The sequence below is a fragment of the Pseudomonas sp. LAIL14HWK12:I1 genome (genome assembly GCF_003202095.1).
Taxonomy (GTDB): Bacteria; Pseudomonadota; Gammaproteobacteria; order Pseudomonadales; family Pseudomonadaceae; genus Aquipseudomonas; species Aquipseudomonas monteilii.
In genome coordinates this window covers 622,701-679,607 of the sequence record NZ_QJKG01000002.1, presented here as the reverse complement: position 1 = coordinate 679,607, position 56,907 = coordinate 622,701, and the positions used below count along the sequence as shown (strand labels likewise).

Below are 56,907 nucleotides of genomic sequence, written 5' to 3'. Positions count from 1 at the left end.
CTGTGGCTGGAATTGCGTGTACGTGGCAAAGCCCGCCATGTGCGCATCGGCCAGGGCGTGGCACGCCGCGCGCAACCCGTGCGACTGCGTGGCTGGGCCGTACCGGCGCAGCTACTCTGCGTGGCCCTGGCAGTGCTGGGCAGCGGTATCCCACTGGCCATGCTCGGCTACTGGCTGAGCGTGGGTTCGTCGGCAGCCTTCCCGGTGGGAGCCATCTCCAAGGCGCTGTTCACCTCGCTGTCGGTGTCGCTTGGCGGTGCCGGTTTCTGTGTGCTGCTGGCGCTACCGATCAGCTTCCTGGTGGTGCGCTACAAAGGCCGTCTTGCGATCTGGGCCGAGCGCTTGCCGTACCTGCTGCACGCCCTGCCCGGCCTGGTGATTGCACTGACCTTGGTGTTCTTCGCCCTGCACTACGTGCCGGCGCTGTACCAGACCACGGCGTTGCTGCTCTTGGCGTATGCGCTGCTGTTCCTGCCATTGGCGCAGTCACCGGTGCGCACCGCACTGAACAAGGCCTCGCCAACACTGGAGGAAGCCGCGCGCACCCTGGGTGCCAGCAGCTTCACGGCATTCTGCCGGGTGACCCTGCCGATCATCTTCCCGGCCATGGCGGCAGCGTTTGCGCTGGTGTTTCTGGATGCCATGAAAGAACTGACAGCCACCCTGCTGCTCAGCCCGACCGGTATGACCACCCTGGCTACCGAGGTGTGGGCGCATACGGCCAACGTCGAGTTCGCGGCGGCGGCGCCCTATGCAGCCTTGCTGATCGTGGTGTCAGGCCTGCCGGTTTATCTGCTGACCACGCGGATGTACCTGAACAAGGCATAAACCTCGCAGCCCTCATCGCCGGCAAGCCAGCTCCCACAGGTACAGCACCGCCCTCAAGGCCTGTGTAATACCTGCGGGAGCGGGCACGCCCGCTCCCACAAAGCCCGGGTTACGCCCTGAACTGACCCAGGCTCGCCCGCAACTGCGCAGCCAGGTCATCCAGCACCTTGCTGCTGGCCGTGGTCTGCATCACTACTTCGGCCGACCGCTCGGCCTGGGCATGGATAGTCTCCACCCGACCACGCACCGCCTGCGCCCCGCTCGCCTGCTGCTCGGCCGCACGGGTAGCCAGGCCGATAGCTGCGTGAACCTGCTCCACCGCCGCCTGCACAGACTGCTGACGGCGCTCGTTGTCACGCAGCACCAGCAGCCCTTCGCTGGCCTTCAGACCGGCCTGGCTGATCGTCGCCACGGCCTCCTTGGCGCCCTTCTGCAGCGCAGCGATATGCGCCTGGATATCCCCCGTGGAGCTTTGCGTCTTGCTCGCCAACGCCCGCACCTCATCAGCCACCACGGCAAAGCCGCGCCCGGTCTCACCGGCCCGGGCCGCTTCGATGGCCGCATTCAACGCCAGCAGGTTGGTCTGCTCGGCGATGCCGTGGATCACCGTCAGCACTACTTCGATCTGCTCACTCTGCTTGGCCAGGCGCTCGATCACCTGAGAGCCCGTCTCTACCTGGCCAGCCAGGTTTTCGATCAGCCCTGCGAGCTGGGTCGAGGTGCGGCTGTTTTCATCGGTGGCCTGGCGGATATCCACCACCTGTTTCAATGCTGCCTGCATCGCATGGCTTTCGGCCTGGGCTTCATCGGCCATGCTCGAAAGGTCACGCAGGCTGGCCGCCACTTCGTCACGCTGCAGCGCAGCAGCAGCATCGGCACCGGCATTACGCTGGGCCATCGCGCCAATTTCCACACCGGTACGCTGGGCGACCTCGCCCGCCTCGCGCACGATCGGTTGCAACTTGTCGACAAAGCGGTTCACGGCCGAAGCCATGTCGCCGATCTCGTCCCGGCTGTCGAGTGGCACACGCTTGGTCAGGTCGCCCTCGCCTGCCGCCAGGTCGTCAAGGGCAGCAATCAGCAGGCGCAGCTTGCTCAGCACACGACGACCAAGCACCACGGCCACCACCAGCAACACGCCCAGGCCAACCAGCACCAGGCCCAGACCAATGCGCCAGCGCAGCTCGCCGGCAGCATCGCGAACGGTTTGCGCGGTGTTGGCCTGCATGGCAGCAGCACTGCCCTGTGCTTTTTCCAGCCGTTCACGCAGGGTTTTGCCGCTGTCCGCGGCAGCACCGACCAGGCTGTCGCCTACCAGTTGCTCGCCACTGGCGATCAGTGCCGCGAAGCGCTGATCGAGCGCCTTCAGTTCCTGCTCGATACCCGCTGTGGAAACCCCCATCACTACCTTGCCGATTTCGGCGCCATTGGGGCTGATCGAAGCCTCGACGAAATAAACGGCAGGATCGCGCCGAGCTGCATCGATCACTTTGTCCAGCGCTCGCTCGCCCTGGCCTTTTTCCATCAACGCCTGGTTGATCGGGTTTTGCCGGTTCAGATAGCGGGTGAGGTGCTGGCCCTGGGCGTCGTCGTACACCACGAACAGCACGTTGGGATTGCGCTGGGCACGCCGTGCAAAGTCTGAGAGCACCGGCACATCGTTGTCCCAGATGGCACGCGGGGCAACCGAGGCCAGCAGCTCTGCCATATCGTTGGCGGAGTCCTTCAGGTTCTTTTCCAGGGTGCTACGCAGTTGCTGCTGTTCGCTTTGCAGGCGTGCCGACAACCCTGCACTCAGGCGCTGACGGGTACTGCTGGACAGACTGTCCAGGCCCGAGCGCACATCTTGCCCGGCTTGCTCCAGTTCGCCGGCCAACTGACGGCTGTCATTGCCCAGGCGTTCGCCAAGGTCGGCCTCCAGGGCAGTGACCGTGCTTCGGGTAAGCGCAACGGCAACCAGCACCTGCACCAAAAGAGCGATACCAAGGGCAACAAACACAGGCCGCAAAAGGCGGCTTCGTAACAGTGAGAGGATGGCAGACACGGTGTAACCCTCGTGTTTTCTGGCGCCACTATTTTGATGGCATCTACAGAAACTTCTTACAGCAAGGGTTGTGCCGGAGACAGCAGGCATAAACGCCAAGGTTCAGCCAGGTGGTAAGCTGCTTTCGCTCGGCGCAGAAATGAAAACGCCGCAGCCCCTTTCAGGGCCACGGCGTCAGATCAGCCTGGAGGGCAGATCAGGCGAACGGATGGCGCAGCACGATGGTCTCGTTGCGGTCCGGGCCGGTAGAAATGATGTCGATCGGCGCGCCGATCAGGTCTTCGATGCGCTTGATGTAGGCGCGAGCGTTGGCCGGCAGCTCTTCCAGGGTTTTAACGCCCACGGTCGACTCGCTCCAGCCTGGCATCTCTTCGTACACCGGCTCCAGGCCGATGTAGCTGTCGGCATCGGACGGCGCGTCGATGACAGCACCGTTCTCGTTCTTGTAGCCAACGCAGATGTTGATGGTTTCCAGGCCGTCCAGTACGTCCAGCTTGGTCAGGCAGATGCCCGAGATGCTGTTGACGTCGATGGCGCGACGCAGGATCACGGCATCGAACCAGCCGCAACGACGGGCACGGCCAGTGGTGGAACCGAACTCGTGGCCACGCTTGGCCAGGGTAGCGCCGGTTTCGTCGAACAGTTCGGTCGGGAACGGACCGGAACCTACGCGAGTGGTGTAGGCCTTGGTAATACCCAGGATGTAGTCCAGGTACATCGGGCCAACACCGGAGCCGGTGGAGATACCGCCAGCGGTGGTGTTGGAGCTGGTGACGTACGGGTAGGTACCGTGGTCGATGTCCAGCAGCGAGCCCTGGGCACCTTCGAACATGATGTCCTTGCCAGCGCGGCGCAGGTTGTGCAGTTCGGCGGTGACGTCCAGCATCATCGGCTTGAGCTGTTCAGCGTAGGCCATGCACTCGTCCAGGGTTTGCTGGAAGTCGATGGCCGGCTCTTTGTAGTAGTTCACCAGCTGGAAGTTGTGGTAGTCCAGCAGCTCACCCAGCTTGGCCGCGAAACGCTCGCGGTGGAACAGGTCGCCTACGCGCAGGCCGCGGCGCGCAACCTTGTCTTCGTAGGCAGGGCCGATGCCACGGCCGGTGGTGCCGATCTTGGCTTCGCCACGGGCTTTTTCGCGGGCCTGGTCCAGGGCCACGTGGTACGACAGGATCAGCGGCGCAGCCGGGGAGATGCGCAGGCGCTCGCGCACCGGTACGCCCTTCTCTTCCAGCTTGGTGATTTCACGCATCAGGGCATCCGGGGCAACGACCACGCCGTTGCCGATCAGGCACTGTACGCCTTCACGCAGGATGCCGGACGGAATCAGGTGCAGAACGGTCTTTTCACCGTTGATCACCAGGGTGTGACCCGCGTTGTGGCCACCCTGGTAGCGCACTACGGCGGCAGCATGTTCGGTCAGCAGATCGACGATCTTGCCTTTGCCCTCATCACCCCACTGGGTGCCCAGGACGACGACATTCTTACCCATTACATTGGTCCTCATTCACGCAAACTTGGTTGCCGGCCTGTTGCCGACGCAGAAACTCACTGGGCCAGCGGCAGAACCTGCCAGCGCCCGTCTTGCTGAATCAATTGCCGATCACAATCCGCCTCGAGAGCAGCACTCAACGGCTGGCCAGGCAGGGCCTGGACCACACGCTGGCCCTCGCTGCGCAACTGGCAGACTTGCTGCCAGAGGGCCGCATCACCACTGTCCGGCATCCAGATGCCGCCCGCTGGCAATACGACCTCCGCTCGCCCCAGTGTGACCAGGGTCTTCAAATCCGTGGAGAAACCGGTGGCCGGGCGCGCCCGGCCAAAGTCGGCGCCGATGTCGTCGTAACGCCCGCCCTGGGCGATCGACTGACCTTCGCCCGGTACGAACACGGCGAACACCACGCCCGTGTGATAGTGGTAACCGCGCAATTCGCCGAGGTCGAAGTACAGCGGCAGGTCCGGGTAGCGCGACGCCAGGCGGTCAGCGATCGCCAGCAGGTCGTCCAGCGCGGCCAGCACGCTGGCCGGGGCACGGCCCAGGCGCACGCGGGCTTCGGCCAGCACTTCACGGCCACCGCACAGCTCGACCAGGGCGCGCAGCATGTTGCCCAGGTCTTTCGGCAGGTCGGCGGTCAGCGCCTGCACTTCATCGACAGCCTTGCGTTGCATGGCGTCGAACAGCTGCTGCTCCACCGCACCGGACAGGCCGGCGGCACGGGCCAGGCCACGGTAGATACCAACGTGGCCCAGGTCCATGTGCACATCCGGCACATCGGCCAGCTGCAGCGTGGCGAGCATCAGGCTGATGACTTCGACATCACTGGTAGGGCTGGCATCGCCGTAAAGCTCGGCACCCAGCTGGATCGGGCTGCGCGAGGTCGACAGTGCACGCGGCTGGGCGTGCAGCACGCTACCGGCATAGCACAGGCGGCTCGGGCCTTCACGGCGCAGGGTGTGGGCGTCAATGCGCGCCACCTGCGGAGTGAAGTCGGCGCGGAAGCCCATCAGGCGGCCGGACTGTGGGTCCACCACCTTGAAGGTGCGCTGATCCAGGTCCTGGCCGGCGCCGGTGAGCAGCGACTCCAGGTACTCGATATGCGGGGTGACGACCAGTTCGTAGCCCCAACTCTGGAACAGGTCCAACACCTGGCGGCGCGCGATCTCGATGCGCGCAGCTTCAGGTGGCAGTACTTCCTCGATGCCATCTGGCAGCAGCCAGCGGTCTACCGTTGCCATTACGCCATTTCCCCTCTGGTCCGGGCGGCTTGCCAGCAGGCGAGCCGTCAGTAAAGCCGGTATCGCGCACAGCAGCGGGCAGCACTGATCCCAGCGCAGCCACCGTACCCGATACCCTCGAATTGCCTTGCGAGCTGACCAAACCGTCAACTGGCGCGTTGCCAATCAACCTTGCAGACGCAAAAAAGCCGGGAAATTTCCCGGCTGCCTCATCATACACCCCTTTTCATTCAGGATGCACCCCGCCTGGTGTTTTAGCTGCCAGGCGGGGCGCCGCTGCATGAAAATCAGGGCCTGAGCATCACGGCTTGCTCTTGTCCAGGTAACGGAAGAATTCGTTCTTCGGGTCCAGGACCAGCACGTCGCTCTTGCTCGAGAAGCTCTCGCGGTATGCCTGCAGGCTACGGTGGAACGCATAGAAATCAGCGTCCTGGCTGTAGGCCTTGGCATAGATGGCGGCCGCCTGAGCGTCGCCGTCACCACGGGTTTCTTCTGCTTCGCGGTAGGCCTCGGCCAGCAGCACACGGCGCTGACGGTCGGCGTCGGCACGAATACCTTCAGCCAGCTCGTTACCCTTGGCACGGTGCTCGCGCGCTTCACGCTCACGCTCTGTGCTCATGCGGTCGAACACGCTGCGGTTGACTTCCTTCGGCAGGTCGATGGCCTTGACGCGCACGTCGACCACTTCAATGCCCAGCTCCTTGTTGGCCATGTGGTTCAATGATGCAGTGATGTCAGCCATCAGTGCGTCACGCTCACCGGAAACCACCTCGTGCAGGGTACGTTTACCGAACTGGTCGCGCAGGCCGCTTTCCAGACGACGCGACAGACGCTCGTCGGCGATCTGCTTCATGCCGGACGTGGCGGTGTAGAAGCGCTCCGCATCCTTGACGCGCCACTTGGCGTAGGCGTCGACCATCACCGCTTTCTTCTCCAGGGTCAGGAACCGCTGGGTCGGGGCGTCGAGGGTCATGAGGCGGGCGTCGAACTTGCGCACCTGGTTCACGTACGGGATCTTCACGTGCAGGCCCGGCTGAACATCTGCCTGGACCACCTTACCGAAGCGCAGCAGTACCGCACGCTCGGTCTGGGACACGATGTAGAAGCTGTTCCAGGCCACGATGGCCAGAACCACGGCGGCGATCAGGGCGATCAGCGATCTATTGCTCATCAGCGGCTCTCCCTAGTACGCAGCGGCTGCTGTTGCTGTTGCAGGTCCTGCGCCGCACGGGCGGCCGCATCGTTGACCGATGGCGACACGCTGGTGGTTGGCGCGGACGGGTTGCGGCTGCCTTCGACCATCTTGTCCAGTGGCAGGTAGAGCAGGTTGTTCTGCCCGTCCTTGGTCGCCACCATGACCTTGCTCGAATTGCTGTAGACCTCTTGCATGGTCTCCAGGTACAGACGCTGACGGGTCACGTCAGGTGCCTTGTGGTACTCGGCGACCAGCTTGGTGAAGCGGTCGGCCTCACCCTTGGCCCGGGCAATGACTTCGTCGCGGTAACCGTTGGCGTCCTCGATGATGCGCTGGGCCTGACCACGGGCTTCCGGCACCACGCCATTGGCGTAGGACTCGGCCTGGTTGCGGGCACGCTGCTCGTCTTCGCGGGCACGGATCACGTCGTCGAAGGCTTCCTGCACTTCACGCGGGGCCGCCGCGCTCTGTACGTTGACCTGGGTGACGGTGATACCGGTACGGTAGTTGTCGAGGAAGCGCTGCAGGCGCTCGCGGATATCCACGGCCATCTGCTCACGGCCTTCGGTGAGCACCTGATCCATCGAGGTGGAACCCACCACGTGGCGCAGGGCACTGTCGGTCGCGTGCTGCAGGCTTACCTCAGGCTGGTCGACGTTGAGCACGAAGTCCTGCAGGTTGCTGATCTTGTACTGGACGGTCAGCGGCACCTCGACGATGTTCTCGTCTTCGGTCAGCATCTGGCCCTGCTTGGTGTAGGCACGCTCACGCGTGACGTTTTCCATGTACTTGCGATCGATCGGCGGGAAGTAGATGTTCAGGCCGGGACCGACCGTCTCATAGTACTTGCCGAAGCGCAGCACCACAGCCTGCTCCTGCTCGTCGACCACGTACACGGCGCTGTACAGCCAGATGGCAGCCAGCACCGCCAAGCCAATGCCCAGCAGGCCAAGGCCACCGCCCTTGCCGACATTGCGGTCACCGCCGCCACGTTTCTTGCCACTGCCGAACATGCCATTCAGGCTGTCCTGCAATTTGCGGAAGGCCTCGTCCAGATCCGGCGGACCTTTCTTGTCACCACCACCGCCACCGCCACCACGGCGGCCGCCCCAGGGATCCTGATTGTTCGAGTTGCCACCCGGCTCGTTCCAAGCCATAGCGCTCTCCATCTGATAAAGCAAAGACGCGCCCACGGCGCGCCGTCCAATGCTACAGAATGCCTGTCACTGCTGCCCGGCGACCTCGACGAGCATTTATTGCAAAGTGTGTTGCTCGACAAACACTTGCGGCTCCATGCCTTCGCGGCTGACCAGGCGATTCAGTTCGACCATGGGCAGTCGCACGCTCAGCAGGCTGCGCCCCTCTTCATCATGCTCTTCACTCTGCACGGCACCCAAGGCAAAGAATTGCGCGCGCAAACGGGCAAAACGCTGCTCCAGGCACAGGGTACCGACAAACAGATCATCCCCCAGCAACTCGGCAATTGCCTGGCCGACCAGCTCCAGGCCACGCCCATCGCGTGCCGATACCCAGACCCGTTCCGGCTTGCCATCGGCGTTGCGCTGGATCTGCGGCTCGACATCTTCGAGCAAGTCGAGTTTGTTATACACCTCGAGGATCGGCAAGCCTTCAGCACCAATCTCGCCCAACACAGCCAGCACCTGCTCGATCTGTTCCATGCGCTCAGGCTCATGGGCGTCGATCACATGCAGCAACAGGTCGGAGTTGCTCGACTCTTCGAGCGTAGCCCGAAATGCCTCGACCAGCTTGTGCGGCAGGTGGCGAATGAAGCCCACGGTGTCGGCCAGCACGATCGGCCCCAGGTCGTTCAGCTCAAGCCGGCGCAAGGTCGGGTCGAGCGTGGCGAACAACTGGTCTGCGGCGTACACCTCGGATTCGGTCAGGGCGTTGAACAGCGTGGACTTGCCGGCGTTGGTGTAACCCACCAGCGACACCGACGGGATGTCTGCGCGCTTGCGCCCACGGCGCGCCTGCTCGCGCTGGCTGCGTACCTTTTCCAGGCGTGACTTGATCTGGCGTATGCGCACCCGCAACAGGCGGCGGTCGGTTTCCAGCTGGGTTTCACCCGGGCCGCGCAGGCCGATACCACCCTTTTGTCGCTCAAGGTGGGTCCAGCCGCGCACCAGCCGCGTGCTCATGTGCTCCAGCTGGGCCAGTTCGACCTGCAGCTTGCCTTCATGGGTACGCGCCCGTTGGGCGAAGATATCGAGGATCAGCCCGGTACGGTCGAGCACACGACACTCGAACACACGTTCAAGGTTGCGCTCCTGACTGGGCGTGAGGGTGTGATTGAAAATCACCAGGTCTACCTGCTCGGCATGGACCAGGTCGTGCAATTCCTCGACCTTGCCACTGCCAATCAGGTATTTGGCGGAAGGCTGATGCCTTGACACCGTGACCAACGAGACGATGTCGGCACCGGCCGACAATGCCAACTCCTGAAACTCCTGCGGGTCTTCGCGCGCCTCAGGGTTCTGACCTTCCAAGTGAACGAGCAATGCCCGCTCACCACCACCGTGGCGCTCAAAGAACAATGCAGGCTCCTATCAGGCGTTGCCTGGCTCGCTGTCGCCGTGTTCGGAATCGGACGGGCTTGGCAGGCGAACCGGACGGGCAGGCACGACAGTCGAAATGGCGTGCTTGTAGACCATCTGGCTGACGGTGTTTTTCAGCAGTACCACGAACTGGTCGAAGGATTCGATCGAGCCCTGCAGCTTGATGCCGTTGACCAGGTAGATGGATACCGGGACCTTTTCTTTTCTCAAGGTGTTCAAGTAAGGGTCTTGTAGCGAATGCCCTTTTGACATATGCCGCACTCCTGTAAGGATAAATAATAGAAAATCAATAAAATCGATAAATTAGGCCGCCCCTTCGCAAGAATAGACGGCAATCAGCAGGGACTCAGCTCAATATGGAGATGGCCCCAAGGTATTTCAAGGTGCGGGACAGATTGTCGCAGGCCAGGCTGTCAAGCCAGTGTACGTCAGGCCAGCCACGCAACCAGGTGAACTGCCGCTTGGCCAGCTGCCTGGTTGCAATGATACCGCGTTCACGCATCTCATTCTCAGTCAGCTTGCCATCCAGGTAATCCCAGACCTGCCGATACCCCACTGCCCGTATAGACGGCAGCCCGGCGTGCAAGTCACTTCTGGCTCGCAGCGATCGGACCTCGTCAACGAAGCCCTGTTCCAGCATCTGCGAAAATCGTAACGCAATTCGCTGATGCAAAATGTGACGATCTGTAGGAGCAATCGCCAAACTGGCGACAGTATAGGGCAAATGTCCGTCAGCGCCTGCGTCTGCGCCGCGACTTTCCGCGAATTGACGTTGGCGATGAGCCGTCATGCTCTCGCCACTCACCCGGTACACTTCCAGCGCCCGGATCAGTCGCTGCGGGTCATTGGGGTGGATGCGCGCCGCTGACACCGGGTCAACCTCGGCCAGCTGGCGGTGCAACTCGGCCAGGCCCAGCGCTTCGGCCTGAGCCTCCAGCTCGGCGCGCACGGCAGCGTCTGCCGCCGGCATGTCTGCCAAGCCATCGATCAACGCCTTGTAGTAGAGCATGGTGCCGCCCACCAGCAGCGGTATCTTGCCGCGTGCAGTGATCTCGGCCATGGCCTCCAGGGCGTCAGCACGGAACTGCGCGGCCGAATAGCTCTCGGCCGGGTCGCGGATGTCGATCAGCCGGTGCGGGTGGGCAGCGAGGATTTCTTTCGGCGGTTTAGCCGAGCCGATGTCCATACCGCGATAGACCAGCGCCGAATCGACGCTGATCAGCTCGCAAGGCAGCACTTGGGTCAGCTCGATAGCCAGGTCGGTCTTGCCGGCCGCCGTAGGGCCCATCAGGAATATTGCAGGGGGCTTGCCGCTCATTTCATCGACCGCGCAGGAAGAGTTTGTCCAGGTCGTCCAGGCCCATCTGGGTCCATGTGGGACGGCCATGGTTGCACTGGCCGCTGCGCTCGGTGTTTTCCATGTCGCGCAGCAGGGCGTTCATCTCGGGAATGGCCAGGCGCCGGTTGGCGCGCACGGCGCCGTGGCAGGCCATGGTGCCGAGCAGTTCGTTGAGGTGCGCCTGGATACGGTCGCTGGTGCCGTACTCCATCAGGTCGGCGAGCACATCCTGCACCAGCCGGTTGGCCTGCGCCTGCTTGAGCAAGGCCGGGATCTGGCGGATCGCCAGGGTCTCCGGGCCCAAGCGCTGAAGCTCGAAGCCCAGGCGCTGGAACCACTGCGCGTGTTCTTCGGCGCAGTCCGCTTCGCGCTGGCTCAGGGCCAGGGTTTCAGGCACCAGCAGCGGTTGCCCGCTCAGGCCTTCGCTGGCCATGGCCACCTTCAGGCGCTCGTACATGATGCGCTCGTGGGCGGCGTGCATGTCCACCAGCACCAGGCCAACGGCGTTCTCAGCGAGGATGTAGATGCCCTTGAGCTGCGCCAGCGCGTAGCCCAGCGGGGGAATGTCACCCTGGCTTTCGGGAAGGGCCGTTGCCGGCGCCGCACCGTTTTCCAACGGCTTGTAAAACTCGCGATACACCGCCTGCGCTTCGGCAGCCGGCACCGGCTGTGAGGGGCGTGGGGTGTACTGATACTGGTAGCCCGCACCACTGCCGCCATTGGAGAACGACTGCTGCGGGGCACGAGGCTGCTCAAGCACCGGCGAAGCCAGGCGCATTTCGCCCTGCGGGCCGAACTCACCGGCCTGCGGGCCAGTGGGACGGACCACCTCAGGCACGGCGGCAGGCGCGGCCAGCTGGTCTTCCGGGCGCACATCGGCCAGAGCACGGTGCAGGGTGCCATACAGGAAATCATGCACCGAACGCCCTTCGCGGAAGCGCACTTCGTGCTTGGTCGGGTGCACGTTGACGTCGACGCCGTTGGGCTCCAGCTCCAGGAACAGCACGAAGGTCGGGTGCCGGCCATTGAACAGCACGTCGCGGTAGGCCTGGCGCACGGCGTGGGCGACCAGCTTGTCACGCACTGCGCGGCCATTGACGAAGAAGTATTGCAAGTCTGCCTGGCTGCGCGAGAAGGTCGGCAGGCCGACCCAGCCCCACAGGCGCAGGCCGTTGCGCTCGACGTCGATCGGCAACGCCTGCTCCATGAAGCCCGGGCCGCAGATGGCACCTACCCGCCGGGCACGCGCTGTTTCGTCGTGAGCCTCATGCAGGCTGAGGATGCTCTTGCCGTTATGCCGCAGGTGGAAGCCGACATCGAAACGTGCCAGCGCCAGCCTGCGGATCACTTCCTGCAAGTGATCGAATTCGGTTTTCTCGGCCTTGAGGAACTTGCGCCGCGCCGGGGTATTGAAGAACAGGTCGCGCACTTCCACCGAAGTTCCCACCGGATGCGCCGCCGGCTGTACGCGCGGGAGCATGTCACGGCCTTCGGTTTCCACCTGCCAGGCCTCGGTACCGCTGGCGGTACGCGACGTCAGGGTCAGCCGCGCCACGGAGCTGATCGAAGCCAGCGCCTCGCCACGGAAACCCAGGCTCAACACCCCTTCGAGGTCTTCCAGCTCGCGGATCTTGCTGGTGGCATGGCGGGCCAGGGCCAGCGGCAGGTCATCGGCAGAAATGCCGCTGCCATCGTCGCGCACCTTCAGCAGCTTGACGCCGCCCTGCTCCACTTCCACGTCTATGCGTCGGGCACCGGAGTCCAGGCTGTTTTCCAGCAGTTCCTTGGCGACCGAGGCCGGCCGCTCGACAACCTCGCCAGCGGCAATCTGGTTGGCCAGCCGCGGGCTGAGCAGCTGAATGCGCGAACCGCCACTCATTGCGAGGCCAATGTAGTAGCAGGGATGTCGAGGCGCTGGCCGACCTTCAGCTCATCGGTCTTGAGGCTGTTGGTGCTGCGCAGGCTGGCCACGCTCACCTGGTAGCGCACGGCGAGCATCGCCAGGGTTTCGCCAGGGCGTACCGTGTGCTCACGCGGGCCGGCGGCAATCTTGCCGGTGTCACGCAGCCAGGCGATATAAGTGCCAGGCGGCGGGTTTTGCTGGAAATACTGGCGCACACCGGTGTGGATCGAGCGGGCCAACGCCTGCTGGTGGCTGGCGGTGGCCAGCTTGGCGGCTTCGTTGTTGTTCGAGATAAAACCGGTTTCAACGAGAATCGATGGAATGTCCGGCGATTTCAGCACCATGAAGCCGGCCTGCTCCACGCGCTGTTTGTGCAGCGAGGTGACGCGGCCCATGTTGCCCAGCACCTTCTGCCCCACGTTGAGGCTGGAACTGAGGGTGGCGGTCATCGACAGGTCCAGCAGCACGCCAGCGAGCATGCGGTCCTTGTCATCCAGGCTGACGTTACCGGCCCCCCCGATCAGGTCGGAACGGTTTTCCGTATCGGCCAGCCAGCGCGCGGTCTCGGAGGTAGCGCCACGGTCAGACAGGGCGAACACCGAGGCACCAAAGGCGGCGCGTGACGGTGCCGCGTCGGCATGGATCGAGATGAACAGGTCGGCGCCCTTCTTGCGGGCGATTTCCGTGCGCTTGCGCAGCGGAATGAAGTAGTCGCCAGTGCGGGTCAGCTCGGCACGGAAGCCTTTTTCGCTGTTGATCTGGCGCTGCAGCTCTTTGGCGATCTGCAGCACGATGTCTTTTTCGTGCTGGCCGCGCGAGCCGGAGGCCCCCGGGTCTTCGCCGCCGTGGCCGGCGTCGATGGCCACCACGATGTCACGCTTGCCGCTCGGTACCGGTGGCAGCTTGATGGCGGGCTGGGCCGGGCTTACCGGCACGGCAGGCGTGGTCGCAGGCGTCTGCACCGGCGCCGGGGCCGGAGGCGGCGCGCTGGCCGCAATGGCGTCGGCTTCCTGGTCGTACAGGTCGACCACCAGGCGGTTGCCGTACTGGGCATTCGGCGCCAGGGTGAAGCTTTTCGGGGTGACCGACTTTTTCAGGTCGACCACCACGCGCAGGTCGGTCGGGGTACGCTGGGCCGAACGCACGCTGCTGATCGGCGTGTTGGAGGTGGCCACGTTCAACGGCGCGGCCAGGGTCGCACCATTGATGTCGATAACCAGGCGGTCCGGCGCGCTCAGGGTGAAGACGCTGTGCTGCACGGGGCCAGACAGGTCGAAGACCAGCCGCGTGTTGTCTGGCGCGCGCCACAGGCGCACGCTCTTGACTTGAGTGACGGCCAGAGCGTCAACGGTCACCGTTGTCAGCAGCAGACCAACGATGGCGACCAGTGCGCGTATGCGCATACCTACCCCACTTACTGTTTATAGTGTTTGGCCAGTGCCACGCACCAGGCCTCGCCGCGAGCCCCCTGCGGCGAAAGGATCAGCGAGCGTCCGCCCGCTTGGGGGCTTATGGTAATGGTCAGGTCAGGCTTTGGCAAAACGCCCGCACCCTTTTGTGGCCACTCGAACAGGCACAGCGGGTCGCCCTCGAAATAGTCACGAATCCCCATGAACTCCAGCTCCTCCGGATCGACCAGGCGATACAGGTCGAAGTGGAATGCTCGGACCTCACCGATCTCGTAGGGTTCGACCACGGTGAAGGTCGGGCTTTTCACTGCCCCCGTATGGCCCAGGCCGCGGATCAGCCCTCGGGAAAGCGTAGTCTTGCCAGCGCCCAGGTCGCCTTCAAGAAAGATCACGCCGCGACCGCCGGTCACCTCGGCCAGTGCTGCGCCAAATTTGACCGTGGCGTCTTCATCGGCCAGAAACAGGGTTATGCCAGACACGCAGAATGCTCCTCCAACAACGTTCGAATGACCGGCGCCAGATCACTGGCCGCCAGGCCTCTACCTTTTACACCCAGCCGCTCGCCCGCACAGGCGTGCAGCCACACCCCCAGCCCGGCGGCCTGCCAGGCGTCCAGCCCCTGGGCCAGCAACGCCGACAGCACACCGGTCAGCACATCGCCAAAGCCGGCACCGGCCATGGCCGGATGGCCACGCTCGCACAGCATCAACTGCCCGGCAGGGTCGGCCACCAGGGTACCGGCCCCTTTCAGCACGCAGACGCTGTTATACCGTCGCGCCAGCTTGCGCGCAGCACCCGGGCGGTCGGCCTGCACCGCCTCGGTGGAAATGCCCAGCAACCGCGCCGCCTCGCCCGGGTGCGGGGTGAGGATGCTGCCACTGGGCAGGGCCAGTGGGGTACGTGCCAGCAAATTCAGGGCATCGGCGTCCCACACCTGCGGCCGCTCGGCATTGGCCACCGCCGACAGCAAGCTGCGGCCCCATGCCGCCTGCCCCAACCCCGGGCCGACCACCAGCACCGAGGCTCGCTCCAGCACACCCATCAACTGATTGGCCGAACTGACGCCCAGGCACATTACCTCGGGCAAACGCGCCAGGCTGGCCGAGACATGTTCGGGCCGGGTTGCCACGCTGACCAGCCCGGCACCGCACCGCAGCGCGGCTTCGGCGCTGAGCAGCACGGCGCCGCCGGTGCCAAGGTCACCGCCGACCACCAGGACATGGCCAAAGTCGCCCTTATGGGCATGCGCATGCCGGGCCGCCAGGTGCGTGACGGTCACGCTGCTGAGCAGTTGAGGGGCATGGCTGGGGTGTTTAGTCTGCGGCATGGGGTCAAAGGCTCCAATGTCTGGCAGAATTATACGCACCTGAACCCGTATTGCCTTGCCCATCCATGTCCGTCTGTACGCCTGACCTCGCCCAACTGGCCCAATCGATCAAGATTTGGGGCCAAGAACTCGGTTTTGCCCACGTTGGCATCGCCGGGGTCGACCTTGGCGAACACGAACATCACCTGCAACGCTGGCTCGATGCTGGTTACCAGGGCGAGATGGAGTACCTGGGCGCACATGGGAGCAAGCGATCGCACCCCGATCAGCTGATCCCCGGTACCGTGCGCGTGGTGTCGCTGCGCATGGACTACCTGTCCGGCGACACACAGATGGCACAGCGCCTGGCACAGCCTGAAAAAGCCTACATCTCGCGCTATGCGCTGGGCCGGGACTATCACAAACTGGTGCGCAAGCGCGTGCAGTTCCTGGCCGACCGCATCCAGGAGGCCATCGGCCCGTTCGGTTACCGCGCTTTCGTCGACAGCGCCCCGGTGCTGGAAAAGGCCCTGGCCGAACAGGCCGGCCTGGGCTGGATCGGCAAGAATACCCTGCTGCTCAACCGCAAGGCAGGCAGCTACTTCTTCCTCGCCGAGCTGTTTGTCGACCTGCCAATACCGGTGGACGAAGCCACCACCAGCGAACACTGCGGCCGCTGCCAGGCCTGCCTGGACATCTGCCCGACCCAGGCCTTCGTCGGGCCCTATGTGCTGGATGCGCGGCGCTGCATTTCATACCTGACCATCGAACTGAGGGGCGCGATCCCTGTCGAGCTGCGCGCGAAGATGGGCAACCGAGTGTTCGGTTGCGACGATTGCCAGATCGTCTGCCCATGGAACCGCTTTGCCAAACACAGCCAGGAGCAGGACTTCCAGCCACGGCATGGGCTGGAAAATGCCGAGCTGGCGGAAATGTTCCTGTGGGATGAGCGCACCTTCCTGCGCAAGACCGAGGGCGGGCCGTTGCGGCGGGCGGGGTATGAGCGGTTCTTGCGCAACCTGGCGGTGGGGTTGGGCAATGCGCCATCCACCATTCCAGTGATCGAGGCGCTGAAAGCACGGCGTGACGATGAATCGGAGCTGGTGCGCGAGCATGTGGAGTGGGCGCTGGCCCGGCACGGTATTCAATAGCTGGGGCCGCTGTGCGGCCCACGAATTCACTGCTGGTCGTTATAGTGAAACTTGGGCATTTCCCAGTGGAAACGAATCGCCAGCAAGCGCACCAGGAACCCGCCAAACAACGTCAGCAGCATCGCCTGCTCTGCCGGCACCTTGAAATACACACACCCCAGGTAGAACCACGCCGCCGCGAACGACACGCTGGCATAGAGCTCGCGCCGGAACACCAGCGGGATGTCGTTACAGAAGATATCCCGCAAGATGCCGCCAAACACCCCGGTGATCACCCCGCTGATCGACGCCACCAGCATGCCCTGCCCCATCTCCAGCGCGGTCATGCAGCCAATCAGGGTAAAGGCCACCAGCCCCAGTGCATCGAGCACCAGAAACAGCGAGCGCAGGCGGCGCATCATCGGCGCAATGAAGATGGTCAGCAGCGCCGCGAAGCTGGTCAGCACCAGGTATTCCGGGTGTTTCACCCAGGTCAGCGGGTAATGCCCGAGCAGCACGTCGCGCACCGAGCCGCCACCCAGGGCGGTGACGCAGGCGATCAGCACCACGCCGAACCAGTCCATGCCGCGGCGCCCGGCAGACAGCGCGCCAGTCATGGCTTCGGCAGTGATGGCGATGAGGTAGAGCATCAACAACATGGTGCGTGTCCGTGCGAGAAAGGCGCGCAGTCTAACCAGTTGCTCGAAGCACCAAAAGGGGGCGCAGATACAATATCTGCGCCGTTTCAGCTCACACCTTGATGAAGTGTTCGCGGTAGTGGCGCAGCTCGGCGATCGATTCGCGAATGTCGTCGAGCGCGAGGTGGGTGTTGCCCTTCTTGAAGCTGTCACGCACATTCGGCGCCCAGCGCGCGGCCAGCTCCTTCAGGGTGGAGACATCCAGGTTGCGGTAGTGGAAGTAGTTTTCCAGGTTGCGCATGTGGCGATAGAGGAAGCGGCGGTCCTGGCAGATGCTGTTGCCGCAGATGGGCGACTTGCCCTTGGGCACCCACTGTTCGAGGAAGGCGATGGTCTGCGCCTCGGCTTCAGCCATGCTGACCTTGCTCTCGCGCACGCGCTGGGTCAGGCCCGAAGCACCGTGGGTGCGGGTGTTCCATTCGTCCATGCGCGCCAGCACTTCGTCACTGTGGTGGATAGCGATCACCGGCCCTTCGGCCAGGGTGTTCAGCTCACTGTCGGTGACGATGGTGGCCATCTCTATGATGACGTCGCTGTCCGGATCCAGGCCGGTCATTTCCAGGTCGATCCAGATCAGGTTCTGTGGGTTTTGCATGCAGGGGCTCCTCGTATAGGCCGTCATAGTAGCCTAGTGGCCAGGGCGCGCCCATTCACTGCACAAAGGTAAGCGGAAAAGTCCAACGCCTGGCGTGCTAAACTGCCTGCCGTTTTCAATGCCCCTCGCCGGGCCTCTCTCACGGTACCTTCATGGCCAAACGCCAGCTCAATCGCCGCCAGAACTGGCGGATCGAAAAAATCCAGGGCGAGCGCGCCGCTCGCGCCGCCAAACGCGAGCAGCACGTGCTGCAAGAACTGGAAGGCGGCGATCTGGGGCCTGAGCAACTGGGCCTGGTGATCGCGCACTTCGGCGTGCAGGTAGAGGTGGAAGCCCAGGACGGCGAATCCGCAGGCCAGGTGTTCCGCTGCCACCTGCGCGCCAACCTGCCAGCACTGGTCACCGGCGACCGCGTGGTATGGCGTGCGGGCAACCAGGGCATTGGCGTGATCGTGGCGCAGATGCCGCGCAGCACCGAGCTGTGCCGGCCGAACAATCACGGGCAGCTGAAGCCTGTGGCAGCCAACGTCGACCTGATCGTGATCGTGTTCGCCCCGGCCCCGGAGCCCCACCCGAACCTGATTGACCGCTACCTGGTCGCTGCCGAGCACGCGGGGCTGCGCCCGCTGCTGCTGCTGAACAAGGCCGACCTGATCAACGACGAGAACGGCCCTGGCCTGCATGCGTTGCTGGAGGTTTACCGCGAACTGGGCTACCCGCTACTGGAGGTATCGGCACACCACGGTGACGGCATGCAGCGCCTGCAACAGCAGCTCGACGGCCACATCAGCGTATTCGTCGGCCAGTCGGGCGTGGGCAAGTCGTCGCTGGTCAACAGCCTGCTCCCAGACGCCGGCACCCGTGTCGGCGACCTGTCGGAATGGTCTGGCCAGGGCACCCACACCACTACCACGGCACGGCTGTACCACTTCCCTAACGGCGGCGACCTGATCGACTCGCCGGGCATCCGCGAGTTCGGCCTTGGCCATGTCAGCCGCGACGATGTGGAAGATGGCTTCATCGAGTTCCGCGACCTGTTCGGCACCTGCCGCTTCCGCGACTGCAAGCATGACCGCGAACCGGGCTGTGCGCTGCTCAAGGCACTGGACGAAGGGCGCATCAAGCCGCAGCGCATGAACAGCTACCGCTCGATCATTGCCAGCCTGTCACAAGACAGCCATTGAGTTGCAGGCGCGGCCTTGCGCCGCGCCCGGAAGGGCCGAGCAGGCTTACTGCTCTTTGGCCTCATCCATCTTCAGCGTGCCATCTTCAAAGATGTTCAGCTTTTGGCGCAGCTCACGCGGCTGCATTGGCGCTTGTTCAGCTGCCCCTGGTGCAGCCGGCGCCGCAGCCCCTGGCGCAGCACCGCTGGCCGGTGGCGCAGGCTCGGCAGACGGCGCTTCCGGCGCACCCTGCTCACCCTCGATATTGCGCTGTGCCTTCTTGGTCAGCACGATGATGTCGATGCGGCGGTTGACCGGGTTGAACGGGTCCTTGCGGTCGAACAGCGACGACGAAGCGTAGCCCACCACCCGCGCCACCTGCCCGTCCGGGTAACCACCGGCCACCAGCGCACGGCGTGCGGCGTTGGCACGGTTGGCCGACAGCTCCCAGTTGCCGAATTCGCCAGTGCCGGCATACGGCTTGGCATCGGTATGGCCGCTGATGCTGATCTTGTTCGGCACCGCCTTGATGGTGTCGGCCATGGCCAGCAGGATATCTTCGAAGTACGGCTGCAGGCGCGCGCTGCCGATGTCGAACATCGGCCGATTCTCGGCATCCATGATCTGGATGCGCAGGCCATCCTGGGTGATCTCGAACAGGATCTGGTCCTTGAACTTCTGCAGTTGCGGGTTCTCTTCCACCTTGTTCTGCAGCTCTTGCAGCAGTAACTCCAGGCGCTCACGCTCGACCTGCTCGGCCATGGTCTCGACCTGGTCTTTGTTCAGCTGGGTCGTGGTTTCGGGCATCGGCTCGGATTTGGCTTCCGGATTGATGGTTTTTTCCGGTGCCAGCTCAGGCGAACCACCCAGGTCGATGACATAAGGCGTGCCGCTTTCCGAAAAGCCGATCGGGTCCTTGAAGTAGCCGGCGATGGCGATCTTCTGCTCCGGCGTGGCCGTGGACATCAACCACAGCACAAGGAAGAACGCCATCATTGCCGTAGCAAAGTCGGCAAAGGCGATTTTCCAGGCGCCACCGTGGTGGCCGCCGCCAAAGCGCTTGACGCGCTTGACGATGATGGGCTGATTGTTCTCCATGACTCAGCGACCGCGAACCGCTTGTTCCAGCTCGGAGAAGCTTGGGCGGTGCTTGGGGTACAGCACCTTGCGCCCGAACTCGACCGCCAGCGAAGGTGGCATGCCCGAGGCCGAGGCAACCAGCGAAGCCTTGATCGATTCGTAAAGGTTCAGCTCTTCCTTGGCATCGTGCTCCAGGCACTTGGCCAACGGGCCAAAGAAGCCGTACGCCGCCAGAATACCGAAGAAGGTACCGACCAATGCCGCACCTACGTGCATGCCGATAGCCGCCTGGTCACCCTCGCCCAGCGAGGCCATGGTCACCACGATCCCCAGTACTGCCGCGACGATACCGAAGCCAGGCATGCCGTCGGCGATACCGGTCACCGCATGGGACGGGTGCTCCAGCTCTTCCTTCATGCTCAGCAGCTCCATGTCGAACAGGCCTTCCAGCTCGTGCGGGGCCATGTTGCCGGTGGACATGATGCGCAGGTAGTCGCAGACGAACGCGGTCATGCGCTCGTCGGCCAGCACCGTCGGGTACTTGGCGAAAATCGGGCTGGCTGCTGCGTCCTCGATGTCGGCCTCGATGGCCATCATGCCTTCGCGACGGCTCTTGTTGAGGATCTCGTACACCAGGCCCAGCACCTCCAGGTAGTAGGCGTGGGTGAAGCGCGAGCCGAACATCTTCATCGACTTCTTGATGACGTGCATGGTCATGTGGCCAGGGTTGGCCTGCAGGAATGCACCAAAGGCCGCTCCGCCAATGATCAGTACTTCGAACGGCTGGATCAGCGCCGCGATCTTGCCGTGGGAGAGCACGTACCCGCCGAGCACGCTCGCGAATACGACGATGATGCCGATAATTTTAGCCATAGGTTCAAAGCACTTGCTGTCGTGGTCAGGGGAAGAGACGGGAGCTTTAAAACTCTTCTTCTACTTATCGGCAGAACTGCGCCAGACTATAGCCACTCAATGCGAAAAGCCAGTTCGGACTGATGTCAAAATGCCAATTGAAACCAAGGTGCCCGCTCAGGCCCCACGTACGCTAGAGGCCTGGGTAAAGCTGCTAGAGAGTGTTCGCATCCCCGTGCCGAAGCACAGCTACGACCGGGTCATGGCTGCCATCCACGATAGCCGCCGCTCGCTGCGCGATATCGCCGAACTGATGCAGGATAGCCCGGCACTGGTGCTGTCGGTGATGCGCGAAGCCAATCACCCCACCAATGCCAGCCAGGCAGAGCCTGCCGAAAGCCTGGAAGTCGCCCTTAATCGCCTGGGCCTGGAGCGCAGTGAACAACTGCTCAAGCGCCTGCCCTCGGTGCCCGTTGAAGAAATCCCGCCCGTACTCAGCCAGTTCCAGGTGATCAGCCAGCACGCCTCGCAACAAGCCAGCGGCCTGTTCGCCAGCCGCCTGGCACGGCTGTGGCAGGAGATTCACTGGGGCAGCCTGCTGTTCCTGTCGCCACTCTGGCCGCTGGCGTTGGCCTACCCCAAACTGCTCGACACCTGGGAGCTACGGGTTATCCACAAGGGCGAAGACGCCGCCCATGTGGAGGAAGAACTGTTTGGCGTACGGATCATGGCGCTGTGCCAGACCATGGCCGAGTACTGGCGCCTGCCGCAGTGGGTAACCCAAGGTTACCGCCTGCTGCTGGAAGAGCGCGAGCAACTGGCTCAGGTGCTGAGTATCGCCCGCGACGAAGACCTGCTCAGCCAGCAACACCGCCTGGACGCCGAGCCCGGCCTGCGCCGCTGGTTCAACCAACCGGCCAACACCGTGCTGCTGGCCAACAACCTGGCCCTGGCCGCGCAAGTTGGCTGGGACAACCCGCACCTGCTGCGCTGGCAGCTACTGACTGCGCTGTACCTGCAAACCTCGCTGGAAGATGTGCAGCAGCAAGTGCACCAACAGGCCGCCGCCAGTGCCCGCCGCCACGCCCGGCACGCGTTGTTCCACCCGGCAGAGGCGTTGATCTGGCCCTGGCACCAGCGCCGCCCGCACCCGGACATGCTCGCCCCGCCACCGCCCAGCAGCGACGACCTGGCACGCTGGCGCAAGCTGTGCCAGCACCTGCTGGCCCAGCCTAGCCCGTTCACCAACACCGTGCACTTGGCCACCCAGGCCCTCGAAGCCCTGCAGGCCTGCGGCATGCAACGCATCCTGCTGCTGAGCCTGGACAAAGCCAGCGACTACCTGCGCGTGCAGCAACTTGCCGGTCTGCCCAAGGAGGCTGGCACCATGGCCCTCCAAGTGTCGCAGAACAAACTGCTGCAAAAGCTGCTGGCCCAGGCAGGGCAATTGCGCATCACCCCGGAAAACCACACCCAGTTCTCGGCACTGTTACCCGCGCCCCTGCGTGCACTGTTCCGCAGCGAGCATGTGCTGCTACGCTCGCTGGCGGTGAACGACCAGGTGCTGATGCTGATGGTGGCCGACCAAGGCTGCCGGCCTTTGGCCGACATCAGCGTGCAGGCCTTCGGCAAGACCGCGCAATGTACCGAGCGGGCGCTGTCGGTGTTTGCCAACCGCAAGGGCTGAGCCTTGCGCTACAATCGCCCCTCTTTCCACACTGGAGACCGTGGATGACTGACTTTTCCGGCCTGCCCCTGGTGATCGAAGCCGCGGACCTGCTGCCACGCCTGGATTCGCCCCAGCTGATACTGGTCGACTTGAGCAGCGCCAACCGCTATGTCAGCGGGCACATCCCCGGCGCACGCTTTGTCGAAGGCAAGCGTACCCAGCTTGGCCAGCCTCCTGCGCCCGGCCTGCTGCCTGCGCTGGGTGACCTGGAAAAACTGTTCAGCGAACTCGGCCACCGCAACGACGCCGTGTATGTGGTGTATGACGATGAAGGCGGCGGCTGGGCCGGGCGTTTCATCTGGCTGCTCGACGTGATCGGCCATAAGCATTACCACTACCTCAATGGCGGCATCCAAGCCTGGCCAGCAGACAAGCTGACCACCGAAGTGCCCGCCAACGGCAACACTCCGGTGCACCTGCGTATCGACAACGCGCCCACCGCCACCCGCGAGTACCTGCAAAGCCGCCTGGGCGCCAATGACCTGGTCATCTGGGACGCGCGCGGCCCGCAGGAATTCAACGGCGAGAAAGTGCTGGCTGCCAAGGGTGGCCATATCCCCGGCGCGATCAACTTCGAGTGGACCGCCGGCATGGATCTCAACGACCACCTGCGCATTCGCAAGGACATCAAAGAAGTCCTCGAGCAGTTGGGCATCACCCCTGACAAGGAAGTGATCACCCACTGCCAGACCCATCGCCGCTCCGGTTTCACTTATCTGGTGGCCAAGGCCCTCGGCTATCCACGCGTCAAGGCCTATGCCGGCTCGTGGAGCGAATGGGGCAACCACCCGGACACGCCTGTAGAAGTTTAAGGAACCTGCATGAAATCCCGTCTGTTCATCATCAGCCAGTACCTGCTGCCGCACCACCTGCTGTCGCGGTTGGCCGGCTGCGTTGCCGAGTGCCGCGCGCGCTGGTTCAAGAACGCCTTCACCGCCTGGTTCGCCAAGCGCTACCAGGTCAACATGTCCGAAGCCCTGGTCGAGGACTTGAGCGCCTACGAGCACTTCAATGCGTTCTTCACCCGCGCCCTGAAACCGGGTGCGCGCCCGCTGGACGAAACGCCAGGTGCCATCCTGTGCCCGGCCGACGGTGCTGTGAGCCAGCTCGGCCCGATTGAGCACGGTCGCATCTTCCAAGCCAAGGGCCACGGTTTCAGCGCGCAAGAGCTGCTGGGCGGCGATCCGGCCATGGCCGCGCCGTTCATGGGCGGCGAGTTCGCCACCATCTACCTGTCGCCCAAGGATTACCACCGCGTGCACATGCCGCTGGCAGGGACCCTGCGCGAAATGGTCTACGTGCCGGGCCGCCTGTTCTCGGTCAACCAGACCACCGCAGAGAACGTTCCCGAGCTGTTCGCCCGCAACGAGCGCGTGGTCTGCCTGTTCGACACCGAACGCGGGCCGATGGCCGTGGTGTTGGTGGGTGCGATGATCGTGGCCTCGATCGAGACCGTGTGGGCCGGGCTGGTGACGCCACCCAAGCGTGAACTGAAGACTTTCCGTTACGACGAAACCAGTCGTGCGCCGATCCACCTGGAGAAAGGTGCCGAGCTGGGCCGCTTCAAGCTGGGCTCGACCGCCATCGTGCTGTTCGGACCAGAGCAGGTGAAATGGGCTGAAAACCTGGGCGCTGGTTCCGCAGTGCGCATGGGACAACTGTTGGCAGAGCCTGCACAGGCTTGATTCAAGCCGCATGAAAAGGCCCTGCATGAGCAGGGCCTTTTTATTGGGGCTTTGCAGCCCCAGACTGCCAGGTCAGCCGCGGGCGTCGCGGTCGCGCAGGCCCAGCAGGTACAGCACACCATCCAGCCCCAGGGTAGAAATGGCCTGCTTGGCCGACTGGCGCACCAGCGGCTTGGCGCGAAACGCTACGCCCAACCCGGCCAGCGACAGCATCGGCAGGTCGTTGGCACCGTCACCCACGGCAATGGTCTGCTCCAGCTGCAAACCTTCTTCACTGGCCAGCTTCTGCAGCAGCTCGGCCTTGCGCTGGGCATCGACGATCGGCTCGACCGCCACGCCGGTCACCTTGCCGTCGACCACTTCCAGTTCGTTCGCGAATACGTAGTCGATACCCAGTCGCGCCTGCACCTGGCGGGCAAAGTAGGTAAAGCCACCTGACAAAATCGCAGTCTTGTAACCCAGGCGCTTGAGTTCGGCGAACAGGTTTTCGGCGCCCTCGGTCAGGCGCAGCGAAGCCCCGATTTCGTCCAGCACGCCCACATCCAGGCCCTTGAGCAGCGCCATACGCTCCTTGAAGCTGGCGCGGAAGTCCAGCTCGCCGCGCATGGCACGCTCGGTGATGGCCGCCACCTGCTCACCCACGCCGGCCGCCTTGGCCAACTCATCGATGACTTCGGCCTCGATCAGTGTGGAGTCCATGTCGAACACCGCCAGACGGCGGTTGCGACGGAACAGGTCGTCCTTCTGGAAGGCGATGTCGACGCTCAGCGCTTCAGCCAGGGCGAAGAAGTCAGCCCGCAGGGCCTGGGCGTCGCTCGGCACGCCGCGCACGGAAATCTCGATGGCCGCCTTGCCCTTTTCGGTTTCGGCGTCCAGCGCTACCCGGGCCGACAGGCGTTCGATGCGCTCGATGGTCAGGCCGTACTGGCTGATCACCGCACTCACACGCTGCAATTGCTCGGGGGTGATCTTGCGGCTGAGCAGGGTCACGATGTGGCGCGCTTCACCCTGGCCGTCGGCCCAGTGCTGGTAGTCTGCCTCGGAAATCGGCGTGTAGCGGGCCTGCAAATTCAGCTCGTGAGCCTTGGCCTGCACGCTTTGCAGCAGCGCGGTAGCCACTTCGTTGTCCGGGATATCGACCAGAATGCCGAACGACAAGGTGCCGTGCATGACCGCCAGGCCGATGTCGAGGATGCTCACACCGCCCTGCAGCAGGACGCCGGTGATAGCCGCAGTGAGACCGGGACGGTCCTCACCGGTGATGTTGATCAGGACGATTTCGCGCACAACCTGGCTCCGACTTCGATGAAAAATGCGCATTCTACCGATTTTCCGTGACCATCGGGCGCCAACGATACTTTGCCGACAAAACCCGGGTCGCTATACTCCCCCCACTTTCATGCCATTAAGAGCCGAGCTCAGTGAACCGGCCCACGCCCGTCAAACCAGACAACTTCTTCCTGATGATCTATCGTGCCCTGAGTCAACGTCGCGTGCCGCTGGCACTGCGGATCGCCTGCACCAACATCTTCCTGGTGGCGCTGGCGCTGGTGATCTATGCCTGCGTCATGGGCCTGCAGTTCAAGCAGGCCATGCATGAGCAGGCCGATGCCCTGGGCCAGAGCCTGACCACCCAGACGGCCACGTCGGCAACCGAGCTGCTGGTGTCAAACGACATCCTCAGCCTCAACGTGCTGCTGGGTAACCTGGTTAAAAACCCACTGGTGGCCCATGCGGCGATCTACAGTGTGGACAACCGCATCCTCGCCGAAGCCGGCCAGCGCCCGCGCAACAGCCTGCTGGGTGAGGCCGAGGGCTTGTACCAGACCAAGATCACCTTCCAGGACGTCACTGCCGGGCAACTGCGCATAAGCCTGGACATGAGCCAGTTCCAGCAGCCGATGCTGATCAGCCTGCAGAGCATGGGCATCCTTGCCGCTATCCTGCTGGTGCTCGCCTTGACCCTGAGCCTGCGCCAGGGCCGTTTCATTACCCTGCCGCTGCTGCAGTTGCGGGTATGGCTGCGCGACCCGCAACCCTACACCCCGGCCACCGACCGTCAGGACGAGATCGGCGATATCGCCCGCCAGCTGCATGCGCGCCTGGCCCCGCCGCCACCGCCAGAGCCCGAGCTGGAGGAAGAGGACGACGCGCAATACGACGACCTGCACGAGGCTTCACCGCCCCCCAAGGCCGCACCACGCGCCAAGGTTGCCGCGGTGGAAGACGAGGATGACGACGATGCCTTCGCCGGCCTGCTGGACGACGACAGTGCGCCCAAGGCCGCTGCAGTGGTTGAGTCTGACGAACCGCAGTACAGCGCCGTACTTGCCGTGCAACTGGGCTCGCAGGAGCAGTTGCGCCGCTTGCCACGCACACGCCTCACCGAGCTGACCGAACGCTACCGCGATTGCCTGGAGCACGCGGCTTCGCTCTACGACGGTGAAACCCACACGCTGAACGATGGCAGCACCCTGGTGCTGTTCCACAGCCGCGAGTGCGGCGAAGACTACCTGACCAATGCCATCTGCTGCGGCGAGCTGTTGCGCGCCCTGGGCCACGCCCTGCAGATTGAAGTGGCCGACAGCGGCATCACCCTGCAGCTACAGCTGGGCCTGGCCTTGGGCAACGACCTGCAAGGGCTGGAGATGGTGGACCTGCTCATGGCCGAAAAGGCCCAGGATGCCTTGGCGCTGTCGCAGCACAGCCGCAACCTGTTGCTGGTGGAGCGGCAAATCAGCGATGACGCGCTGATTCGCCAGCGTGCGCGTATTCGCCCGATTGCCAGCCCTGAGGGTGCCTGCTGCGTGGAGCGCCTGATGGAGCCTTACCCGTCGATGCTGGAACGGCAGTTGGCGCGGATGCACGAGCGCAGGGCCTGATAGTTACCCCTGTGGGAGCGGGCACGCCCGCTCCCACAAAGTCCGCCTCTAGCCTGCAGCCACAAAAAAGCCCGCATCATCGCGGGCTTTTTTGTGGCTGGCAGTTCAATCAGAACCGATAGACTTCCATATCGGTACGAATCGGCGAAGCCATCGGGATCTTGGACTTCTCCGGCGCCTTCTTCACTTGCACCGGCGCTGCGGGCTTTTTAGGCGACTCTTCGGCAATTGCCGGCTGGTTGGCCAATGGCTTCACCGCCGTGCTCAGCTGCTCAGCCAGCTTCTGCAGCAGTTGGCCCTGGGCCTGCACCTGCGACGACTCGCTACCCTCGTGCGGCTGCTCAAGGTGAATGATGCGGTTGTCACGCACATGGCCACGGCGGTCCAGCAGACGCCATTGGGCATCGAGAATGGCCGGCTGGTCTTTACCCGAGTCCAGGCGGGTGATCGACAACAGCACTTGTACATCCGGGCTGAAACCAGCGGTTGCCGGAGCCAACACCACACGCTGGCTGTCCAGGCGCCAGGCAAGCTGACGCACCAGCAGTTGGTCGATATCCGACGAAAGGCTGCCCGCCCAGCGACCGTCGGTCGCTGCGCTCAGGCTGCCATCGGCTTGACGTTGCAGGAACGTCTCGCGCTGCAAGTAATCGGCAACCGATACCGGGCCGAGTACCACGGCCATGCCTGCACTTTGCGAAGGCTGGCCAGGATCACCACTGTCGAGCTGGTACAGGGCAACCGGCTGATGCATGGTGCACCCGCCAAGGCCCAGCAGGCCAGTCATCAACAGCGCAAATGGAAGGCGCAGAAATTTCATCATCCCATCCAGGCGGTCGCCTTCAGGCACACCGCAGTGATACATATAGATTCAAACGGGCACACGACTACGTCGGCACCGCAAGGGCCATATCATCCGCGAAATAACCGTCCGACTCCAGCATTTCTGCCCGGAACGGCGCTGAAATTGCCGTTCCAGACATTTCTACCGGTTAAGCCGGTACTTCCACCTGCAACCCATCGACGCGCTGGAAGCCGCGTGGCAGCTTGCTGCCCCGCCGTCCGCGCTCGCCCTTGTAATGCTCCAGGTCGTCCGCCTTCAGAGATAGGGTACGCTTGCCGGCTTGCAATACAAGTGTTGCACCTTCGGGAATCACGGCCAGATCGGTGACAAATTCTTCACGGCTGGCCACCCGGTCGCCCGGCACGCCAATGATCTTGTTGCCCTTGCCTTTACCCAGCTGCGGCAAGTCGCTGACCTTGAATACCAACAAGCGGCCCTCGGTGGTGACTGCCGCCAGCCAGTCCTGCTCGCGGTCGGCCACCGGGCGCGGGGTCATGACCTTGGCGCCGTTGGGCAGGCTGAGCAAGCCCTTGCCGGCCTTGTTCTTGGCCTGCAGGTCTTCGCCCTTGACCACAAAGCCGTAACCGGCATCCGATGCCACCACATAAAGTGCATCGTCATCAGGCAGCAGCACGCACTCGAAGGTCGCCCCCGGTGGCGGCGTCAGGCGGCCTGTCAACGGCTCGCCCTGGCCACGCGCCGATGGCAGGCTGTGAGCGGCCAGCGAGTAGCTGCGGCCGGTGGAGTCGATCAGCACGGCAAACTGGTTGGAGCGCCCGGCCGCAGCTGCCTTGAAACCGTCGCCAGCCTTGTAGGAAAGGCCGGTAGCGTCGATATCGTGGCCTTTGGCACAACGCACCCAGCCCTTCTCGGACAGCACCACGGTAACCGGCTCGGTCGGCATCAGTTCGTTTTCAGACAGTGCCTTGGCTTCGGCGCGCTCGACAATCGGCGAGCGGCGGTCGTCGCCGTAGGTTTCGGCATCCTTGATCAGTTCGCTACGCACCAGCTTGCGCAGTTTGGCCTCGCTACCCAGCAAGGCCTGCAGCTTGGCTTGCTCCTTCAGCAGCTCGTCCTGCTCGCCGCGGATCTTCATCTCTTCAAGGCGTGCCAGCTGTCGCAGGCGGGTCTCGAGGATGTAGTCAGCCTGAATCTCGGTCAGCTCAAAGCGCTCGATCAGCGCCTGCTTGGGGTGCTCTTCGGTACGGATGATATGGATCACTTCATCCAGGTTGAGGAACGCGGTGAGCAAACCGTCCAACAGGTGCAGACGCTTCTCGACCTTGTCCAGGCGGTGCTGCAAGCGGCGGCGAACCGTGTTGGTACGGAACTCCAGCCACTCCACCAGGATGGCACGCAGGTTCTTCAACTGCGGCCGACCGTCGAGGCCGATGATGTTCACGTTCACCCGGTAGCTGCTTTCCAGGTCGGTGGTGGCGAACAGGTGCTGCATCAGCTCGTCGGCATCCACGCGGTTGGAACGCGGAATGATGACGATACGGCACGGGTTCTCGTGGTCCGACTCGTCACGCAGGTCGGCGACCATCGGCAGCTTCTTGGCCTGCATCTGCGCGGCGATCTGCTCCAGCACCTTGGCCCCGGAAACCTGATGCGGCAGCGCGGTGACGACGATATCGCCATCTTCGACGCGGTACACGGCACGCATGCGGATCGAGCCACGGCCGCTCTCGTACATTTTGAGGATTTCCGCCCGAGGCGTGACAATCTCGGCCTCTGTCGGGTAGTCCGGCCCCTGAATGTGCTCGCACAACTGCTCGATGGTGGCCTTTGGCTCGTCGAGCAGGCGCACACAGGCGCTGGCCACTTCACGCAGGTTGTGCGGCGGTACGTCGGTGGCCATGCCCACGGCGATACCGGTGGTGCCGTTGAGCAGGATGTTGGGCAGGCGCGCGGGCAGCACGGCCGGCTCCTGCAGGGTGCCGTCAAAGTTCGGCACCCAGTCGACGGTACCCTGGCCGACTTCGCTAAGCAGCACTTCGGCGTAGCGCGACAAGCGCGCCTCGGTGTAACGCATGGCGGCGAACGACTTCGGATCGTCCGGCGCACCCCAGTTGCCCTGGCCGTCGACCAGGGTGTAGCGGTAGCTGAACGGCTGCGCCATCAGCACCATGGCCTCGTAGCAGGCCGAGTCGCCGTGGGGGTGAAACTTACCGAGCACGTCACCGACGGTACGCGCCGACTTCTTGTGCTTGGCATCGGCATCAAGCCCCAACTCGCTCATGGCGTAGACGATGCGTCGCTGCACCGGCTTCAAGCCGTCGCCGATATGCGGCAAGGCGCGGTCCATGATCACGTACATGGAATAGTTGAGGTAGGCCTGTTCGGTGAAGTCAGCCAGCGAGCGGCGTTCTACGCCGTCCAGGCTGAGTTCCAGTGAGTCGCTCATGCGGGCCTCGTCATTTCAGGTTCTGGCGCAGTAGCATGGTGCCGCCGCGCTGGGTAAATTCAAGTTGTTTCAGGGCACTCATGCCCAGCAATACAGTTGGCCCGTCCAGGCCTGGCACCACGATTGCGCGTACGCCCTGCAGGCGGATGTCGCCCAGTTGCAGGCTGGCCAGGCGTGTGCGGTAGCCCTCGGTGCGTCCGTTGGCGGTGCTGAGCAGGACCGGGCTGCCCCGCTCCAGGTTCAGGTCCCGGGCCAATGCCTCGGGGATGGCCACGTCGGTAGCGCCGGTGTCGAGCATGAAATGCACCACCTGGCCGTTGATGGCGCCATCCACCACGAAGTGGCCCTGGCCGTTGCTCAGCAGGCGTACCTCGATAAAGCCTTCGCCATGCTCGGACTGCACCTGGGTATTGGGGTTACGCTGGCTGTCTTCCCACTGGCCGAAAAAACGCGTAGCAAGAAACAGTGCCGCCGCCCAGGCGACAACCATCAGCACCCTGCCCGCGCGCTTGCCCGGCGTCTGGCTCATGGCTTGGCGCTCCAGCCGCCTTCCGGCGCATCGAAGCGCCAGACGATCGGGCGGGTTTCGCCATCGGCACGGGCACCGTTGTTGTTGTCCAGGCCAATCCAAGCGCCCTTGGCATCGATTACCAGCGCTTCAGCCAGTCCGAACGGTTGTGCGTAGCGGCGCGACTCCACCAGGGCATCTGCTGCAAACGACCAGCAGCGCTCGACCTTGCCGCTATCGACATCACGCCGGCACACCCGGTAGGCGTTGCGTTCGAGCGTAAACAGCTTGCCCTCGAACCAGGCCAGGTCGGAAAAATCACGCGAAAGCGCTCGGGCATCGGGCATTTGCGCCGGCTGCATCTCGACCCCGGCCTCGCTCAACAGCACACAGCTGCGCCCGCAAGTCCATACCGATTGCTGGCGTTCGATGGCTACCAGGCCACGCCGTTCGCGCTCGGCGGCCAGCCACAGGCGGTCGCCCGCCGGGTTGATCGCCAGGCCTTCGAACAGTGCATTGAAGTTCAGCAGCATGCCGCTGGCGCGGGCCTGGCGGACCATGGCCGGGTCGATCTTCAACCAGTCCGGTTCGCCGGCAACGGGTAACTGCAACACGGCGGCATGGGCTTCACTGGCCAGGTAGAGGTTACCCGCCTGATCACAGGTGATGCCCTCGAAGTCCAGCTCGCCTCCGCGAATGTACGACGCCGCCCAGTTGCGCGACTTCAGGCCCCACGGCAGCCCGCTTTCCGGTGGCGATGGCGGGGTAAAGGTCAGCGGTTGCGCGCGCCAGGTCGGGTTTTGCTGGTCAAAGCGGTAGATACGGTCGTCGTCGCGATCGGACACGCCCCACAGCCCGCCCCGGCATTCCACCAGGCCCGAAAGGTTGCCACCGCGCATGCCGTCGATCGGGTGTTCGGCACTGAGCTTCAGCTCGGGCCAGTTGCCCGCCAGGCTCGGCAGGGCAACCAGCGCAAGGCAAACGGCAAGAAACTGCCGAATCAAACCATGACCTCGGCCAGGTTGCCTTTGGTTTCCAGCCAGCTCTTGCGGTCGCCGGCGCGCTTCTTGGCCAGCAGCTTGTCCATCAGCTCGCAGGTGGCCTGCACGTCATCCAGGGTCAACTGCACCAGGCGCCGGGTGTTCGGGTCCATGGTGGTTTCGCGCAGCTGTGGCGGGTTCATCTCGCCCAGGCCCTTGAACCGGGTGACCTGCGGCTTGCCGCGCTTCTTCTCGGCCACCAGGCGATCGAGGATGCCATCACGCTCGGCTTCGTCGAGGGCGTAGTAGATTTCCTTGCCCAGGTCGATGCGGTACAGCGGCGGCATGGCCACATACACGTGCCCGGCCTCGACCAGCGCCCGGAAGTGCTGAACGAACAGCGCGCACAGCAACGTGGCAATGTGCAGGCCGTCAGAGTCGGCGTCGGCGAGGATGCAGATTTTGCCGTAGCGCAGCTGCGCAAGGTCGGTGGCACCGGGGTCAACGCCAATGGCCACGGCAATGTTATGCACTTCCTGGCTGGCCAGGACTTCGCCACCGTCCACTTCCCAGGTGTTGAGGATCTTGCCGCGCAGCGGCAGGATCGCCTGGAACTCCTTGTCCCGCGCCTGCTTGGCCGAGCCACCGGCCGAGTCACCCTCGACCAGGAACAGCTCTGCACGCATCGGGTCCTGGCCGGCACAATCGGCCAGCTTGCCGGGCAATGCCGGGCCCTGAGTGATGCGCTTGCGCTCGACCTTCTTGCTGGCCTTGAGGCGGCGTCCGGCGTTGCTGATGGCCAGCTCGGCCAGCTGCATGCCCAGCTCGGGGTGGGCGTTGAGCCACAGGCTGAAGGCGTCCTTGACCACGCCGGAAACGAACGCTGCCGCTTCACGCGAAGACAGGCGCTCTTTGGTCTGCCCGGAGAACTGCGGGTCTTGCATCTTCATCGACAGCACAAAGGTGATGCGTTCCCAGACGTCTTCCGGTGCCAGCTTCACCCCACGCGGCAGCAGGTTGCGGAACTCGCAGAACTCGCGCATGGCATCCAGCAGCCCCTGGCGCAGGCCGTTGACGTGGGTACCGCCCTGGGCGGTCGGAATCAGGTTGACATAGCTTTCCTGGATGCTGTCGCCGCCCTCCGGCAACCACAGCAAGGCCCAGTCAACGGCTTCCTTGTTACCGGCCAGGCTACCGCAGAACGGCTCGTCGGGCAGGCGCTGGAACTCGTTGACCGAATCGACCAGGTAAGAGCGCAAGCCGTCCTCATAGTGCCACTCGACCTTTTCGCCGCTGGCCTTGTCCTCGAAGCTGACCAGCAGGCCCGGGCACAGCACGGCCTTGGCCTTGAGCACATGCTTGAGGCGGCTGATGGAGAACTTGGGGGAGTCGAAGTACTTCGGGTCGGGGCTGAAGTAGACGCTGGTGCCGGTGTTGCGCTTGCCGACCGAGCCGACCACTTCCAGCTCGCTGGCCTTGAAGCCATCGGCAAAGGTCATCTGGTATTCGTTGCCGTCGCGCTTGACGCGCACACGCACCTGGGTCGACAGGGCATTGACCACCGAAATACCCACACCGTGCAAACCACCAGAGAACTGGTAGTTCTTGTTGGAGAACTTGCCGCCGGCGTGCAGCTTGGTGAGGATCAGCTCGACCCCGGACACCCCCTCTTCCGGGTGGATGTCCACGGGCATGCCGCGGCCATCGTCGCTGACTTCCAGCGAGTGGTCGGCATGCAGGATGACCTGCACCGAACGGGCGTGGCCAGCCAGGGCTTCGTCGACGCTGTTGTCGATGACTTCCTGGGCCAGGTGATTGGGGCGGCTGGTATCGGTGTACATGCCCGGCCGCTTGCGGACCGGGTCAAGGCCCGAGAGGACTTCGATGGCGTCTGCGTTATAGGCGCTAGCGCTGGGATTGGCCATAGGGTCTCTTCGTCAGTCTGGTGAATGCAAAAAAATCAAAATACAGAAAAGTCGAGCGCCGCATACTGCCCGCGGGCAATGCCGGCGAAGGCCAGCAGTGCCGGCAGGTGCTGGGCGAAGCCCTGGAAGCTGTGGTCGCCACCGGCCTGGATGCGCAGGGCACAGGCACGGTAATAGTGCTCGGCGTGGCGATAGTCCAGGGTTTCATCGGCGGTCTGCAGCCACACTTGATAGCGGCTGGCATCGACCGGGGCCGGTACTTCCAGCTCGGCCAGGGCCTTCACGTGATCGTGGGTCAGCTCCCAGGTTTCACCACTGTAATGATTGCGCTGGGTGCCCAGGTAACCGTCGAAATGCTTGTGCGGGGTTACCGCCGGGTTGACCAGCAGCGCTTTCAGGCCATAGCGCTCGGCCAGATGGGTGGCATAGTAGCCGCCGAGCGAGCTGCCCACCAGTAATGGCGCACCGAGTTCTGCGATAGCCGCTTCGAGCTGGGCGATGGCCTGGCGGGGGTGGTGGTGCAAGGCTGGCACGCGTAGCTGGGCCGACAGCCCCAGTTGCTGCATCACAGCCTCGAGCTGGCGCGCCTTGGTGGAAAGCGGCGAGCTGTTGAAGCCATGGATATAGAGGATGGAACCCGACATGCTGCCCCCGGAAACTGTGGCGTTGCGCCTGATGATGCGGGCGCAGGGACGCGCAGTGTAGCGCGTTCGCCGGGTTTTGACGCAGTGTCACGGGTTTCGCAACAATTTCTTCAAGAGAGCCGGGGCAGCTCCGCGCCCCGAATTCTTCAATATCCTGGGCTATCAAAATCGAGGGCAAGGGTGAAATCCAGCGCCCGCTCCACCCCGGTCTCCAGCCGCCCATCAGCATGCAGGCGCAACCAGCGGTAGCCAGGCTGCTCTTCGCTCACCTGGAATTCCTCACTGCGCGCCGCGAACTGAATGCAGGTCGACGGCGTAGCCAGCAGGCGCCGGCCATCGCGTACTTCATCCCATTCCTGATGCACATGCCCCCACAGCAACGCCCGCACCTGTGGATAAGCCTCGACGATATCGAACAGTGCCTGGGCGTTGCGCAAGCCGATCGGCGCGATCCAGGCGCAGCCGATGTCTACCGGCTGATGGTGGAAACACACCAGGCAATGGCGCTCGCCCGCCCCTTCCAGCGCGGCTTGCAGCACGGCCAGCTGGTCATCCGCCAGCAGGCCATGTGTAGCGCCATGCACTGCCGTGTTGAGCATGACAATACGCCAGGCGCCGATATCGGTTACCGCCTGCACCAGCTCCGGGGCCACTTCGGCCATGACCCGGGCTTCGTCATGGTTGCCCGGCAACCAGCGGGTGGGCACGGCAAATGGCGCGGTCAGCTCACGAAACGCTTCATAAGAGGCAACACTGGCATCCTGGGACAGGTCGCCCGTACACAGCAGCAAGTCGACAAGCGGTTGCTCACGCTGCACCTGGGCCACCACATGGCTCAGGCTGTCACGGGTTTTAAGGCCCAACATGCTGCCGGCCGGATCGGCGAAAAGGTGAGCGTCGGTCAGTTGCACCACATGCACAGGGCGCGTCAGGTCTGGCCGCATGTCAGCGAACACTTGCCAGTTCGTGACCGCAAGCCAGGCAATGGCTCAACCATTCACCGAGGAACAGGTTGAGCTGGGCCTTTTCGTCCGGCTGATGCATGGCCTTGTTAGGGTACGGATAGATGCTGCGCAGGCGCCGCGTGTGTTCGGCGCTGACCACTTCGGCCATGCGCGCATCGTGGTACACCTGCACTTCCAGGTGCGGCACAGGCAGCCACGGCAGGCTGTGCTCCTGACGTACATGCAGGGTGGTGGTGTACGGGCAGGCCAGCACCACATCGAGCACGAGCACACCGAGCATCTGGTCACCCTGGGTCATGCCGATACGACGCGAGCTCTGGGTGGTGCGCATGTCGGGCAACAGGCGCATCAGCCGGGCGTAGTTGGCCTCGCAGGCTGCCTGCAGCCCGACCAGATCGACTCGATAGCGCTCGCGCAGCAGGTTCACTTCCACATCCCTCGTACTTCGTCGCGATTCAGCGCCAGCCATTGCAGGCCGATGATGGTCGCCGCGTTGCAGATACGCCCGTCGCGCACGGCCTGCAAGGCGTCTTCGAACGACCACACGCGCACGCGAATGTCTTCGCCCTCTTCTTCCAGGCCATGAAGGCCGCCCGCCCCCTCGCTGCTGCACCGGCCAAGGAACAGATGAACGTATTCGTCACTGCCGCCGGGCGACGGGAAGTAGCGGGTCATCGGCCACAGTGCAGTGAACGTCAGGCCAGCTTCTTCTTCGGCTTCGCGGTGGGCAACTTCCTCAGGTTGTTCGTCCTTGTCGATCAGCCCGGCGACCATCTCGATCAGCCAGGGGTTATCGATCTTGCCCATGGCGCCAACGCGAAACTGCTCGATCAGCACCACTTCATCACGCAACGGGTCGTAAGGCAGTACACACACTGCATCGTGGCGCACGAACAGTTCGCGGCTGATCTCGCGGCCCATGCCTCCGGCAAACAGCTCATGGCGCAGGTGCACCTTGTCGAGCTTGTAGAAGCCCTGGAAACAGTTGGCCCGTTTGACGATCTCGACCGCCTTGGGCACCGAATTCAATGTGTCTGACATGGAAATCCTCGTTGCTACATCAACCGCCTGGTTACTGCATCGCGCCATCCTACTCTGCACGCCTGCCGGTTTCATCCCTTTCTGCCAACCGCTGGCGCACTCGGGACAGCAGGTCTTCACTCTGTTAGCTTAGTGGCGAACTGAAGGCCGCGCAGACGGTCAAAGGCCGACTTTTCCCTGTTCTGCAAGGATCATCATGACACTTGTCAAACTGACTTCCGTGGCTGTGCTGGCACTCGCTCTGAGCGCCTGCCAGAGCCTGTTCACGCCCAACTACCGAGCCCCGCTCGAGGTCAAGCGCGACGCCTGGGAGCACGTGAAACCCGGCTGCAGCGAAAGCGACTGCCCGTTGGTAAACATCGACATGGTCCACTTCCCGGCCTTGCCAAAGCTGGACGCCATCGTCGAAAAACGCCTGCTGCAACTGACCGAAGACAATCAGCATGGCACCGCGCCGAGCACCCTGCAGGCCTACGAGCAGCAATACCTGGCCAGTGCCGACAAACGTAACAGCAGCTACCTGCAAGCCAAGGTACGCGAGCAGCATGACGGGCTGGTGATCATCGAATTGTCCAGCTACCTGGACAGCGGTGGCGCCCACGGCATGCCGGGGCGTGGCTTCATCAACTATTCGCGCAAGCTGGACAAGGTGCTGACCCTGCAGGACATGCTGGTGCCCGGCCAGGAAGACACCTTCTGGAAAACCGTCGAGGAGTCGCACCGGGCCTGGCTGATGAGCGTGGGCATGGACAAGGACGCCGAGTTCGTCAAAACCTGGCCGTTCAAGAAATCGCCGCACATCGCCCTGACGTACGGCGCAGTCGTGGTCAAGTATGAGGTCTACGCCATCGCGCCCTATTCCATGGGCCACGTGGAACTGAAGATCCCCTACCCACGCCTGAATGGCGTGCTCAAGCCTGAACTGTTTCCCGGCCGCGGCTGAGGCTCAGCAGCCCGTGCAGCAGCCCTGCCAGCACCAGTGCCGGCAGGGTCGCCCCGAAGTCCGGCGCCTGTGTAGCAATGACATGGTAAGCCGCCACACCCACCACCCAGGCCAGCAGCGCCTGCCAGTGCAAACCCCCCACTTGGGCCGGCAGGCGACGGCGACGCACCACGTAGTGGTCCATCAGCACCACGCCGAACAGCGGCGCGAACACCGAGCCGATCAGTAGCAGGAAGTTCTCGTACTGGGCCAGCGGCGCCAGCAAAGCGATCAGGGTGCACAGCACGCCAATGGCCAAGGCCAGGTGCTCGACCTTCACCGGCACCAGCACACCGGTGGACACGGCCGCCGAATGGATGTCGGCAAAGGCCTTTTCCGACTCGTCCAGCAAAATCAGCAACAGCGGAATACCCATGCCGGCGGCCGCCAGGGCCAGCAGCAGCGCATTGACCTCGCCATTGGCAGCGAAGGCCAGGGTGTAAGCCACGCCCAGGCTCATCAGCCAGGTGTTGCCGATAAAGTAGCCCACTACCGTACCGCCAAATACATGCTTGCCGTTGCGGGCGAAGCGCGAGTAGTCGGCGATCAGCGGCAGCCACGAAAGGGGCATGGCAATGACGATGTCGAAGCCTACCGCCAGCGACATCGAGCCGTCCCCGGCGCGGCTCCACAGATCAGCCAGATCAGCTTTGGCGAACAGGTTCCAGGTCAGCCAGACGCAAGCACCCAGCAGCAACCAGATACCCCAGGCGCGCAGTACCTTGCGCACGAAGGCCAGTGGCCCGCTCACTGCCAGCAAGGTGGCCAGGGCACCGAAGCACAGGGTCCACAGCATCGGGCTGTTCCAGGCACTGTCTTCGCCGAAGGCGCGCGCGCCCAGCAGGCTGGCAGCATCGCGCATGACAATGATCTCGAACGCGCCCCAGCCGACCAGTTGCAGCAGGTTGAGCAGCGCCGGCAAGCGCGCGCCGTGGCCGCCCAGGCTGAGTTTCAGGGTGCCCATGGCCGACAGGCCGGTGTCGCTGCCGATCACACCGGCAGCCCCCAGCAACAGCACGCCCACGCCGGTGCCCAGTGCGATGGCCAGCACTGCGCCCGCCAGGCCCAGACCGGGGGCCAGCATGGCGCCTACCTGCAGCACCATCAGGCCGATGCCGAGGGAGAACCACAGCGAGAACAGGTCGCGGGCACCGAAGATGCGCTGGTGGGTGGGGACCGGGTGGTCGGGGGAAAATTGGCTGGGGGTGGTCATTGTTATGTTCGCCAGAAGGATTGATAGGGTTTCGCCGACCCACTCAGGGAGCGGGCTTGCCCCGCGAAGGCGTCAGGCCTGCCAAACGCGTTGGCGCAGCTGACGCGTTCGCGGGACAAGCCCGCTCCCACAGTGGAGAAACGGCGCTTTTACACTTTGTGGTACAGCTGGCTGCCTTCCTGGCGGAACCGCTCGGCCTGCTCGCGCATGCCTTCTTCGACCGACACGTCCACGGTCTCGATCCTGGCGGCGTATTCACGCACTTCCTGGGTGATCTTCATCGAGCAGAACTTCGGCCCGCACATCGAGCAGAAGTGCGCGACCTTGGCCGATTCCTTCGGCAGGGTCTCGTCGTGGAAGGCACGGGCAGTGTCCGGGTCCAGGCCCAGGTTGAACTGGTCTTCCCAACGGAACTCGAAGCGCGCCTTGGACAAGGCGTTGTCACGAATCTGCGCGCCCGGGTGGCCCTTGGCAAGGTCGGCGGCGTGCGCGGCGATCTTGTAGGTGATGATGCCGGTTTTCACGTCGTCCTTGTTCGGCAGGCCCAGGTGCTCCTTGGGCGTGACGTAGCACAGCATGGCGCAACCGAACCAGCCGATCATCGCCGCACCAATGCCCGACGTGATGTGGTCGTAACCCGGTGCAATGTCGGTGGTCAGCGGGCCGAGGGTGTAGAACGGCGCCTCGTCGCAGCACTCCAGCTGCTTGTCCATGTTCTCCTTGATCAACTGCATCGGCACGTGGCCCGGGCCTTCGATCATGCACTGCACATCGTGCTTCCAGGCGATCTTGGTCAGCTCGCCGAGGGTTTCCAGCTCACCGAACTGCGCGGCGTCGTTGGCATCGGCAATCGAGCCAGGGCGCAGGCCGTCACCCAGCGAGAAGCTGACGTCGTAGGCCTTCATGATTTCGCAGATTTCGTCGAAGTGGGTGTACAGGAAGTTTTCCTTGTGGTGCGCCAGGCACCACTTGGCCATGATCGAGCCACCACGGCTGACGATGCCGGTAACACGTTTGGCGGTCAGCGGCACATAGCGCAGCAGCACGCCGGCGTGGATGGTGAAGTAGTCCACGCCCTGTTCAGCCTGCTCGATCAGGGTGTCGCGGAACAGCTCCCAGGTCAGGTCTTCGGCCACGCCGTTGACCTTTTCCAGCGCCTGGTAGATTGGCACGGTACCGATCGGCACCGGCGAGTTGCGGATGATCCACTCGCGGGTTTCGTGGATGTGCTTGCCGGTGGACAGGTCCATGACCGTGTCCGAACCCCAGCGGATGCCCCAGGTCAGCTTGGCCACTTCTTCCTCGATCGAGGAACCCAGGGCGCTGTTGCCGATGTTGCCGTTGATCTTCACCAGGAAGTTGCGGCCGATGATCATCGGCTCCACTTCCGGGTGGTTGATGTTGGCCGGGATGATCGCGCGGCCACGGGCGATTTCCTGGCGGACGAATTCGGGGGTGATTTCTTTCGGGATGTTGGCGCCGAAGCTGTGGCCGGCGTGCTGCTCTTTCAGCAGGCCGGCGGCGCGGGCCTCCTGCAGCTTCATGTTTTCGCGGATGGCCACGTATTCCATCTCGGCGGTGATGATGCCACGGCGGGCATAGTGCATCTGCGAGACGTTGGCGCCGGCCTTGGCGCGGCGCGGGTTGCGCACGTGGGCAAAGCGCAGCTTGGCCAGTTCGGCATCGTTCAGGCGCTGCTGGCCGAAATCGGAGCTCAGGCCGTCCAGGCGCTCGGTGTCACCACGGGCGTCGATCCACGCCGAACGAACGTCGGCCAGGCCCTTGCGCACGTCGATGATCACGTTGGGGTCGGTGTACGGGCCAGAGGTATCGTAGACCAGCACCGGGGCATTGGTTTCGCCACCGAAATCGGTCGGGGTATCGTCCAGGCTGATTTCACGCATGGGCACACGGATATCCGGGCGCGAGCCTTCGACATACACCTTGCGCGAACGCGGGAACGGTTGCACGGACTGCTGATCGACTTGTGCCGATTCGCTGAGGTTGATCGCTTTTTCTTGTTTGGTCATCACAGGCTCTCCAGACGGCTTCCTAGCAGTGGAATGTCGGGGTGAACCTGAATGGCGCGGACACACCCATGATGGGTGCAGTGCCGGATATGGGGGTGCCTGAAGCTGCATGCAGCTGCGACATTCCCGGACCTGGCACAAGAGGCTCCCCGGGAAGGCGAGCAATCTTGTTCCCTACGCAGGCGCTAACCTGATCAGGTTCAACGGGATCCGCACCTCTGCGATCTCAGCCTTTGCTTCAAGGCACCCCGACAAGAACATGCGCAGTCTAGACTGGAGTGGTCGGCAAAGCCAAGCGGGTAAATGCGCGGTTGATGAAAGGCACACCTGGCGATTGTTGCCGGGGGCGCATGGCACTACACTGGCCCGTCATCCGATACTCAACAGTTCAGTAATTAAATTTCGTACAAGGATTGCCTCTATGCTGCGCAAACTCTCACTGGCGATAGCCGTGTCTTGTGCGTCCAACGGAGTGGTCTGGGCAGCGGACGTGCCCCCGACAGTGAAGACCGACCTGGTCAGCGTCTACCAGGAAGCGGTGGACAACAACGCCGACCTGGCCGCCGCCCGCGCCGATTACGGCGCCCGCCGCGAAGTGGTGCCACAGGCCCGCGCCGGGTTGCTGCCCAACCTGTCGGCTGGCGCCGAGATGATGAACACCCGCACCAAGCTGGACGAGCCGTCTGCCACCACCAACCGCAGCGGCAATACCTGGAGCGCCACCCTGGCGCAGCCGATCTTCCGCGCGGACCGCTGGTTCCAGCTGCAGGCTGCCGAAGCGGTCAACGAACAGGCGGCACTGGAGCTGTCGGCCACTGAACAGAACCTGATCCTGCAGTCCGCGCAGAGCTACTTCGCCGTGCTGCGCGCCCAGGACAACCTGGCCGCTACCAAAGCCGAAGAAGCTGCCTTCAAGCGCCAGCTCGACCAGTCCAACGAACGTTTCGATGTGGGCCTTTCGGACAAGACCGACGTGCTGCAGTCCCAGGCCAGTTACGACACCGCCCGGGCCAACCGTATCATCGCCGAGCGCCAGGTGCAGGATGCATTCGAAGCGCTGGTCACCCTGACCAACCGCGAATACACCTCGATCCAGGGCGTAGTGCATACCCTGCCGGTACAGGTGCCAACCCCGAACGATGCCAAAGCCTGGGTCGAAACCGCCGGGCGCCAGAACCTCAACCTGCTGGCTACCAATTATGCGGTTTCCGCCGCTGAAGAAACGCTGCGTCAGCGCAAGGCAGGCCATGCACCGACGCTCGATGCGGTGGCCAAATACCAGAAAGGCGACAACGACAGCTTCGGCTTCACCAACCCTGCACCGGCCCCTGTTTCACGCTATAGCGGTGACGTCGAGCAAACCAGCATCGGCCTGCAGCTGAACATCCCGATCTACAGCGGTGGCCTGACCAGCTCGCAAGTACGCGAGGCCTACCAGCGCCTGAGCCAGAGCGAGCAGCAGCGCGAAAGCCTGCGCCGCCAGGTGGTGGAAAACACCCGCAACCTGCACCGCGCGGTGAACACCGACGTGGAACAGGTGCAGGCGCGCAAGCAGTCGATCATCTCCAACCAGAGTGCGCTGGAAGCCACTGAAATCGGTTACCAGGTGGGTACCCGCAACATCGTCGACGTGCTCGATGCCCAGCGCCAGCTGTACACCTCGGTGCGGGATTACAACAACAGCCGCTATGACTACATCCTCGACAACCTGAGTCTGAAGCAGGCGGCCGGCACCCTCAGCCCGCAAGACCTGCAGGACCTCAAGCGCTACCTGAAGCCGGACTACAACCCGGACAAGGACTTCCTGCCGCCGGACTTGGCTGCGGCGGCTGCCAAGAACTTTGAGCGCAGGCCTTGATATAGATGCTGGATTCTTCGCGGGTTTACCCGCGAAGAAGGCCACACAAAAATCAGCGCAGGAGCGCGCCCAGCCCATCAAGCAACCGCTGCAATGCCCCCTGATTGGCCCGCATCACCGCCCTGCCCGCCTCGCCCATGCGCTGTGCATCCTGCGGCAACTCGACCAACCGCCGCACTGCCCCGGCCAGCCCGTCGGCATCGTCCACCTGCTGCAACGCCCCCGCCTCACGCAGCATCGCGCTGATTTCAAGGAAGTTGAACACATGCGGCCCCATCAGCACCGGCAACGCCAGTGCTGCCGGCTCCAGCGGGTTGTGCCCACCCGTCGCCACCAGGCTGCCACCGACAAAGGCAATATCGGCCAGCGCATACAGGAACAACAACTCACCCATCGTATCGCCAAGCAATACCTGGGTTTGCGCGTCGACGGGCGTGCCGGCAGAGCGCCGCACGGTAGCGAATTGCTCGCTGCACAGCACATGCACCGCATTGAATCGCTCGGGATGGCGCGGCACCAGGATCAGCAACGCATCACCATGCACCTGTAGCAACTGCCGGTGCGCCTGCAAAATCAGCGCATCCTCGCCTTCATGGGTACTGGCCGCAATCCACACCGGGCGCTGCTCAGCCCCCCATTGCGCGCGCAGTGCCTTGGCACGCGGGAGCAGTTGCTCATCAATCTTCAGGTCGAACTTGATCGAACCGGTGACCTGCACGCACTCAGGGCGCGCGCCCAAATCACGGAAGCGCTGGGCCTCGGTTTCGGTCTGCACCGCAATCAGGCTCATCTCCGCCAGCATTGGCCGTGTCAGCTTGGCAAAGCGCCCATAGCCACGGGCCGAGCGCTCGGACAACCGCGCATTGGCCAGCGCCACCGGGATGCCGCGTTTGGCGCACTGGTGAATGTGATTGGGCCACAGCTCGGTTTCCATGATGATGCCCAACTTCGGCTGCACATGGTCGAGAAAGCGCCCGGCCGCCCAGGGCAGGTCGTAGGGCAGGTAGCAATGCTGCACGCGTGGTTCGTCGGCGAACATGGCGCGAATGCGCTCGGAACCGGTCGGCGTCATGCAGGTAAGCGTGATCGGCAGGCCCGGGTAGGCCTTGAGCAAGGCACGCACCATCGGCGCTGCTGCGATGCTTTCGCCCACCGATACCGCGTGCACCCAAATGCCACCCTGGCGCATGGCCGGCAGCTTGAAGGCAAAGCGCTCGCCGATGCGTTGGCCATAGGCCGGCGCCTTGCGTGCGCGCAGGTAAAGGCGCAGCGCAACCAGCGGCAGGCCCAGGTGAAATAGCAAGGTATAGAGTGTTCTGTTCATGGCGGCGGAGTTTACCCGATCGCACGCAAGTGCACTGCAAAGCGCTCGGCCAGCCACTGCGCCGCAGGCCCCAGCGGCTCATCACGGCGCCAGGCCAGTTCTGCCACGAGTGCCGGCGGGCGCCACTCGCTGTCCAGTTCGACCATGTGCGCCTGGTAAGTCGGGTACTGCACCACATGCCGCGGCAACCAGGCCCAGCCCAGGCCGCGCATCAACAGTTCGGCCATGGCGTAGAAGCTGTCGGCACGCCACACCTGCGGGCTGACTGCTTCGCCACCGGGGTAACCGCTTTGCTGTGGCGTGATGAGGAGTTGTCGGTGGCGGGCCAGTTGCTGGCGGGTGACCCGGCCCTCACCTGCAAGCGGATGGCCGACAGCGCACACCGTGACCATCTCCACACTGCCCAGGGCGCGCCGCTCCAGCGATGCCGGCATGCTTTCGTGGTGGAAGAACAGGCCCAGGTCGGCGCGGCGCTCCACCAGCTTGCGCGCCACATCACCTTGCGCACCACTGGCCAATTGCACTTCTAGAAATGGATAGCGGCTGGCCAGTTCGTCGAGGCTGTCGATCACCGGCTGATAAGGCATGGCTTCGTCCTGCGCCACCCGCAGCAAAGCCTCCTGCCCGCGCATCAACGCAAGGGCGCGGCCATCCAGGCGCTCGCACTGGCGCAACAGTTCGCGGGCATCTTCCAGCAGTGCACTGCCGTTTTCGGTCAGCTTCGGCTGCCGGCCACTGCTGCGCTCGAACAGGGTGACCCCCAGGTCGGTTTCAAGCAGGGCAATCGCGCTGCTGATGGCCGACTGCGCCTTGCGCTGCTCCCGGGCCACGGCAGAAAACGAGCGCAGTTCAGCGACGCGCAGGAAGGTGCGCAGTTGCTCAAGATTCCATTGCTCTGCCATCAACCTATCTCCCCTACTGATAGGTAATGACTTTACCCCATTCAGGTAGCGTCTAGAATGCCCGACCAGTTACCGGAGGATCCTGCCATGAATGCCTACACCTACCTCGCCATCGCCATCTGCGCCGAAGTCATTGCCACCGCTTCGATGAAAGCAGTGAAGGGCCTGAGCACGCCATTGCCGTTGCTGCTGATGGTGGTTGGCTATGGCATCGCGTTCTGGATGCTGACCCTGGTGGTGCGCAGCATTCCGGTGGGCATTGCCTACGCCATCTGGTCCGGGCTGGGGATCGTGCTGATCAGTGTGGCGGCGCTGGTGATCTACGGGCAGAAGCTGGATGTACCGGCGATGCTGGGCATGGCGATGATCGTGGGTGGGGTGGTGGTGATTCAGCTGTTTTCCAAGACTGCCGGGCACTGAAGCTGCCTGTATACTTGTCAGCTGTCCCAGTCTTCGAGGTACCGCCATGCCATCTGCCATTTCCACTGACGTGCTGATCGTCGGCGCCGGGGTCGCAGGCCTCTGGCTCAATGCCCGCCTGCGCCGCCTGGGGTATTCGACAGTGCTGGTGGAACGCGCCAGCCTTGGCGGCGAGCAGACCATCAAGTCTCAAGGCATCATTCACGGTGGTACCAAGTACGCCCTGCAAGGTGCCCTCACCGGTGCTTCGGAAGCCATCGCCGACATGCCGCGCCGCTGGCGCGAAGCCTTGAGCGGTAGCGGCGAGCTGAACCTGAGCAACACCCGCCTGCTGTCCGAGGCCCACTACCTGTGGTCGCCAGGCACTCTGGCCGGCAACCTCACCAGCTTCTTCGCGAGCAAGGCCGTGCGCGGCCGGGTCGACCAGGTAAAAGGCGAGCAACTGCCGCCCGCCCTGCAAGACCGCGCTTTCAAGGGCAAGGTCTATCGCCTGGCCGAACTGGTCATCGACGTACCAAGCCTGCTGGCCAACCTGGCCGACCTGGCGGGCGACAGCCTGCTGGCCGGGGAACGCATCGAGCCGCTACGCGAAAGCGACGAACTGGTCGGCCTGCGCGTCGATGGCCGCGACATCCGTGCCCAGCGTATCGTGCTCAGCGCCGGTGCCGGCACCGAGGACCTGCTGCATGCCTTGGGCCTGAAGCTGCCTGCGATGCAAATTCGCCCGCTGCACATGGTCATGGCCAAGGGCCCTAACCTCAAGCCGCTGTATGCACACTGCCTGGGCGGCGGCCCCAAGCCACGGGTAACAGTGACGACTCACCCGGCTGCTGATGGCCAATGGGTCTGGTACCTGGGCGGGGATCTGGCCGAAGCCGATGGCGTGGCACGTGAGCCGGCGGCACAGATTGCGGCGGCGCAGAAGGAAATAGCCAACCTGTTGCCATGGGTAGACCAAAGCCAGGTCCGTTGGGCCACCTTGCGCGTCGACCGCGCCGAACCTGCGCAGTCCGGCCTGGTGCGCCCGGACAACGCCTTCCTCGCCGACCAGCAACGCCTGTTGGTGGGCTGGCCGACCAAGCTGGCCCTGGCGCCGGACTTCAGCGACCGGGTCATCAGCCACCTGGAGCGCGACGGTATCCGCCCGCAGGCACAAGCCGAACTGGCCGGCCTGCCACGCCCACCGCTGGGTGTGCCGGCCTGGGAGCAACTGCTGCCATGACCCTGCCAACCCTGCACGACTTCCACCGCCCGCTGGGCAGCACCGGTTTCAAGGTTTCACCGCTGGGCCTGGGCACGGTCAAGCTGGGCCGCGACCAAGGCGTGAAGTACCCCACCGGCTTCACCATCCCCGGAGATGACGAAGCCCGCCTGCTGCTGGCCCAGGCCCGCGAGCTGGGCATCAACCTGATCGACACCGCCCCGGCGTATGGCCGCAGCGAAGAACGCCTGGGCCCCCTGCTGCGCGGCCAACGCGATGAGTGGGTGATCGTGAGCAAGGTCGGTGAAGAATTCGACAGCGGCCAGTCGCACTTCGACTTCAGCGCCGCCCACACACGTCGCTCGGTGGAGCGCAGCTTGCGCCGCCTGGAAACCGATCGCATCGAACTGGTGCTGGTGCATTCCGACGGCAATGACCTGGCGATCCTCGAACAGCAGGAGGTCTACCAGACCCTGGCTGAACTTAAGCAGGAGGGCAAGATCCTCGGCTTCGGCCTGTCTGGCAAGACCGTGGCCGGCGGCCTGAAAGCACTGGAACAGGGCGACTGCGCCATGGTCACCTACAACCTCAACGAGCAGGCAGAACGCCCGGTACTGGACTACGCTGCCGAGCACGGCAAGGCCATCCTGATAAAGAAGGCCCTGGCCAGTGGACATGTCTGCCTGGCCCCGGGCGTTGACCCGGTGCAGGCCAGCTTCGAACTGCTGTTCGCCCACCCGGGCGTCAGCAGTGCTATCGTCGGCACCATCAACCCGCTGCACCTGGCCCACAATGTGGCCACCATCGCCCGTATCCTGGGCCAGCATTGAGTTTCCCCAGGCCCAAGGGCCTGGCGACTGACCCGACGCAAGGAGGAGCCTCGTGGCGCGAACGCTGATCCGCAAGAACCCGAGCAACTTCAAGACACTGCCGCTGCATGTCGAGGCCACGCCCGAAGGGCTGATTTATCAAAGTATCGGCATGCCGCTCAACTTTGCCCAGACCCAGCAACGGCGCAAGGCCATCCAGCTACCCGACACGCAGCACTTCGTGGCCGAACTGGCCAACCTGGGCGTGTCGGTGCGCCTCACCCTGCATTGGCAAAACCGCGATTACTGGGTGCTGGTGCGCCAGCGCCGGCAAGACCGGGGCGATGTGGTGCTGAAACTGATTTCCGGCTATGTACCGGCACAGGAGCTGAACCTGCCATTGCACACGGCGGTGCAGGAAGTGGCTGAGGAATGCCTGCTGGAAACCCCGGAAGGCTGGCTGGGCGGGCGCTTCAACGATACCTGGCTGCCCGTGCCGTATGCCGCCGCCCTGCACTATCGCGAAACACCGCACTTCCTGCTGACCCCGCAGTCCGGCGCCGCCCGCCCCGTGCACTGCGGCAACCTGATGCTACTGGAGCGGCCACGGGCCTATGTGCACTTGCCCACCGCCTCGCTGCAACTGATCTACGACATGCGCCTGCAGGTGCCCCGTGAAGCCAAGAAACTGAGCCTGTTCCACGTCGATGAGCGACTGGAGAGCGGCCAGCTGGTAGCGCGACTCAACCGCAAACGGCCAGACCTGTACCTGATGCCGTTGAAGGACGGCCAACCGCTGGCGGAGCTGTATACGCTGAAGAAGGATGAGTTGGTGCCGGCGAGTACGCGTGGGCTGTACCTGGCAGAGAGTTTTGCACGGCAGGAAGGCTGGGTGGTGAAGGACGAGCGAGTGCGCTGGAAGGACTGGGTGAAACAGCAGGGGTTGGTGGAGCCCAAGCCGTTGCGGGCATCGCACTTGCAGCGGTTTGGTGACAAAGCGCGGGCGCTGCTGGAGCGGGCGCGTACTAGCCTGAATAAGTGATATTGGGGCTGCTTTGCAGCCCCAGCGTTATCAGTTCTTGCGAATCTTCTCGACAATCGCCGTGGTCGAGCTGTTCTCGACCAGGCCCAGCACCTTCACGGTACCGCCATAGGCCTTGACGATATCGGCGCCCACCACCTGGTCGATGCCATAGTCGCCACCCTTGACCAGCACATCCGGCTTGACCTGGCTCAGCAGGTTTTCCGGCGTGCCCTCAGGGAAACTGATCACCCAATCCACCGCCCCCAGGCCGGCTAGAACGGCCATGCGCCGGTCGACGCTGTTGATGGGCCGCCCTGGCCCTTTGAGCCGGCTGACCGAGGCATCGTCGTTGACCGCGACGATCAGGCGATCGCCCTGGGCCCGCGCCTGCTCAAGGTAGGTGACATGCCCGGCATGCAGAATGTCGAAGCAGCCATTGGTGAAGACGATCTTCTCTTTGTGCGCCCGCGCATCATCGATGGCCAGCAGCAGTTGCTCAAGGCCCAGCACACCGCGCTCGGAGCCTTCCTCACGCTGGATGGCCCGTCGCAGTTCGGGGGCGCTGATCGCAGCCGTACCCAGCTTGCCAACCACGATGCCTGCCGCCAGGTTGGCCAGCGCCACCGCGTGGGGCAGGTCCTCGCCAGCCGCAATAGCCGCCGCAAGGGTGGAGATGACAGTATCACCGGCACCGGTCACATCGAACACTTCGCGCGCCCGCGCCGGCAGGTGCAGCGCCGGCTGCCCCGTGCGCAGCAGGGTCATGCCGTGCTCACCACGGGTCACCAGCAAGGCGCCCAGGTCCAGGTCCTGCAGCAGTTGCACACCTTTGGCAACCAGCTCGGCCTCATCAGCGCAACGGCCAACGATGGTCTCGAACTCGCTGAGGTTCGGGGTGATCAGGCTAGCACCGCGGTAGATGGAGAAATCCTTGCCCTTGGGGTCGGCCAGCACCGGAATACCCTTGGCTCGCGCCGCCTGGATCAGGCTCTGGTGGTTTTTCAGTGCGCCCTTGCCGTAGTCGGAAAGGACCAGCACCTTGACGCCTTCGAGCAAGCTGTCGACTTCCGCACCCAGCGACAGCGGGTCGGTGGCGAACGGCTCTTCGAAATCGATACGCAGCAACTGCTGGTGACGGCTCATGACCCGCAGCTTGACGATGGTCGGCTGGTGCGCGATGCGCTGGAACACCGAACGCACACCGGCAGCCTGCAGGCTGTTGGCCAGGCTGTCGGCAGCTTCATCCTGGCCGGTGACGCCGATCAGCGAAGCCGGCGCGCCCAGCGCAGCGATGTTCAAGGCAACGTTGGCCGCACCGCCTGGGCGATCTTCGATCTGATCGACCTTGACCACCGGAACTGGCGCCTCAGGCGAGATACGCGAAGTACCGCCATGCCAGTAGCGGTCGAGCATGACATCGCCGACCACCAGTACCGGGGCTTGATCGAAACGCGGCATGGACAACTTCATGGGCAACCCATATGGAAATAATGAACAGGGGCAGGATATTAGCACAGGGTAGTCGACGGCTTTATGGCCAGATCGTCCCCGGAAAATTCCCGTGACAATCGGGGCCATGATGGCCCCGATCAAGGAGGGTTCACGTGATATCGGCCTTGGCCGGCTCATCCAGCCCCATCGCATGCAGGCGGGCATAATGGCCATTAGCCGCAAGCAGCTCGGTATGGGTGCCGCGCTCCACCAGGCGGCCCTGATCCATGACCAGGATCTGATCGGCCTTCTCGATGGTCGACAGGCGGTGGGCGATCACCAGCGTGGTGCGGCCTTGCATCACATGGTCCAGGGCAGCCTGGATGTGCCGCTCGGACTCGGTATCCAGCGCCGAGGTGGCTTCGTCGAGAATCAGCAGCGGTGCGTTTTTCAGCAGCGCCCGGGCAATCGCCAGGCGCTGGCGTTGGCCGCCGGAAAGCAGCACACCGTTCTCACCCACTTCGGTATCGAAGCCCTTGGGCAACCGGTCGACGAACTCCTTGGCGTAGGCGTCGGCCGCAGCAGCTTCGATATCTGCGCGCGGGGCGCCAGCCAGGTCGCCGTAGGCGATGTTATTGGCCACGGTGTCGTTGAACAAGGTGACGTGCTGAGTCACCTGCGAAACATGGCGGCGCAGGTTACGCAGGCGATAGTTCTCGATTTCCACGCCATCGAGCAGAATCTGCCCTTGGTCGTGGTGATAGAAGCGCGGGATCAGCGCGGCCAGGGTCGACTTGCCGCTGCCGGAGCGGCCCACCAAGGCGATCATTTGCCCTGGCTCGGCGACAAAGCTGATGTCGCTTAGCACTTCGCGCTCGGTACCCGGGTAGGTGAAGCTCAGGTTGCGCACTTCCAGGCGCCCTTCCACGCGTTCCTTCTCGACAGTACCGGTGTCCAGCTCAGGTTCTTCGTCCAGTTGCTCGAAGATGCTTTCTGCACCGGCCAGGCCCTTCTGGATGGTCGAGCTGACTTCCGAAAGCTGGCGGATCGGTTTGGGCAGCAGGCCGGCGGCGGTGATATAGGCAACCAGGTCGCCAGCCGTGGAGTCACCGCGCAGGAACAGCACCAGGAACATGAGCGCGGCCATGGCGCTGTAGATCACCAGCTGCAGCATCGGCGTGTAGAGCGAGCCGGTCTTGGTCATGCGCAATTGCTTGTCGGTATTGCTCTGGCTGGCCTTGCCGAAGCGCTGTTCCTCATAGGCTTCGCCACCGAAGCTGCGCACCACGCGGTAGCCCTGGATGGTTTCCGAGGCAACGTGGGTGACATCACCCATGGCCACCTGGATCTTCTTGCTCTGCTTGCGGAATTTCTTGCTGGCAACGCTGACCATCACCGCAATTACCGGCAGGATGGCGACCATCACCAAGGTCAGGTGCCAGTTCATCCACAACAGGTAGGCGAACAGGAACACCACGGTCAGGCCTTCGCGGATCACCACCTTGATGGCGTCGGTCGCCGCGCCGGTGACCATGGTCACGTTGAAGGTGATGCGCGAAATCAGGTGCCCGGAGTTATGGTTGTCGAAATAGCGGTTGGGCAACACCAGCAGCTTGTTGAACAACTCCACCCGCAGGTCATGCACCAGGCACAGGGACACCTTGGCCAAGAAGTAGTTGCCGAGGAACGAACCCAGGCCCTGCCACGCGGCGATCAGGATGATCAGCAGCGGCACTGCCTGCAACAATTGTAGGTCGCGCAGGTAGGGCACGTTGGGGAACAACACCGCTTCGGGGTTGCTCAGCCCATCGACGAAGTATTTGAGGATGCCCGCCAGCATTGGCTGGGTCGAGGCAAAGATCACGAAACCGACAATGCTCAGCAGGAAAATGCCGACATAGGGTTTCACATAGCTCAGCAGCCGGAAGTAGATCTTCAGGCTGGAGGTGTGCTCCGCCGGTCGCGGTGTTTCGGCCATTATCGAGCTCGCTGTTCAGGTTGAACCGGAAATTTTACCACAGGCGCCATTTTCGGCACGCCCCCATGGCAGCATCATGGCAAGGCCGACAGGCAGCCAGCTGATGAACCACTCGGCGCGCGGCGTGCCGGTGAGGCTGGCGGCATCGAACTGCATGGCCAGGGTCGAGTACACCCAGAACCCCAGAAGGATCTTGCCAAACAGTGTACCGCGCGCACGGATGATTTCGCCGAGGGTGAACAACCACACGATGACCCAGAGCAACATGCCAGGGATCCCCATTTCCACGGCAACATGGGTGAACATATTGTGGGTGTGGTCAAAGTGTTTACCCACGGCACTTACGTCGTAGGCAGCCCCCAGCCCCAGGCCGGTCCAGGGGTGTGCGGCAATCATATCGATGACGGCATTGAAGATTTCCGGCCGATAGGACGAACCGCGCTTGGCGATCAGGTCGTATACGACGAAGAACGCAAGGCCGGTGGCAACCAGCGCGAGGATGGAAAACACCTGACTGTGGCGATCACGGAACCACAGCGGCGCGATCACCACGGTGATCACCAGGGCCAGAATCGCCCCGCGGCTCTGGCTGAGCATGGCAAACGCGCCCAGACAGACCAGCGCCCCCAGCCATAACAGCTGCATGCCACGCTGGCGCGGCGGCTCGTACAGCAAGAAGAGCACCGCCGAGCCGATGACATAAGCCCCCAGAATCGGGTGCGAGATCTCGCCAATGCCTGCCAGACGGGCCAGCAACGATTTGCCCTGCAAACCGTAGAAATTGATGATCGAGACCAGCGCGGCGAGGGCCAACAGGCCGCTGCCAAGCAGCAACAGCTGACGAATGCGGGCCCTGCCTTGCTGCGCCAGCAGCGGGAATGCCAGCAGGAATACCAGAATGTAGACAAGGCGCTTGATCTCGCGCCCTGGGTCTTCTGCGGGCGACCAGGCCAGGCTCAGCCCGCACCACGCCAACAACAGCAGCACACTCACCCACAGCGCTGGCTGGCGCCTCCAGGCTTGCACCAGCACTTCACGGGCAGACCACGCCAGTACCAGCGTTGGCAGCCACAAAAACAACACCAGCCCCTGCTGGTAAACCTTGTTGCTCGGTGCCAGGGCAATTGCTGCCAGGAACCAGACCAGACCCAAACCTAACCAGGCCCGTGCCCAGTTTTTTTGATACAACATCCTTTCCCCCGATGAATCAAAGACACCATCCATGGTGCAACAGCATTATTTTCGGCATTATTGCCGGTCATTTTGCTCGCCAGACGACAAGGCTCTATTCATGCAATGCTCCCGGCTCACCCAGGTCGACTTCGATCAGCTGACACAAGGCGCACAGGTGCTTGAGGCAGACAGCCATGGCGCCAAAGTCTACCTGCTCAAGGATGGAAATTTCCTCAAGGTTTTTCGTAGGAAGCGGCTGATTTCATCTGCACTGTTGCGCCCCTACTCGCAGCGCTTCGTCGATAACGCTGCGCGCCTGGCACAATTGGGCATCCCTACGCTCGAGGTGATCAGCCAGCACAAGCTCGACCTGCCAGGCCGTACCGCCGTGCTGTATCGCCCGCTGCCCGGGCGTACCCTGCTGCAAATGTCGCGCGATGATGGGTTCAGCTGGGATACCTACCTGCCGCAGCTGATTCAGCTGGTTCGCCAGCTGCACCACAGCGGTGTGTACTTCCGCTCGCTGCACCTGGGCAACGTGGTGGTTACCCCCGACCAGCGCCTGGGCCTGATCGACGTGGCCGACATGCGTTTCCTGCGCCCGCCGTTGTCGGCACGCATGATTCGTCGCAATGTGCAGCACATGGTGCGCTATATCGAGCGGGAGAACCTGGGTGACCGGTTCCCCCTCGCTGCGTTCGAGGCTGCCCTGCTGGCACGCTGAACGTCAGTTTCGCAGCAAGCTCTGCGAGCCATTGCAGAAGGCCTGCCAGGCTTGCTCCGGCGCCAGCGCCTGACGCTGCCGGGCGGCTACCGTCCGGGCGCTGAGGGATGTGCATCGTTCGATTGCCTCGGCCCATGCCCCTTCATCGGCTACCGGCAGGTAACCGCCGGTATCCTGCAACTGTTCGCGAAACACTTGCAGGTCGCTGCACACCACCGGCACGTCGGCCATGACCGCCTCCTGCACCACCAGCCCCAGGCCTTCAGAGCGAGAAGGCACCAGTAGCCAATCGAACGCCCGATACAACTGCTGCAGGTCTTCACGGTGACCGCACAGGTGAACGCGCGCGGCCAGGCCCAGTGCATCGATACGCTCTTGCAGCACGGCGTGCAGAGGGCCTTCGCCAATAATGGCCAACTGCAGGTCCGGCTGATGTGTGCTGGCCCGGGCAAACGCCTCGATCAGCATCTCGAAGCCTTTGCTTTCCACCAACCGCCCCACCGCGCCCAGCATCACCCCGGTCGCAGCAGGCAACTGCAGCGCCTGCCTGGCCCTGTCACGGCTCAACAACGGCTCGACGAACGCTAACGGGTCAAGCGCCATGCGCAGGGTCTGCACCGGCCTGCCCAAGTCGTGCTCCAGTGATTCGGCCAGCGTATGCGACACCGCTGCGATGCTCAGGCGCTCGGCGGGGAACATACGCAACAAGCGTACATCGCTACTGCTCAGGCGCGTCTTGCCATGGAACAGCACCTTTGCCCGAACCTGGGGACTGTTCTGCAACAGCGGCAGCACCAGCCGCGCGACGCCAATACCGTCGAGCAGCACGACCTCAGCGTTGGCCTCGGCCAGCGCCTTGCGCAAACGCAAGCGCAACCAGGGCCGCAACAGGCGCCACAGGTGCCGTCCTTTCAGCGCACGCAGTGGCATGTGCCACTCCCGGGTCGAGCCAAGCCCGCAACACAACCCGCTTCCCAGCAGCAACCAGTTACTGATCCGGGCATCGGTACCTGCGTGCGACAGCACTTGGCGATGCACCTTGTGGATGGACATGTACGGCGTTCCACCCGCCCACATCATATTGACGATGTTCATGGGCCCTCTCCCGCTCATGTCAGGTGGGACAGCGACTTCATTGAACAAAAATGGTGATACCCATGCCGATCAAGGCACCCGTCACCAGCGTCAATGCCAGTTTGATTCGATCACGTTGACGGCGTTTGGCCTTGCGCTCCACTTCGATGGGCAAGGTCACGTGATTACCGAATCCAGTGTGCAATACTGCATCACCCTCCAAGGTGACCGCTGTCAGATTTAACTCAGCGTAGCGTCGGGAAAGCGCCTTCTCTCCAGCATAGGCGGCAAATGGCGCGCAGCGCTGGTAATCACTCAAACGCCGCAGACCGGGGTTGAGCGAAAACGCCTGCCATTCAGCCTTGTCGGACAGCAGCGGGTAGCAAGGCACACCCGCGATCACCTGCCGATCGCCCAAGTGGATGTAAGGGCTATGGATGGCCAGGTCGTGAGCATGACTGCGCAGCCACACCTGCAACAGGTTGGGGCTCACCTCCAGAATGGCCCGCGAGTCTTCGACAAAGCCTTGGCGATAGAAATGCCAGTCGTCCTCGCAGTGGAAGATGTACGGCGTCTTGACGTGGCTGTAAGCCAGGTCGATAGACGGCAACTGGCCAAGCTTGGGCCGGTTAACGAACACCTTGCAGTGCGGTTTCCAGTGCTCTGGCACAGCGGCATGCACAGCATCGTCACCGGAATCTTCGGTGATGAATACCTCGCGAATGGGCGCGGTGTTGTAGCGGTCGAAACTCTCAAGGGTATCTTTGAGCAGATCGAACCGCCCACAACTGGTCACGACGAGCGTGACGTCACTCTCATTTGAAAAGCGCACCGGACTCCCTCCGCATTGCGACAAACGGCCTTCAACAACCCGCTCCTGGGCGTGAAAGCTCTTATTTAGATGCCCAGCTTCAGGCGCAACCGCTGCCATGCAGACAAGGGCGGATGGGGCCTCAGCGCCGGGCGCATGTGGTCGACGATGCTACGGCCAACTGCGGCGAAACTGAAACGGGAAACCGCCAGATGGCGGCCATTTTCTGCAATCTGCCGGGCCAGTTCAGGGTCTGCCCGCAAACGGCGGAGCTTTTCCTGAAGGGTCGTGATGTTGTCATAGAACACCACGTTGTGCATGTCCCGCAGGCCCAGCGCGCGGTTCTCTTCCTCGCCCTGGTCGTATGCCAGCAATACGCAGCCACAGGCCATGGCTTCGAAATTCTTGATCATGTATTCGCCCATGCCAACGTCGGCACTGACGAAGAACCGGATACGGTTGAGCGTGTTGCAGTAGTCTTCGCCCGACTTGGTACGGGTAACCAGCAGGTTCTCGACCTGCCCCAATTCGTCCAGCAGCGCCTTGCGGCCGCTGTAGGCCACGCTGTTGACACTGCCGACGAAGGCCAGTTCGATATCGCGCTCACGCCCTTGGTCGGCCAGCAGTTGCTCGTCATAGCCCTTGGGCACGAATACCGCATCGAAGCCTTCCTGGCGCAGGCGTTCGCTGACCATGTAGCCCGAGCTGATGACCCGCGCCCATGGCAGCTGCCGGTAATGGGCACTGAACTTGCCGGTGTACTTGCACGGGATGTAGTTCTGGTAGGCGTCGTGCTCCAGGATGACCAGGTTCGGCACGGTGCGGATGAAGGCCACCTGGCGAATCTCCTGCTTGAAGCGCAGGAAGAACACAATGCGGTCATAGCGCTCGACCTGCACTTCACGCTTGAAGTAGCGGCGCAGGTTGCGCTGGTCATCGCTGCTCAGCCAGCGCAGGTCGCACTCGCAGTTGGCCGCGACGCCGTCGTACAGGCGGTCGAGAATCGCCCGCTGTTCCTTCTGTACCAGAAATAGGACTTTCATAACGTTCCTTGGGCGCTCTGCGCCATCGCGGTCAACCATGGGGCGTGCTTACAGCTCACGCCGCCAGAACAGTTCGTGCCTGCGCACGGCCTTGCGGAAGAACTCGTTCTCCCCGTAAGGCGAGGGCCGCCGCCCGGCCAGCCAGCGCTGCAGCAGGCGGCGCAAGCGACGCTTGAAGGGCGCCGGCGGCTGCAAGTCGTGCATCATGCCCAGGGCCATGGCCTTGTCGCGCTGCGTGGCCAGGTCCAGCACCAGGCTGCAGGGTGCCCAGGCCTGGGCTGCGCTCAACTGCGGCGGCAAGGCCACGCCGTCGCCACTGTCGCCCATCGGCCAGCGGTCGTTGTCGTGCAGGTGATTGGCGTAGCACAACAAGGTCTGCGGCTGCCAGGCCAGGCCTTGCAGGGCCTCCAGCACGGCCGCCTGGGCGCAGATGTGATCGGGGTGCGGGT

The 56,907-nt window shown here is 63.4% G+C and carries 51 protein-coding genes, 1 pseudogene and 1 riboswitch (2 of these 53 running past the window's edge); of the genes and pseudogenes, 14 read left to right on the top strand and 38 right to left on the bottom strand.

The window, feature by feature from the left end:
- A protein-coding gene (locus D906_RS08010) for an iron ABC transporter permease (protein WP_016712314.1) crosses the window boundary here: on the top strand, positions 1-828 show its 3' portion. The gene continues 738 nt to the left of window position 1, outside the view; only the last 828 of its 1,566 coding nucleotides appear in the window; the start codon falls outside the window, past its left edge; it ends in the stop codon at positions 826-828.
- A gap of 109 nt (positions 829-937) precedes the next feature.
- Here D906_RS08010 and D906_RS27005 read toward each other — a convergent pair whose 3' ends face one another.
- The 13 genes and pseudogenes from D906_RS27005 to D906_RS07950 all read right to left on the bottom strand — a co-directional run bounded on the left by D906_RS27005 (position 938) and on the right by D906_RS07950 (position 15,354).
- Complete coding sequence (locus tag D906_RS27005; protein ID WP_371058791.1) at positions 938-1,642, bottom strand: methyl-accepting chemotaxis protein; 705 nt, start codon at positions 1,640-1,642, stop codon at positions 938-940.
- A 201-nt stretch (positions 1,643-1,843) separates the two neighbouring features.
- Positions 1,844-2,056 (bottom strand): annotated as a pseudogene (locus tag D906_RS27000) (methyl-accepting chemotaxis protein); the annotation flags it as partial.
- Between the two features lie 1,012 nt (positions 2,057-3,068).
- Positions 3,069-4,361: an adenylosuccinate synthase gene (locus D906_RS08000; RefSeq protein ID WP_016712316.1), complete on the bottom strand. Its 1,293-nt coding sequence runs from the start codon at positions 4,359-4,361 to the stop codon at positions 3,069-3,071.
- Positions 4,362-4,417: 56 nt separating this feature from the next.
- On the bottom strand, positions 4,418-5,605 hold the full coding sequence (locus D906_RS07995; RefSeq protein ID WP_019097352.1) for an ATP phosphoribosyltransferase regulatory subunit: 1,188 nt from the start codon (positions 5,603-5,605) through the stop codon (positions 4,418-4,420).
- Between the two features lie 301 nt (positions 5,606-5,906).
- Positions 5,907-6,776 carry a protease modulator HflC gene (gene hflC / locus D906_RS07990; RefSeq protein ID WP_097156159.1) on the bottom strand — a complete coding sequence of 290 codons (870 nt, stop codon included), beginning with the start codon at positions 6,774-6,776 and terminating at the stop codon, positions 5,907-5,909.
- Positions 6,776-7,957 (bottom strand): FtsH protease activity modulator HflK, encoded by a 1,182-nt coding sequence (gene hflK / locus D906_RS07985; RefSeq protein ID WP_016712318.1) that lies wholly within the window; start codon positions 7,955-7,957, stop codon positions 6,776-6,778. The genes hflC and hflK overlap by 1 nt, the downstream gene beginning before the upstream one ends.
- Before the next feature lie 96 nt (positions 7,958-8,053).
- Positions 8,054-9,355: a ribosome rescue GTPase HflX gene (gene hflX / locus D906_RS07980; protein WP_016712319.1), complete on the bottom strand. Its 1,302-nt coding sequence runs from the start codon at positions 9,353-9,355 to the stop codon at positions 8,054-8,056.
- A 12-nt stretch (positions 9,356-9,367) separates the two neighbouring features.
- Complete coding sequence (hfq, locus tag D906_RS07975; protein ID WP_003258160.1) at positions 9,368-9,628, bottom strand: RNA chaperone Hfq; 261 nt, start codon at positions 9,626-9,628, stop codon at positions 9,368-9,370.
- 94 nt (positions 9,629-9,722) lie between these two features.
- Entirely contained in the window at positions 9,723-10,694 is a 972-nt protein-coding gene (miaA, locus tag D906_RS07970; protein WP_019097353.1) for a tRNA (adenosine(37)-N6)-dimethylallyltransferase MiaA, read from the bottom strand.
- Position 10,695: 1 nt separating this feature from the next.
- Positions 10,696-12,594 (bottom strand): DNA mismatch repair endonuclease MutL, encoded by a 1,899-nt coding sequence (gene mutL, locus D906_RS07965; RefSeq protein WP_027614866.1) that lies wholly within the window; start codon positions 12,592-12,594, stop codon positions 10,696-10,698.
- Complete coding sequence (locus tag D906_RS07960; RefSeq protein ID WP_016712322.1) at positions 12,591-14,021, bottom strand: N-acetylmuramoyl-L-alanine amidase; 1,431 nt, start codon at positions 14,019-14,021, stop codon at positions 12,591-12,593. Before D906_RS07960 ends, mutL begins: the two co-directional genes overlap by 4 nt.
- An 11-nt stretch (positions 14,022-14,032) precedes the next feature.
- Positions 14,033-14,506: a tRNA (adenosine(37)-N6)-threonylcarbamoyltransferase complex ATPase subunit type 1 TsaE gene (gene tsaE, locus D906_RS07955; protein ID WP_016712323.1), complete on the bottom strand. Its 474-nt coding sequence runs from the start codon at positions 14,504-14,506 to the stop codon at positions 14,033-14,035.
- The gene (locus tag D906_RS07950) at positions 14,494-15,354 is read right to left on the bottom strand and encodes an NAD(P)H-hydrate dehydratase (protein WP_025752418.1); all 861 of its coding nucleotides are present in this window, start codon (positions 15,352-15,354) and stop codon (positions 14,494-14,496) included. Before D906_RS07950 ends, tsaE begins: the two co-directional genes overlap by 13 nt.
- A gap of 65 nt (positions 15,355-15,419) precedes the next feature.
- Between D906_RS07950 and queG the strand changes: the two genes are divergently transcribed.
- Entirely contained in the window at positions 15,420-16,484 is a 1,065-nt protein-coding gene (gene queG, locus D906_RS07945; RefSeq protein ID WP_016712325.1) for a tRNA epoxyqueuosine(34) reductase QueG, read from the top strand.
- Positions 16,485-16,510: 26 nt separating this feature from the next.
- Here the strand turns inward: queG and D906_RS07940 are convergent, their stop codons facing one another.
- Together D906_RS07940 and orn are read right to left on the bottom strand one after the other, a co-directional pair.
- Complete coding sequence (locus D906_RS07940) at positions 16,511-17,122, bottom strand: trimeric intracellular cation channel family protein (protein ID WP_003249516.1); 612 nt, start codon at positions 17,120-17,122, stop codon at positions 16,511-16,513.
- Positions 17,123-17,213: 91 nt separating this feature from the next.
- A complete protein-coding gene (gene orn / locus D906_RS07935) occupies positions 17,214-17,756 on the bottom strand; it encodes an oligoribonuclease (protein WP_016712326.1) in 543 nt (180 codons plus the stop codon).
- 152 nt (positions 17,757-17,908) lie between these two features.
- On the opposite strand from orn, the gene rsgA reads away from it, so the two are divergent.
- The gene (gene rsgA / locus D906_RS07930; RefSeq protein ID WP_019098047.1) at positions 17,909-18,940 is read left to right on the top strand and encodes a small ribosomal subunit biogenesis GTPase RsgA; all 1,032 of its coding nucleotides are present in this window, start codon (positions 17,909-17,911) and stop codon (positions 18,938-18,940) included.
- A 45-nt stretch (positions 18,941-18,985) separates the two neighbouring features.
- Here rsgA and motB read toward each other — a convergent pair whose 3' ends face one another.
- Positions 18,986-20,017, bottom strand: coding sequence for a flagellar motor protein MotB (motB, locus tag D906_RS07925; RefSeq protein WP_027614865.1), 1,032 nt, complete (start codon positions 20,015-20,017; stop codon positions 18,986-18,988).
- 3 nt (positions 20,018-20,020) lie between these two features.
- Positions 20,021-20,872, bottom strand: a complete 852-nt coding sequence (gene motA, locus D906_RS07920; RefSeq protein WP_016712329.1) for a flagellar motor stator protein MotA — start codon at positions 20,870-20,872, stop codon at positions 20,021-20,023.
- 130 nt (positions 20,873-21,002) lie between these two features.
- Here motA and D906_RS07915 point away from each other — a divergent pair, with 130 nt between their 5' ends.
- From D906_RS07915 to asd, 3 genes are read left to right on the top strand one after another with little or no spacing between them, the layout of a single operon-like run.
- Positions 21,003-22,538, top strand: a complete 1,536-nt coding sequence (locus D906_RS07915) for an HDOD domain-containing protein (RefSeq protein WP_027614864.1) — start codon at positions 21,003-21,005, stop codon at positions 22,536-22,538.
- A gap of 44 nt (positions 22,539-22,582) precedes the next feature.
- On the top strand, positions 22,583-23,392 hold the full coding sequence (locus tag D906_RS07910) for a rhodanese-like domain-containing protein (RefSeq protein WP_027614863.1): 810 nt from the start codon (positions 22,583-22,585) through the stop codon (positions 23,390-23,392).
- Between the two features lie 9 nt (positions 23,393-23,401).
- Positions 23,402-24,265, top strand: coding sequence for an archaetidylserine decarboxylase (gene asd, locus D906_RS07905; RefSeq protein ID WP_019097701.1), 864 nt, complete (start codon positions 23,402-23,404; stop codon positions 24,263-24,265).
- A 72-nt stretch (positions 24,266-24,337) separates the two neighbouring features.
- Here asd and serB read toward each other — a convergent pair whose 3' ends face one another.
- Positions 24,338-25,552 (bottom strand): phosphoserine phosphatase SerB, encoded by a 1,215-nt coding sequence (serB, locus tag D906_RS07900; protein ID WP_019097700.1) that lies wholly within the window; start codon positions 25,550-25,552, stop codon positions 24,338-24,340.
- A gap of 134 nt (positions 25,553-25,686) precedes the next feature.
- Between serB and D906_RS07895 the strand changes: the two genes are divergently transcribed.
- Entirely contained in the window at positions 25,687-27,147 is a 1,461-nt protein-coding gene (locus tag D906_RS07895; RefSeq protein WP_019097699.1) for an AhpA/YtjB family protein, read from the top strand.
- A 109-nt stretch (positions 27,148-27,256) separates the two neighbouring features.
- On the opposite strand, the gene D906_RS07890 is transcribed toward D906_RS07895, so the two are convergent.
- The 9 genes from D906_RS07890 to D906_RS07850 form a co-directional block, all read right to left on the bottom strand.
- Entirely contained in the window at positions 27,257-27,967 is a 711-nt protein-coding gene (locus D906_RS07890) for a membrane integrity-associated transporter subunit PqiC (RefSeq protein ID WP_025752408.1), read from the bottom strand.
- 172 nt (positions 27,968-28,139) lie between these two features.
- Positions 28,140-30,398, bottom strand: coding sequence for a DNA topoisomerase IV subunit A (parC, locus tag D906_RS07885; protein ID WP_016712337.1), 2,259 nt, complete (start codon positions 30,396-30,398; stop codon positions 28,140-28,142).
- A gap of 10 nt (positions 30,399-30,408) precedes the next feature.
- On the bottom strand, positions 30,409-30,927 hold the full coding sequence (locus tag D906_RS07880) for a TIGR02281 family clan AA aspartic protease (RefSeq protein ID WP_019097697.1): 519 nt from the start codon (positions 30,925-30,927) through the stop codon (positions 30,409-30,411).
- On the bottom strand, positions 30,924-31,910 hold the full coding sequence (locus tag D906_RS07875) for an esterase-like activity of phytase family protein (protein WP_027614862.1): 987 nt from the start codon (positions 31,908-31,910) through the stop codon (positions 30,924-30,926). Before D906_RS07875 ends, D906_RS07880 begins: the two co-directional genes overlap by 4 nt.
- The gene (gene parE / locus D906_RS07870; RefSeq protein ID WP_016712340.1) at positions 31,907-33,811 is read right to left on the bottom strand and encodes a DNA topoisomerase IV subunit B; all 1,905 of its coding nucleotides are present in this window, start codon (positions 33,809-33,811) and stop codon (positions 31,907-31,909) included. The genes D906_RS07875 and parE overlap by 4 nt, the downstream gene beginning before the upstream one ends.
- Before the next feature lie 35 nt (positions 33,812-33,846).
- Positions 33,847-34,455 carry a YqiA/YcfP family alpha/beta fold hydrolase gene (locus D906_RS07865; RefSeq protein ID WP_016712341.1) on the bottom strand — a complete coding sequence of 203 codons (609 nt, stop codon included), beginning with the start codon at positions 34,453-34,455 and terminating at the stop codon, positions 33,847-33,849.
- A 146-nt stretch (positions 34,456-34,601) separates the two neighbouring features.
- Complete coding sequence (gene cpdA / locus D906_RS07860; protein WP_026020382.1) at positions 34,602-35,399, bottom strand: 3',5'-cyclic-AMP phosphodiesterase; 798 nt, start codon at positions 35,397-35,399, stop codon at positions 34,602-34,604.
- 1 nt (position 35,400) lies between these two features.
- Entirely contained in the window at positions 35,401-35,853 is a 453-nt protein-coding gene (locus D906_RS07855) for a DUF1249 domain-containing protein (protein WP_025752404.1), read from the bottom strand.
- On the bottom strand, positions 35,844-36,461 hold the full coding sequence (locus D906_RS07850) for an NUDIX domain-containing protein (RefSeq protein ID WP_016712343.1): 618 nt from the start codon (positions 36,459-36,461) through the stop codon (positions 35,844-35,846). Before D906_RS07850 ends, D906_RS07855 begins: the two co-directional genes overlap by 10 nt.
- 196 nt (positions 36,462-36,657) lie before the next feature.
- On the opposite strand from D906_RS07850, the gene D906_RS07845 reads away from it, so the two are divergent.
- Complete coding sequence (locus D906_RS07845; RefSeq protein WP_019097693.1) at positions 36,658-37,404, top strand: RsiV family protein; 747 nt, start codon at positions 36,658-36,660, stop codon at positions 37,402-37,404.
- On the opposite strand, the gene cytX is transcribed toward D906_RS07845, so the two are convergent.
- Positions 37,373-38,656 (bottom strand): putative hydroxymethylpyrimidine transporter CytX, encoded by a 1,284-nt coding sequence (gene cytX / locus D906_RS07840; RefSeq protein ID WP_025752401.1) that lies wholly within the window; start codon positions 38,654-38,656, stop codon positions 37,373-37,375. The genes D906_RS07845 and cytX overlap by 32 nt on opposite strands.
- 149 nt (positions 38,657-38,805) lie before the next feature.
- Positions 38,806-40,686, bottom strand: coding sequence for a phosphomethylpyrimidine synthase ThiC (thiC, locus tag D906_RS07835; RefSeq protein WP_019097691.1), 1,881 nt, complete (start codon positions 40,684-40,686; stop codon positions 38,806-38,808).
- A gap of 154 nt (positions 40,687-40,840) precedes the next feature.
- A riboswitch (TPP riboswitch) is annotated at positions 40,841-40,947 on the bottom strand.
- 160 nt (positions 40,948-41,107) lie between these two features.
- Here thiC and D906_RS07830 point away from each other — a divergent pair.
- The gene (locus D906_RS07830) at positions 41,108-42,544 is read left to right on the top strand and encodes a TolC family outer membrane protein (protein ID WP_016712347.1); all 1,437 of its coding nucleotides are present in this window, start codon (positions 41,108-41,110) and stop codon (positions 42,542-42,544) included.
- A gap of 52 nt (positions 42,545-42,596) precedes the next feature.
- Here the strand turns inward: D906_RS07830 and waaA are convergent, their stop codons facing one another.
- Both waaA and D906_RS07820 read right to left on the bottom strand, forming a co-directional pair.
- On the bottom strand, positions 42,597-43,868 hold the full coding sequence (gene waaA / locus D906_RS07825) for a lipid IV(A) 3-deoxy-D-manno-octulosonic acid transferase (protein WP_027610049.1): 1,272 nt from the start codon (positions 43,866-43,868) through the stop codon (positions 42,597-42,599).
- An 11-nt stretch (positions 43,869-43,879) separates the two neighbouring features.
- Positions 43,880-44,770, bottom strand: a complete 891-nt coding sequence (locus tag D906_RS07820; RefSeq protein WP_016712349.1) for a LysR family transcriptional regulator — start codon at positions 44,768-44,770, stop codon at positions 43,880-43,882.
- An 87-nt stretch (positions 44,771-44,857) separates the two neighbouring features.
- Here D906_RS07820 and D906_RS07815 point away from each other — a divergent pair, with 87 nt between their 5' ends.
- From D906_RS07815 to D906_RS07800, 4 genes are read left to right on the top strand one after another with little or no spacing between them, the layout of a single operon-like run.
- Entirely contained in the window at positions 44,858-45,190 is a 333-nt protein-coding gene (locus tag D906_RS07815; RefSeq protein ID WP_008095055.1) for a multidrug efflux SMR transporter, read from the top strand.
- Positions 45,191-45,236: 46 nt separating this feature from the next.
- Positions 45,237-46,412 (top strand): FAD-binding oxidoreductase, encoded by a 1,176-nt coding sequence (locus tag D906_RS07810; protein WP_025752398.1) that lies wholly within the window; start codon positions 45,237-45,239, stop codon positions 46,410-46,412.
- Positions 46,409-47,221, top strand: a complete 813-nt coding sequence (locus tag D906_RS07805) for an aldo/keto reductase (protein WP_019097688.1) — start codon at positions 46,409-46,411, stop codon at positions 47,219-47,221. The genes D906_RS07810 and D906_RS07805 overlap by 4 nt, the downstream gene beginning before the upstream one ends.
- A gap of 52 nt (positions 47,222-47,273) precedes the next feature.
- On the top strand, positions 47,274-48,242 hold the full coding sequence (locus D906_RS07800; RefSeq protein ID WP_019097687.1) for a hypothetical protein: 969 nt from the start codon (positions 47,274-47,276) through the stop codon (positions 48,240-48,242).
- Positions 48,243-48,272: 30 nt separating this feature from the next.
- Here D906_RS07800 and hldE read toward each other — a convergent pair whose 3' ends face one another.
- The 3 genes from hldE to D906_RS07785 form a co-directional block, all read right to left on the bottom strand.
- Positions 48,273-49,694 carry a bifunctional D-glycero-beta-D-manno-heptose-7-phosphate kinase/D-glycero-beta-D-manno-heptose 1-phosphate adenylyltransferase HldE gene (gene hldE / locus D906_RS07795; protein WP_019097686.1) on the bottom strand — a complete coding sequence of 474 codons (1,422 nt, stop codon included), beginning with the start codon at positions 49,692-49,694 and terminating at the stop codon, positions 48,273-48,275.
- A 130-nt stretch (positions 49,695-49,824) separates the two neighbouring features.
- Positions 49,825-51,633 carry a lipid A export permease/ATP-binding protein MsbA gene (msbA, locus tag D906_RS07790; RefSeq protein WP_019097685.1) on the bottom strand — a complete coding sequence of 603 codons (1,809 nt, stop codon included), beginning with the start codon at positions 51,631-51,633 and terminating at the stop codon, positions 49,825-49,827.
- 15 nt (positions 51,634-51,648) lie between these two features.
- Positions 51,649-52,824 carry an O-antigen ligase gene (locus tag D906_RS07785; RefSeq protein ID WP_019097684.1) on the bottom strand — a complete coding sequence of 392 codons (1,176 nt, stop codon included), beginning with the start codon at positions 52,822-52,824 and terminating at the stop codon, positions 51,649-51,651.
- A 100-nt stretch (positions 52,825-52,924) separates the two neighbouring features.
- Here D906_RS07785 and D906_RS07780 point away from each other — a divergent pair, with 100 nt between their 5' ends.
- Positions 52,925-53,530, top strand: coding sequence for a hypothetical protein (locus tag D906_RS07780; protein WP_019097683.1), 606 nt, complete (start codon positions 52,925-52,927; stop codon positions 53,528-53,530).
- Between the two features lie 3 nt (positions 53,531-53,533).
- Here the strand turns inward: D906_RS07780 and D906_RS07775 are convergent, their stop codons facing one another.
- The 4 genes from D906_RS07775 to D906_RS07760 form a co-directional block, all read right to left on the bottom strand.
- Positions 53,534-54,625, bottom strand: a complete 1,092-nt coding sequence (locus D906_RS07775) for a glycosyltransferase (protein ID WP_019097682.1) — start codon at positions 54,623-54,625, stop codon at positions 53,534-53,536.
- A 37-nt stretch (positions 54,626-54,662) separates the two neighbouring features.
- The gene (locus D906_RS07770; RefSeq protein ID WP_027610046.1) at positions 54,663-55,436 is read right to left on the bottom strand and encodes a glycosyltransferase family 2 protein; all 774 of its coding nucleotides are present in this window, start codon (positions 55,434-55,436) and stop codon (positions 54,663-54,665) included.
- Between the two features lie 65 nt (positions 55,437-55,501).
- Positions 55,502-56,458: a glycosyltransferase gene (locus tag D906_RS07765; protein WP_097156160.1), complete on the bottom strand. Its 957-nt coding sequence runs from the start codon at positions 56,456-56,458 to the stop codon at positions 55,502-55,504.
- A 48-nt stretch (positions 56,459-56,506) separates the two neighbouring features.
- Positions 56,507-56,907 carry the 3' end of a PIG-L deacetylase family protein gene (locus D906_RS07760; protein WP_027610045.1) on the bottom strand. The gene runs 1,003 nt beyond the window's last position, so only the last 401 of its 1,404 coding nucleotides appear in the window; its start codon lies beyond the right edge, outside the window; its stop codon occupies positions 56,507-56,509.

What these genes read in the sequence shown, in the direction of transcription:
- D906_RS07845 (WP_019097693.1), top strand. Translation starts at nt 36,658, where the DNA reads ATGACACTTGTCAAACTGACTTCCGTGGCTGTGCTGGCACTCGCTCTG.
- asd (WP_019097701.1), top strand. Translation starts at nt 23,402, where the DNA reads ATGAAATCCCGTCTGTTCATCATCAGCCAGTACCTGCTGCCGCACCAC.
- D906_RS07915 (WP_027614864.1), top strand. Translation starts at nt 21,003, where the DNA reads ATGCCAATTGAAACCAAGGTGCCCGCTCAGGCCCCACGTACGCTAGAG.
- D906_RS07850 (WP_016712343.1), bottom strand. Translation starts at nt 36,461, where the DNA reads ATGTCAGACACATTGAATTCGGTGCCCAAGGCGGTCGAGATCGTCAAA.
- hfq (WP_003258160.1), bottom strand. Translation starts at nt 9,628, where the DNA reads ATGTCAAAAGGGCATTCGCTACAAGACCCTTACTTGAACACCTTGAGA.
- D906_RS07865 (WP_016712341.1), bottom strand. Translation starts at nt 34,455, where the DNA reads ATGTCGGGTTCCATCCTCTATATCCATGGCTTCAACAGCTCGCCGCTT.
- D906_RS07960 (WP_016712322.1), bottom strand. Translation starts at nt 14,021, where the DNA reads ATGCGCATACGCGCACTGGTCGCCATCGTTGGTCTGCTGCTGACAACG.
- rsgA (WP_019098047.1), top strand. Translation starts at nt 17,909, where the DNA reads ATGGCCAAACGCCAGCTCAATCGCCGCCAGAACTGGCGGATCGAAAAA.
- D906_RS07780 (WP_019097683.1), top strand. Translation starts at nt 52,925, where the DNA reads ATGCAATGCTCCCGGCTCACCCAGGTCGACTTCGATCAGCTGACACAA.
- hflK (WP_016712318.1), bottom strand. Translation starts at nt 7,957, where the DNA reads ATGGCTTGGAACGAGCCGGGTGGCAACTCGAACAATCAGGATCCCTGG.
- D906_RS07950 (WP_025752418.1), bottom strand. Translation starts at nt 15,354, where the DNA reads ATGCCGCAGACTAAACACCCCAGCCATGCCCCTCAACTGCTCAGCAGC.
- D906_RS07815 (WP_008095055.1), top strand. Translation starts at nt 44,858, where the DNA reads ATGAATGCCTACACCTACCTCGCCATCGCCATCTGCGCCGAAGTCATT.
- hflC (WP_097156159.1), bottom strand. Translation starts at nt 6,776, where the DNA reads ATGAGCAATAGATCGCTGATCGCCCTGATCGCCGCCGTGGTTCTGGCC.
- D906_RS07810 (WP_025752398.1), top strand. Translation starts at nt 45,237, where the DNA reads ATGCCATCTGCCATTTCCACTGACGTGCTGATCGTCGGCGCCGGGGTC.
- D906_RS07940 (WP_003249516.1), bottom strand. Translation starts at nt 17,122, where the DNA reads ATGTTGTTGATGCTCTACCTCATCGCCATCACTGCCGAAGCCATGACT.
- parE (WP_016712340.1), bottom strand. Translation starts at nt 33,811, where the DNA reads ATGGCCAATCCCAGCGCTAGCGCCTATAACGCAGACGCCATCGAAGTC.
- D906_RS07830 (WP_016712347.1), top strand. Translation starts at nt 41,108, where the DNA reads ATGCTGCGCAAACTCTCACTGGCGATAGCCGTGTCTTGTGCGTCCAAC.
- motA (WP_016712329.1), bottom strand. Translation starts at nt 20,872, where the DNA reads ATGGCTAAAATTATCGGCATCATCGTCGTATTCGCGAGCGTGCTCGGC.
- D906_RS08000 (WP_016712316.1), bottom strand. Translation starts at nt 4,361, where the DNA reads ATGGGTAAGAATGTCGTCGTCCTGGGCACCCAGTGGGGTGATGAGGGC.
- D906_RS27005 (WP_371058791.1), bottom strand. Translation starts at nt 1,642, where the DNA reads ATGGCCGATGAAGCCCAGGCCGAAAGCCATGCGATGCAGGCAGCATTG.
- D906_RS07890 (WP_025752408.1), bottom strand. Translation starts at nt 27,967, where the DNA reads ATGAAATTTCTGCGCCTTCCATTTGCGCTGTTGATGACTGGCCTGCTG.
- D906_RS07880 (WP_019097697.1), bottom strand. Translation starts at nt 30,927, where the DNA reads ATGAGCCAGACGCCGGGCAAGCGCGCGGGCAGGGTGCTGATGGTTGTC.
- mutL (WP_027614866.1), bottom strand. Translation starts at nt 12,594, where the DNA reads ATGAGTGGCGGTTCGCGCATTCAGCTGCTCAGCCCGCGGCTGGCCAAC.
- D906_RS07785 (WP_019097684.1), bottom strand. Translation starts at nt 52,824, where the DNA reads ATGTTGTATCAAAAAAACTGGGCACGGGCCTGGTTAGGTTTGGGTCTG.
- D906_RS07775 (WP_019097682.1), bottom strand. Translation starts at nt 54,625, where the DNA reads ATGAACATCGTCAATATGATGTGGGCGGGTGGAACGCCGTACATGTCC.
- orn (WP_016712326.1), bottom strand. Translation starts at nt 17,756, where the DNA reads ATGCAAAACCCACAGAACCTGATCTGGATCGACCTGGAAATGACCGGC.
- parC (WP_016712337.1), bottom strand. Translation starts at nt 30,398, where the DNA reads ATGAGCGACTCACTGGAACTCAGCCTGGACGGCGTAGAACGCCGCTCG.
- D906_RS07805 (WP_019097688.1), top strand. Translation starts at nt 46,409, where the DNA reads ATGACCCTGCCAACCCTGCACGACTTCCACCGCCCGCTGGGCAGCACC.
- D906_RS07765 (WP_097156160.1), bottom strand. Translation starts at nt 56,458, where the DNA reads ATGAAAGTCCTATTTCTGGTACAGAAGGAACAGCGGGCGATTCTCGAC.
- D906_RS07995 (WP_019097352.1), bottom strand. Translation starts at nt 5,605, where the DNA reads ATGGCAACGGTAGACCGCTGGCTGCTGCCAGATGGCATCGAGGAAGTA.
- waaA (WP_027610049.1), bottom strand. Translation starts at nt 43,868, where the DNA reads ATGAACAGAACACTCTATACCTTGCTATTTCACCTGGGCCTGCCGCTG.
- motB (WP_027614865.1), bottom strand. Translation starts at nt 20,017, where the DNA reads ATGGAGAACAATCAGCCCATCATCGTCAAGCGCGTCAAGCGCTTTGGC.
- msbA (WP_019097685.1), bottom strand. Translation starts at nt 51,633, where the DNA reads ATGGCCGAAACACCGCGACCGGCGGAGCACACCTCCAGCCTGAAGATC.
- cpdA (WP_026020382.1), bottom strand. Translation starts at nt 35,399, where the DNA reads ATGCGGCCAGACCTGACGCGCCCTGTGCATGTGGTGCAACTGACCGAC.
- D906_RS07820 (WP_016712349.1), bottom strand. Translation starts at nt 44,770, where the DNA reads ATGGCAGAGCAATGGAATCTTGAGCAACTGCGCACCTTCCTGCGCGTC.
- hldE (WP_019097686.1), bottom strand. Translation starts at nt 49,694, where the DNA reads ATGAAGTTGTCCATGCCGCGTTTCGATCAAGCCCCGGTACTGGTGGTC.
- queG (WP_016712325.1), top strand. Translation starts at nt 15,420, where the DNA reads ATGTCCGTCTGTACGCCTGACCTCGCCCAACTGGCCCAATCGATCAAG.
- cytX (WP_025752401.1), bottom strand. Translation starts at nt 38,656, where the DNA reads ATGACCACCCCCAGCCAATTTTCCCCCGACCACCCGGTCCCCACCCAC.
- D906_RS07910 (WP_027614863.1), top strand. Translation starts at nt 22,583, where the DNA reads ATGACTGACTTTTCCGGCCTGCCCCTGGTGATCGAAGCCGCGGACCTG.
- miaA (WP_019097353.1), bottom strand. Translation starts at nt 10,694, where the DNA reads ATGAGCGGCAAGCCCCCTGCAATATTCCTGATGGGCCCTACGGCGGCC.
- thiC (WP_019097691.1), bottom strand. Translation starts at nt 40,686, where the DNA reads ATGACCAAACAAGAAAAAGCGATCAACCTCAGCGAATCGGCACAAGTC.